We start from the raw sequence: 53876 nt of genomic DNA, 5'->3' as shown, positions 1-53876 counted from the left end.
TTCAGGGGCGACGACGCCTGGCTGAACAACAGGGTCAGCTCCATCAAGTTCGTGCAGGTCTAGGCTACCCGCGTCAGGGCAGCCGGGACGTCCACAGCAGACTCATCCCGGCCGCGACCAGGCCGAGGAGCAGCGCCACCCCGGCGTACCACTGGGTCACCTCCCGCGGCTTCACCCGGTGGCCGATCGAGCTGCCCATGTCCTCGTACACCTTCTTGAGCTCGCTCACCGACGCCGCCTCGTAGAAGTAGCCGTCCGTCTTGTCGGCGAGTTGCTGCAGCGACAGCCGGTCCACCGGCACCTGCTTCAACTCGCCGCGGATGTCCACCACCCCGGAGTCGGTGCCGAACGCGATCGTCGACACCGGCACGTTCGCCGCCTCCGCCGCCGCGGCCGCGTCCTCGATCGAACGGCCCGCCGTCCGGTAGCCGTCCGAGAGCAGCACGATGCGGGCCGGCGGCGCGCCGTCCGCGCCGTCCGCCGGGACCGAACGGATCGCGTCCAGCGAGGTGAAGACCGCCTCGCCGGTGGCCGTCGCCTCGGCGAGGGTCAGCCCGTCGATGCCGGCGATCACCGCGGCGCGGTCCTTGGTCGGCGAAACCAGCACATTCGCCGACTTCGCGAACGACACCAGGCCCAGGTTGTAGGTGGGGGGCAGCTCCTGCACGAAAGCCTTCGCCGCCTCCTGCGCCGCCTCGATCCGGTTCGGCCGCACGTCGTCGGCCTCCATCGACAGCGAGACGTCGATCGCCAGCATCACCGTCGCGCGCTCGAGCGGTTCCTCGCGGTCGATCGACGGGCGGGCCATCGCCAGCGCCAGCGCGAGCAGGCTGAGCAGGAACGCGCCGGCCGCCGCGTGGCGGCGCCAGCCGAGGCCCTTCGGCGCCAGCGTGCGGAGCAGGTCGACGTTTGTGAACTTCATCGCGTACGTGCGGCGGCGGAACTGGCGCCATCCGTACGCGGCCGCGACCAGGATGACGGGTAGCAGTGCAAGCAGCCACCACGGCTGCAGAAAACGGATCATCGGGTGGTCCCCCGGGTGCGAGCGTGTCGTTGGGCGGCCACGAAGCGGACGATGTCCAGCAGCCAGTCGGTGTCGGTGCGCAGCCTCAGGTGTGCGGCGCCGGCGGCGCGCAGCGCCCGGGCGATCTCGCCGCGCTGATTCCCCGCCGCCTGCGCGTATCGGGCCCGCAGCGCCGGGTCGGCCGTCTGCACCTCGTGCAGCCGGCCGGTCTCCGGGTCGGCGAGGGTCAGCACGCCGACGTCGGGCAGCTCCAGCTCCCGGGGGTCGACCACCTCGATCGCCAGCACGTCGTGGCGGACGCCCAGCTTACGGATCGGCCGGGACCAGCCCTCGACCGGCGCCATGAAGTCCGAGATGACCACGGCGACGCCCCGGCGGCGCGGCGGCCGGTTCAGCATGTCGATCAGCTCACCCAGGTCGGCACGCCCGGGCCTGATCCGCGTACGGGCGATGGCGCGCAGCAGCCCCTGCGCCTCCTTGCGCCCGGGCCGCGCCGGCATCCGTACGGTCGAGTGCGCCTCCGGCGCCGGCGGTGCGGCCGCGCGGCGCCGCCGCCACAGGCCGCCCTGCTCCCGGGCCACCGCGCCCGAGCCGGTGCCGACCACGGCGCCGATCCGGTTGCCGCCGCGCACGGTCAGGTGGGCCATCGCCGTGGCCGCCGCCAGCACCAGGTCGCTCTTGAGCATCGCGGCCGTGCCGAAGTCGAGGCTCGCCGACAGGTCCACCGCCATCCACGTCTCCAGTTCGCGGTCGGCGACCGTGCGCCGCACGTGCGGAAGCGTGGTCCGGGCCGTGACCGGCCAGTCCATCCGGCGCACGTCGTCGCCGGGCCGGTACTCCCGGCTCTCGCCGGCCTCGCTGCCGGGACCGGGCAGCAGCCCCACGTAGTCGCCCTGCAGCAGGCCGTCCAGCTTGCGGGTCACCAGCAGTTGCAGCCGCGACAGCACCGCCTCGGCGCGGGCGTCGCCCGCGTCGGCCCGGTGCAGGTCAGCTGTGGTCACGACCGGACCGTCACTGCTGTCCCGGCCAGGCGGGCTGCGGCTGGGGGAACTGCGGCTGCGCGTCGAACGCGGGAACCCCGCTGGCCGGTGCCGGAACGCCGGAGACCTGGTGGCCGTTCGGCGACGTGCCCTGGCGGGAGGCGACCGACGGAATCGGCACGTTGCCCATGATCCGCGCGACGATGTGGTCGGCCGGGATGTCGTCGGCGAGCGCGTCGTAGCTGAGCACCAGCCGGTGCCGCAGGATGTCCGGCGCGATGTCCTGCACGTCCTGCGGCAGCGCGTAGTCGCGGCCGCGCAGCAGGGCCAGGGCCCGGGTCGCGCGGACGATGCCGAGCGAGGCGCGCGGGCTGGCGCCGTACTGGATGAGCTGTGCGACGTCCGGCATGCCGTGCTGTGCCGGCGCGCGGGTGGCGAGCACCAGCCGGACCGTGTAGTCGACCAGGGCGTTGTGCACGAAGACCTGGTCGGCGCGGCGCTGCAGGGCGAGCAGGTCCTCGGAGGTGAAGATCTGCTTCGGCTCCGGCGGGCTGACCCCCATCCGGTAGACGATCTCGCGCTCCTCGGCGTCCGTGGGGTAGCCGACCAGGATCTTCATCAGGAAGCGGTCGCGCTGCGCCTCGGGCAGCGGGTAGACGCCCTCCTGCTCGATCGGGTTCTGCGTCGCCATGACCAGGAACGGGTCCGGCACCGCGTGCGACTCGCCGCCGATCGACACCTGGTGTTCGGCCATGACCTCGAGCAGCGCCGACTGCACCTTCGCCGGGGCACGGTTGATCTCGTCGGCGAGCAGGAAGTTGACGAACACCGGGCCGAGCTCGACGTCGAACTTCTCGCTCGACTGCCGGTAGATCCGGGTGCCGACGATGTCGGCGGGCACCAGGTCGGGGGTGAACTGGATTCTGGAGAAGGAGCCGCCGACCACCCGGGCCAGGGTCTCCACCGCCAGCGTCTTCGCGACGCCGGGCACGCCCTCGAGCAGGCAGTGGCCGCGGGCCAGCAGCGCCACGAACATCCGCTCGATCATCCGGTCCTGGCCGACGATCACGCGCTTGACCTCGAACATGGCGCGTTCGAGCTGCGTGGCGTCCTGCGCTGGCGGCACCGGGGCGCCCGGATCGGCGCTGCTCGTGCCCTCGGGCGTGGTCGGCTCGGCCACCGGTCCTCCATCGAGATTTCGCGTATCCGGGTCGCGCCGGCACGGGTGCCGACGCTCAAGACTTACACGACCATGCTTGGAGCCGTCGGGCAGAGCCGCATTACATCGACCGCAAGTAGCCGGAGATGTCGATCTTTCTGCGCGATGCGCTCGAACGGGCACCCCGGCGGGTAGACGGAATCCCAGATCCGCCGTGTAACATTCAGCGCGTCGCCGGGCGACTTCCCCCGTGGTCGCCCGGCGCTCAACTCCCCTCCGATTCGCCGTCCTGCGGATAGTGTTTCGGGGTGGTCGAGGAGTTTTTTCCCGAGTGTTCCGCCAAGGGCTGCCGTGCGCGCGCGGTCTGGGTCCTGCGCTGGAACAACCCCAAGTTGCACGATCCGCTGCACCGGAAGACCTGGCTGGCCTGCGAAGACCACCGGGAGCACCTCCGCGACTTCCTCAACGCGCGTGGGTTCCTGCGGGAGGTCACGGAATTCAGGGCGCCGCCGGACGACAGCACCCCATAGGCTTTCTGCTGTGACCGAGCCCAGCGCCCCGGCGCCCGCACACACCGACCCGCTCGAGCCGTGGCCCGAGACGGTCACCTGGCGGCCGGTCTCGCGCAGCCTGATCACAGTGGAGTTGATCAACCGCGCGATCTGGGTGGTGATCGTGCTGGCCGGCCTCGGCGCCGGCTGGCTGATGACCGACCACTGGGCCTGGCCGGCGGCCATGGCGGCGGTCCTGGTCTTCGCGGCCTGGCGCTCGGTCGTGACGGTCCGGGCCGTCAAGGCCTGGGGGTACGCGGAGCGCGACAACGACCTGCTGGTCCGCCACGGACTGGTGATCCGCCGCCTCTCGATCGTCCCGTACGCGCGCATGCAGTTCGTCGACGTCACCGCGGGCCCGCTCGAACGGGCGTTCAAGCTGGCCACGGTCCAGTTGCACACGGCGGCGGCGGCCAGCGACGCGCGGATCCCGGGCCTGCCGCCCGAGGAGGCGTCCCGGCTGCGCGACCGGCTCACCGCGCTGGGCGAGGACCGGGCCGAGGGCCTGTGACCGCCGACGCGCGTCCTCAGCCGGATCCACACCGGGACGTGACCGCGCGGCCGGAGGCCGATCCGGCGACCCACCCGGACGACCCGGCGGCGCAGCCGGTCGTCGACGAGCCGCGGCGGCGGCTGCATCCGCTCAGTCCGCTGCTCAACGGCGCCAAGTCCATCGCCGTCATCGTCGCCGCGCTCAGCTGGCAGACGTTGTCGGAGGTGGGGGTCGGGCGGTTCGCCCTGGTGGTCACCGTGATCGCCGTCGGCGTGGTGATCTTCTCGGTGGTCGGCTGGCTCAACACCGGCTATCACATCGTCGGGCGGGAGCTGCGGATCTCCGAGGGGCTGGTCTGGCGGCGCAACCGGGCCATCCCGCTCGACCGGTTGCAGGCCGTCGAGCTGCGCCGGCCGCTACTCGCCCAGCTCACCGGCCTCGCCGAGCTCCGGCTCGAGGTGGTCGGGGGCGGCAAGACCGAGGCGCCGCTGGCGTACCTGACCGTGCGGGAGGCGGCGGCGCTGCGGGAGCGGCTGCTCGCACTCGCCGGCCGTACCCCCGGTGAGACCGACCGGGCCGCCGCGGAGCCGGCGGCCGGGGCGCCCGCTCTCGAGCGTCCGCTGCTGCGCGTCGGCAACCGGGACCTGGTGATCAGCCAGTTGCTCACCCCGCAGGCCCTCCTGCTGCCGGTCGGCATCGCCTTCGTGATGATGCAGTTCGTGCTGGAAGGCTCGTGGACCTTCGTCGGGATCGCCAGCACGGTGACCGCGATGGCGGGCGTGCTGCTGCAGCCGGTCCGCCGGGTGCTGCAGGACTGGGACTTCCGGCTCGCGCGCGACCCGGACGGCCGGCTCGCGGTCCGCCACGGGCTGCTGGAGACCCGCAGCCAGATCGTCCCGCTGAACCGGGTGCAGTCCATCGGCGTCACCTGGCCGCTGTTCTGGCGTGCGAAGGGCTGGCTGCACATGCGGCTGGACATCGCCGGCTACGCGGGCCCGCAGTCGGGCAACGACAAGCACTCCGACCGGCTGCTGCCCGTCGGCGTCTTCGCGACCGCCCGGGCGCTGGCCTGGGAGGTGCTGCCCGGCGTCGACCTGGCCGCCCTCGCCACCGCTCCGCCGCCGGCCCGGGCCCGCTGGCTGAACCCGATCGCGCTGAGGTCGATGGGCGCGGGGCTGACCGACGAGGTCTTCGTGTCCCGCTCCGGCCTGCTGACCCGCGAGCTCACCATGGTCCCGTACGCCCGCCTGCAGAGCGTTCGGGTCATCCAGGGGCCGCTGCAGCGGCTGCTCGGCCTGGCCACCGTCTACGGCGACACCGCCGGTGGCCGGTCCGGGGTGGCCCGGGACCGCGACGTCGCCGAGGCGTGGTGGCTCGCCGAGCAGCTGTCGGTGCGGGCCCGGCACGCCCGCGGCCCGGCGCCGCAGCCGACGGCCGGGACGGCGGACCCGGCGACGCGGACGACCGCCGGGACGGCGGACCCGGCGCCGCGGACGACCGCCGGGACGGCGGACCCGGCGCCGCGGACGACCGCCGGGGCGGCGGACCCGGCGACGGCGGGCCCGGCCGCGACCGCGCCGGACCGGGCCGCTCCGGCGCCGGAGGATGACTCTTACTGGCGCGGGCCCACGCAGCCTTAAGCTGTCCGCATGGAGCTTCCGGAGTTCTCGCCCGGTCTCAGTGCCCGGGTCGAGTTGACCGTCACCGACGCCGACACCGCACAGGCGCTCGGATCGGGTGACGTGCCCGTGCTCGGCACGCCCCGGGTGCTCGCGCTCGCGGAGGCCGCCACGGTCGCCGCCACCGCCCGGAAGCTGCCGGGCGGGGTGACCACGGTCGGCACCCGCGCCGAGGTCGAACACCGCGCATCGACACCGGTCGGGCGCCGGGTCACCGCCCTGGCCACGCTCACCAAGGTGGACGGGCGCAAGCTGCTCTTCGAGGTCGCGATCCGCGACGGCGAGGAACTGGTCGCCGAGGTGCGGGTCGAGCGGGTGCTGCTCGACCGGCAGCGCTTCATCGCCAAGTCGCTCGGCGCCTGAACGCAGCGGGGGTCAGAGCAGCGCGCCCCAGCGGGTGGTGAGTTCCTCGTTGGTCGGCATCGCCACCGCGCCACCCGGGCGTTCGCACACCAGGCCGGCCACGGCCAGCGCGAAGCGCACGTAGCGCTGCCAGCCCTCGATGTCCGCCGGCAGCCCGTCGGCCAGCAGGCGCCGGACCAGTGCGGCCATCACGGAGTCGCCGGCGCCGGTCGCGTCGACGGCGGCCACCGACGGCGCGGGCAGCATCGCCGAGCCCGCACCCGTCGCCACGTAGGCGCCCTTCGAGCCGCAGGTCACCACGACCGCCCGCGCGCCGGCACCGAGGATGCGTTCCGCCGCCGTCGCCGGTGCCGCGCCGTCCCACAGCACCTCGGCGTCGGCCGAGCTCAGCTTCACCAGATCCGCCGTCGCGAAGAACTCCTCGACCAGGTCGCGCAGGGCGGTCACCGCGGCGGCGTCGGGCAGCAGCCGCGGGCGCACGTTCGGGTCGAACACCCGCACCGGGCCCGGCACCGCCCAGGCCTTGCGGGCCGCGGACCGGAACGGCTCGCGCATCAGGCAGATCGACCCGGTGTAGACGACGTCGGCGTCCGCCACCAGTGCCTCGTCGACGTCCTCGGGGCGCAGCAGGGCGTAGGACGGCGGCTCGCCGTAGAACTGGAAGGTGGGCTCGGCGCCCTCGAACGTGGTCACCGCGAGGGTGGTCGGCACGCCGACGCGGGTCAGCGCGCCGGTGCCGATCCCGGTCTGCCGCAGGAACGCGGCGATCCGGTCGCCGAGGGTGTCGTTGCCGAGCGAGCCGAGATACCGCACGTCGCCGCCGAGCCGGGTGGCGCCGACGGCGACGTTCAGCGGCGCACCGCCGATCGCCTGGCGGTAGATCAGCTCGCCGTCGTGCCCGGTCTCCAGGAGGTCGACGAGAGCTTCACCGAGCACCACCGCGTAGCCCATTCCGATCCCCCAAACGCACCGCATCCGTATTGCCGTCAGCCTTGCCCCCGCGGCTCGAGAAAGCCAGCACCTTGCAAATGCTCGCCCGATTTGCCCTTGTTTGGCATGATTTATCCATGCGTCTCCGCCGGCTCGCCCTACCCCTGCTGCTCACCGCCGCCCTCACCGGGTGCACCGACGCCTCCCCGTCCAGCGAACGGACCTACTCCCCGCCGCCGGGCTCGACGCCGTGGTTCGTCAGCGGCCCGCCCACCTCCGCCCGCCCGTCGCACCCGGCGTCGGGGGTCGTACCCGGCGCACCGATGATCCAGGGCATGGTCACCGGGACCTTCCTGCCCTTCCCGCAGAGCTCCCTGGCGATCACCTACGACCCCAAGGTGGTCCCGCCCGGCTCGACCGCGCAGGTCGTGATCTCCCGAGCCCCGGACGGCACGCGGGTACGGCTGTCGGTCACCGGCATGGTGCCCCGCCGCACTTACGGCGCCCACCTGCACCGGCAGCCGTGCACCTCGGTCCCGGAGGACGCCGGCCCGCACTACCAGCACGTGCCCGACCCGAAGGCCGCCGCATCGCCGCCCTCGGTCGACCCGTCGTACGCGAACCCGCGCAACGAGGTCTGGCTCGACTTCACCGCCGACGCCATGGGCGCCGCAACCGTCTCCACGGGCGAGAAATGGCATTTCGACAAGATCGAACCGCCCCGCTCGCTGATCATCCACGCCAAGCCGACCAGTACCGCACCGGGCAAGGCCGGCACCGCCGGACCCCGGGTGGCCTGCCTCACCCTGACGACGCAGTGACGCCCGCCTGCTCATGATCTTGGTCAGACGGTAACGTCAGGCGGGACCAGGGACGACGCGCGGCTGACGGGAGGGCCATCATGGCCGAGCAGAACGAGGGCACGACCACGCCGAAGACCGAGTCGCACGACCCGGACTTCCCCGAAGCCCTCCTGCAGTTCATGCGCAGCGGCTGGCGCGACGACTCGCTGAACGTGACGCCCCGCCCGGAGACGCCGAACTACGCCAAACGCCGCGCCGCGCTCTCCGACGCGTTCCCGGGCGAGACGCTGGTCATCCCGAGCGGCGGGGAGAAGGTGCGCGCCAACGACACCGACTATCCGTTCCGGCCCGGCAGCGACTTCGTCTACCTGACCGGCGACAGCGACCCGGACAGCGTGCTGGTCATGCGTCCCAGCGGTTCCGGCCACGACGCGGTCGTCTTCAGCCGGCAGCGCTCCTCCCGGGAGACCGACGAGTTCTTCCGCAGCCGCGACGGCGAGCTGTGGGTCGGCCGCCGGCACACCCTGCGCGAGAAGTCGACCGAGCTGGGCCTCGAGACCGCGCCCTACGCCGCGCTCGGGCAGGCGCTCGCCGAGTGCGCGCCGGCCCGCACCCGGGTGCTGCGCGGCCTGGCCCCGGTCGTCGACCGGACGGTCCTGGCCTACGAGCCGGACCCGCAGGTCCGCCGCGACCGCGCCCTGGCCTCGGTGATCTCCGAGCTGAAGCTGGTCAAGGACGAGTGGGAGATCGCGCAGCTGCAGGAGGCGATCGACGCGACCGTCCGCGGCTTCGAGGACGTGGCCCGGATCCTGCCCGCCGACCGCGGCGTGAAGGAACGTCTGCTCGAGGGCGTCTTCGGCCTGCGCGCCCGGGTCGACGGCAACGACGTCGGCTACAGCAGCATCGTCGGCGCCGGCGCGCACGCGACGATCCTGCACTGGGTCCGCAACACCGGCGTCACCACGCCGGGCGACCTGTTGCTGATGGACATGGGCGTCGAGGGCCGCACGTTCTACACCGCCGACGTGACGCGCACGGTCCCGGTCTCGGGCACCTTCACCCCGCTGCAGCGCCAGGTCTACGACATCGTGCACGCCTCACAGCAGGCCGGCATGGACGCGATCAAGCCGGGCGTGAAGTTCCACGACGTGCACCTGACCTGCATGCGGGTCCTGGCCGAGGGCCTGCACGACCTGGGCCTGCTGCCGGTGAGCGTGGACGAGGCGATGAGCGACAAGTCCACGGTGTACCGCCGCTGGACGCTGCACGGCTTCGGCCACATGCTCGGCATCGACGTGCACGACTGCTCGGCCGCCCGCAAGGAGAAGTACCGCGACGGCGAGCTCGGCGAGGGCTACGTGCTGACGGTCGAGCCGGGCCTGTACTTCCAGCCCGAGGACGAGCTGGTACCGGAGGAGCTGCGCGGCGTCGGCGTCCGCATCGAGGACGACGTGCTGGTCACGGCCGACGGCTGCCGCAACCTGTCGGCGGGCCTGCCGCGCTCGTCCGCCGAGGTCGAGGCCTGGCTGTCCGCGCAGCGCGAGGCAGGCCCGCGCCTGCCCGGCTGAGACCCGGCCCGGTGCAGGACGGCACGACTCCCGAACCCCGGCGACACCCGGACAGCGTGTTCAATATCGAACATCATGTTCGAGTATGGTTCTCCTCACCGGAAACCGCCGGGAAGAGGGGCCATGGATCGACGGGTACGGCGCACTCGCCGGGTGCTGCAGGATGCGCTCGTCGCGCTGATCGAGGAGTACGGCTACGAGCGGCTCACCGTGCAGGACGTGCTCGACCGCGCCGACATCGGACGGTCCACGTTCTACACGCACTTCCGCGACAAGGACGCCCTGTTCATGACGTGGTTCGACGGCCTGCGCGAGGACCTGCGCAGCGAACTCGACGACATGGCCGTGGGCCATCAGCCGCCCGGCACCACCCGGCCGCTCGGGGTGATCTTCGACCACGCGTACCGGAATCAGCGGGTCTACCGGGCGGTCTGCGGCCGCCAGGGCGGCAACGCCTTCACCCACCTGATGCAGCGGCTGCTCTTCGAGCTGCTGCACGAGCACCTGCGCCTGGCCGGGACCCGGCTACCGGTCGAGATCGCGGCCGAGTACTACTCGGGCGCGCTGCTCAGCACCCTGCTGTGGTGGGTGCGGCAGGACTTCCCGTACCAGCCCGCGGAGCTGGCCGCGATGTGCCAGCTGCTGACCGCGCCCGGGGTGCTGGCGAGCCTCAGCCCTGCACCGCATATTCCGTGATGACGAAGCAGGTCGGCGTGCCGGCGCCCTCCGAGACGTCGAAGGAGATCGCGACCGGGTGCCCGTCGGCCGGGTCGGCGCTCGTGGTCATCTCGCCGCCGTCGTCCGCCGCGGTCTGTGCCAGGTCGAGCAGTCCGCCCAGGGTCGGCAGCTCGACCTCCTCCTCGCCGACCGCGGTCCTGCCGTCGATGCGCTCGACGCTCGCCACCGCGCTCCCCCGCACCGTGACCCGGTAGACGCCCTCCGACGGCCCGCTACCGCAACGCCGGTCGACGACGTACGCGTAGTTCATCGGCTCGTGCCACACCGGCGCCGACGCCGCGGCGCTGGGGCTTGGCCCCGTCGCGGCCGGCGGGTCGTCGGTGCAGGCGGCGACAGCCGCGACAAGGGCGATGCCGCACAGCAGCCGGGCGAACCGCACGATGACCTCCGACGCTCAGACCGGCCGCCACCCGGCGGCCGCGCCCATGCTCCCAGACCCGGGCAACGGCGCCTCGGCCGACGGTGCATCACCCGGCCGGCCGAGGGCGTCACCCCGCCGGATCCGCGACGAAGACGGCCACCGAGCGGGCGGGAACGGTCAGTGTCCCCGCCTCCGCGGTGGCGGTGCGCAGCAACGGGTCGGCCGAGGCGAGCAGCTCGGGGTGCAGGGTCAGCGGGAGACCCGAGAGCGACGGCACCGCCTGGCTCGTCGCGTCCCCGGTCGCGTTGAAGACGACCACCGTGTCGCTCCAGCGCGGGTCCAGGCCCTCGCCGTCCAGGCACATCACGATGACGCCCGGGCTCTCCGACGGCCCGCCCAGCGGGAAGGTCAGCCGGCGCTGTACCTCGTCGGCCGTCGGCAGGCCGAACACCGGCGAGGCCCGGCGGATGCGCAGCAGCTCCGCGTAGCGGGCCGCGGTCAGATCCATGATCTCCGCCGACGGGACCAGCGCCGGGTCGGCGAGCAGCGGGCGGGCCCACGGCCACTTGTCCTCGTTGTCCGGCGCCGGCGGCAGCCCGATGCCGAAGCCGTTGCCGTCCTCGCCGGCCCAGCGCAGCTGGTTGAACCAGTCCCCCGAGTTGTAGGAGTTGCGGTCGAGCGACTTCGACCGCAGCCGCTCGGTGCCCAGCGCCACGAAGCCGACGCCCTGACCGAGCACGACGAGCGACAGCGCGAGCACCTGCATGCGGGCCCGCTCGAGCATCGGCAGCGACGGCGGCAGCTTGAACGCCATCGCGTCGTAGAGGATCTCGTTGTCGTGCGCGTCCACATAGGCGACGCACTCCCCCGGCGCGGCCGCGTAGCCGCTGGGCGAGCCGTTGTAGTCGATCTGGGCGCCGCAGTGCTCGACGCCGGTGTGCGTCACGAACCGGTACGTCGCAAGGCCCCCGGCGAGCCCCACCTTGATCCGGTCGTGCACGGACAGCGGCGTGTCCGCGCCCAGCCCGGTCGCGAAGCCCTGCACGGAAGGGTCGTCGCCGAACGAGCCGCCGCCGCGGACCGCGTCGCGTAGCCGGTCGTTGAACGTGCCGATGCCGGTACCGGCCATGTTGACCTGTGTCGCCTGCACGAACCGGGCGTCGTACGCGATCTCGCCGAAGTTCCAACCCTCGCCGTACAGGTAGATGCCGGGGTCGAGGTGGTCGAGGGCGGCCCTGGTCTCCAGGATGTTGGCGCGCGGATGGTGTCCCATCAGGTCGAATCGGAAGCCGTCCACCTTGTATTCGCCGGCCCAGGTGACGATCGAGTCCACGACCAGCCGGCCCATCATCAGGTGCTCCGGCGCGGTGTTGGAGCAGCACGTCGACTCGGCCACCGTGCCGTCGTCGAGCAGCCGGTGGTAGTAGCCGGGCACGATCCGGTCGAGCACGCTGAACGGCGCCAGCCCGTCGGCCGTCGTGTGGTTGTAGACGACGTCCATGACCACGCGCAGGCCCGCCTCGCTGAGCGCGGCGACCATCCGGCGGAATTCCAGGATGCGGGCGCTGCCGGACGGCTCGACGGCGAAGCTGCCCTCGGGCGTCGTGTAGTGCAGCGGGTCGTACCCCCAGTTGAAGCCGTCCTCGTCGGCGACGGCCATGACCGCGCGCTGCTGCTCGGGTGAGTCCGGCGGCAGCGCGGCCAGGTCACACCTCGGTACGGCCTGGTCGGCGCGGCGGTCGGGCACCGTGGCGAAGTCGAACGCCGGCAGCAGGTGCACGTGGGTGAGGCCGGCGTCGGCGAGCATCCGCAGGTGCCGCATGCCCGCGGACCCGGCGTGGGTGAAGGCCAGGAACGTGCCCCGCTCCTGCGCCGGGACGGTGGTGTCGGCGATGGAGAAGTCGCGGACGTGCACCTCGGAGATCTGCATCCGGGCCGGCGCCACGGCCGGCGGCTTGACCAGGTCCGCCCACCCCGGCGGTTGCAGCTCCGGCGCGGACAGGTCGACGAGCTGGCTGTGCGTGGAGTCGACGGAGAGCGACAACGAATACGGATCGGTGACGCTGCTGGTCACGACGCGCTGCGCCGCCGGGTGCCAGACCTCGACCCGGAAGCGGTAGTAGCGGCCGGGCCAATCGCGCCGGCCGGCGATGGACCACACGCCGGTCGCCGCGTCCCGGCCCATCGGCAGGACCTCCGGCTCGTCGCCGGGGGTCGGGAACAGCTCCAGCGCGACGGTACGGGCGGTCGGCGCCCAGACGGAGATCGTCGACTGCTCCTCGTCCATGACCGCGCCGAGGCGGGCGTCGGCGGCGTCCGCGTACAGGTCGTCGAGGACGCCCGGCAGCTGGACCGCGGTCAGGACCGTGACCCGGCCGGCGGCGTCGCGGCCCGCCGCCAGCACCTGGCCGCGCAGCAGCTCGCCGAGGGCGGCGTCGTCGAGCTCGGGCACGGCGAACGCGCGGTAGGAGCGCAGGTGCGGGAAGCGGCGGCTCTGCGCCCGGAACAGCCCGCCGGGGCGGGGCGTGAGCGGCAGCGCGGCGTGCTCCCCGGCGAGTTCGTCGCCGTCGCGCCGCAGCCCGCCGTCCGCGGCCGAGACCAGGGTGAACGCCTCGGCCAGGCCGGCGAGGTGCGACGGCAGGGCCAGCGTGGTGCGGTCGACGAAGACGGCCAGGGCGCGCGCCGGATCGAGCTCCGGGCCCAGCGAGCGCACGTCGGGCAGCACTGGCGCGGCGGTGCCGGCGAGCATCCACACCTCACGGGTCGACGTGAGGTCGAGGCGCTGGTCGTCGTGCAGGTCCTTGGCGTCGCCGCGGTGCAGGACGAAGCGCAGCCCGACGGCGTCCGGGCGCACCGGCACCCGGAACACGGCGCCGAAGGCGTCGAAGGCGACCGGGCCGAGCGGCGTGCTCCAGTCGGGCTTGCGATGGGTGCCCTCCCAGGCGTGCATCCCCCACCCGTCGTAGTCGCCGTCGGCGCGGCGGTAGTGGATGACGGCGGAGCGGTCGTCCGGCGGCGTCTCGTCGGTGAAACCGGCCGCCGCGGCGCTCGGATAGACCTCGGGGTCGCCCGCCCGCAGCCAGACCTCGGGGGTGACCGCCGGATCGACGTTCCGGTCCTCGGCCACGTCCTTGGCGCCGGTGTGATCGACCACCAGGAAGCCCACCTCGCGGGCCGAGTCGGCCACGCGCACCCAGGCGAAGCGGCCGTAGGCGTCCTCGCCGGCGAACGGGTGACCGCCCGGGAAGCCGGTGATCGCGCCCGGGGCGATGTCGCCCCACGCGTGCAGCGCCCAGTCGCCGTAGCCCTCGTCCTCGCGCCGGTAGTGCACGACCAGCCGGTGCGGCCGGCTCAACCTTGCGCGTACCGCCGGCGCGGCGATCTCGATCGTGGTCACCTGGACATGATCCCACCGGGGTACGTCAGGAACCCGGGTTGCATGAAATAACAAGACGGACGTACGGTTTACGGAAGACGTGAACCCTGAGTTAGGTAAACCTAACCGGCGGGCACCCGTCACCGGTGCGACAGACTGATGAGTACTACTCACGGTCGCTGGGTGTGAAGGAGATGACGTGGCCAGCCTCGACACCTTTGGTGCGAAGAGCGAGCTACGCGTCGCAGACGCGAGCTACGAGATTTTCACGATCGACAAGGTCGACGGGCATGACCGCCTGCCGTACTCCTTGAAGATCCTGCTGGAGAACCTGCTCCGCACGGAGGACGGCGCGAACATCACCGCCGACCACATCCGCGCCCTCGGCGGCTGGGATCCCACCGCCGACCCGAGCGTGGAGATCCAGTTCACCCCCGCCCGGGTGCTGATGCAGGACTTCACCGGCGTCCCCTGCGTCGTCGACCTCGCCACCATGCGCGAGGCCGTCAACGACCTGGGCGGCGACCCGACGAAGGTCAACCCCCTCGCCCCCGCCGAGCTGGTCATCGACCACTCGGTGATCGCCGACCTGTTCGGCCGCGAGGACGCCTTCGCCCGCAACGTCGAGCTGGAGTACCAGCGCAACCGCGAGCGCTACCAGTTCCTGCGCTGGGGCCAGACCGCGTTCAACGAGTTCAAGGTCGTCCCGCCGGGCACCGGCATCGTGCACCAGGTCAACATCGAGTACCTGGCCCGGACGATCATGGAGCGTAACGGCCAGGCGTACCCGGACACCGTCGTCGGCACCGACTCGCACACCACGATGGTCAACGGCCTCGGCGTGCTGGGCTGGGGCGTCGGCGGCATCGAGGCCGAGGCCGCGATGCTGGGCCAGCCGGTCAGCATGCTGATCCCGCGGGTCGTCGGCTTCAAGCTGCACGGCGAGATGCCGGCCGGCACCACCGCCACCGACCTGGTGCTGACGATCACCGAGATGCTCCGCGAGCACGGCGTGGTCAGCAAGTTCGTCGAGTTCTACGGCCCCGGCGTCGGCGCCGTGCCGCTGGCCAACCGCGCCACCATCGGCAACATGTCGCCGGAGTACGGCTCGACCGCCGCGATCTTCCCGATCGACGACGAGACGATCAAGTACCTGAAGCTCACCGGCCGCACCGAGGCGCAGGTCGCCCTGGTCGAGGCGTACGCGAAGCGCCAGGGCCTGTGGCACGACCCGGCCGGGGAGCCGAACTACTCCGAGCGCCTCGAGCTGGACCTGTCGACGATCGTGCCGTCGCTCGCCGGCCCGAAGCGCCCGCAGGACCGGGTGCCGCTCAGCGACGCCAAGTCGATGTTCCGCGAGGTGCTCGCCAACTACGTGGACGTCGAGGGCCCGGCGGACGAGGCCAGCGCCGAGTCCTTCCCGGCCAGCGATTCGCCGGCGAACAGCACCGACTCGGACGTGGACAAGCCGCACCACCACCTGGCCAGCGCGGCGCACGGCGCCGACGGCCGGCCCTCCCGGCCGACCCGGGTGGTCGACGAGGACGGCACCGAGTTCGTGCTGGACCACGGCGCGGTCGTCATCGCGGCGATCACGTCATGCACCAACACCTCGAACCCGCAGGTCATGATCGGTGCGGCGCTGCTCGCCCGCAACGCCGTCGACCGTGGCCTGAGCCGCAAGCCGTGGGTCAAGACCACCCTCGCGCCGGGCTCCAAGGTCGTCATGGACTACTACGACCGGGCCGGCCTCACGCCGTACCTCGACAAGCTCGGCTTCAACCTGGTCGGCTACGGCTGCACCACCTGCATCGGCAACTCGGGCCCGCTGCCCGAGGCGGTCTCGGCGGCCGTCAACGAGGCCGACCTGACCGCGGTCTCGGTGCTCTCCGGCAACCGCAACTTCGAGGGCCGGATCAACCCGGACGTCAAGATGAACTACCTGGCCTCGCCGCCGCTGGTCGTCGCGTACGCGCTGGCCGGCACGATGGACCTGGACATCACGACGGAGCCGCTCGGCATCGGCTCGGACGGCCAGCCCGTCTACCTCGCCGACATCTGGCCCAGCGCCAAGGAGATCGACGACGTCATCGCCTCGGCGATCGGCGCGACCGGCTTCAGCGCGGCCTACCAGGACGTCTTCGCCGGCGATGAGCAGTGGCAGTCGCTGCCGACGCCGGAGGGCAAGACGTTCGAGTGGGCCGAGGACTCGACCTACGTGCGCAAGCCCCCTTACTTCGAGGGCATGTCCGCGCAGCCGTCGCCGGTCACCGACATCGCCCGCGCGCGGGTGCTGGCGAAGCTGGGCGACTCGGTCACCACCGACCACATCTCGCCGGCCAGCTCGATCAAGGCGGACTCCCCCGCGGGCAAGTACCTCGCCGAGCACGGCGTGCCCCGGCACGAGTTCAACTCGTACGGCTCGCGCCGCGGCAACCACGAGGTGATGATCCGCGGCACGTTCGCGAACATCCGGCTGCGCAACCAGCTCGTTCCGGGCGTGGAGGGCGGCTTCACCGTCAACCACCTGACCGGCGAGCAGACCAGCATCTACGACGCCTCCGTCGCCTACAAGGAGGCCGGCGTCCCGCTGGTCATCCTGGCCGGCAAGGAGTACGGCTCCGGCTCGTCGCGCGACTGGGCGGCGAAGGGCACCATGCTGCTGGGCGTGCGCGCGGTCATCGCCGAGTCGTACGAGCGCATCCACCGCTCGAACCTGATCGGCATGGGCGTGCTGCCGCTGCAGTTCCCGCCGAAGACGAACGCGGAGTCGCTCGGGCTCACCGGCACCGAGTCCTTCACGATCACCGGGGTGGAGGCGCTCAACGAGGGCGGCATCCCGTCGACGGTGAAGGTCCGCACGGACACCGGCGTGGAGTTCGACGCCGACGTCCGGATCGACACGCCGGGCGAGGCGGACTACTACCGCCACGGCGGCATCCTGCAGTACGTGCTGCGCAAGATGCTCGCCAGCTGACCGGAGCACGTAACCGACGCCCCGCCGCCCACACCGGGCGGCGGGGCGTTCGTGTCTTTCCCCTGGCTGTGAGCCGGCGGAAAGATTCCGGAAACATGGATGTTGCACCCTGTGGCCATGGAGATCCTGCTGCTGGCCACCCGACCCGGCGCGGCTGCGGAGGATCGAGCCCTGCCGGCGCTCGATCTGCTGCGGCACTCGCTGCGGGTCGGCACCTACGACGTACAGGCGTTGGTGTCCGGCGCCGACCCCGATGTCGTGCTCGTCGACGCGCGGCGTGACCTGCTCGAGGCCCGCGATCTCTGCCGGCTGCTGCGCACGACCGGGCTGCTGGTGCCGCTGCTCGCCGTGGTCGAGGAGGCCGGACTGATCGCGATGGCCGCCGACTGGGGCCTGGACGACGTGCTGCTGACCAGCGCCGGACCGGCCGAGGTCGAGGCCCGGCTCCGGCTGGCGACCGCGCGGGTCTCCGGCGGTGCCGCGGGCGCCACCAGCGGCATGGTCAACGCCGGCGAGCTCGCCATCGACCCGCACACCTACTCGGCGCGGCTCAAGGGTCGCCAGCTCGATCTCACGTACAAGGAGTTCGAGCTGCTGAAGTTCCTGGCCCAGCACCCGGGCCGGGTGTTCAGCCGCGACCAGCTGCTGCGCGAGGTCTGGGGCTTCGACTACTTCGGCGGCCACCGCACCGTCGACGTGCACGTGCGCCGGCTGCGGGCCAAGCTCGGCAGCGAGTACGAGTCGATGATCGGCACCGTCCGGCAGGTCGGCTACAAGCTGGTGCTTCCGCCGCAGCCGGCGGGCCGCATGCCGGCACCCGAGTGGGAGGCCATCGCGCCCCGGGTCGCCCTCGACCTGTAGGCACTCCGATCTGGAACCCCCCACCGCCGTCCCCGGCGCCGCGAGCGCGCCGGGGAGATGAACGGCGGTGAGTGCCATGGCCGGGAATGCGACATGTGCGAGGCTCTGAGTTATGGATGACAAGACTGTGCTGAGCTGGATCAGCGGGTTGGTGGACGAGGAGCACAAGCTACGCGGGCAGCTCCGCCGCGGCGAGATCAGCAGCGACGAGGAGCAAGTCCGCCTGAGAGAGCTGGAAGAGGCACTGGACCAGTGCTGGGACCTCCTGCGCCGGCGCCGGGCCGCCCGCGATCAGGGCAACGACCCGGACACCGAGCAGGCGCACAGCATCAACGAGGTGGAGGGCTACCTCCAGTGACGCCGGACCGTTGGTGCGGGCCGGCGGGTGTCCGGCGGCCGCGGTCCGGGTCGCCCGGCGCGGCGCTTCACAGCAACCCCGCCTCGTAGCCCAGCCGTTCGATGAGGCCGTCCGCGTCGACCTTCAGGCCGCGCGCGGTGAACCAGCCGGCCACGTTGCGCACGTCGCGGGCCAGGAACTCGCCGCCCTGCGGGTTGGCGATGAGGTCGACGATCTGCGGCATGTCGATGATCACCAGCCGACCCCGGTGCACCAGCGTGTTGTAGGGCGACAGGTCGCCGTGCGCGATCTGGGTACGCGCCAGCACGCTGAGTGCCTCGGTCATCTGACGCCAGAGGTCCTCCAGGCCGTCGTGGTCGGTGCGCACCTGGGCGAGCCGCGGCGCGGCCTCCCCGGTCTCCCAGTCGCCGATGAACTCCAGCATCAGCTCGGTGCCGATGAGCTGCACGGGGTACGGCACCGAGATCGTGCCGCCCTCCTGGCCGACCTGCCAGAGCCGCGACAGCGCGCCGAACTCGGCCGCCGCCCACTGGCCGGCGATGAGCTCCTTGCCGAACGCGGTCCGGTTGGTCATGGCCCGCATCTCGCGGGACCGGCGCACCCGGCGCCCCTCCAGGTAGCCCGCGTCGCGGTGGAAGAGCCGGTGGTCGCCGTCGCGGTAGCGCTTGGCCGCGAGCACGGCGACCTGATCGGTACCCGGTACGCCGCGGCGTACGAGGTGCACGTCCGCCTCTTTGCCGGTCTTGAGCACGCCCAGTTCGGTGTCCACGGCCCCGTGCTCGGTGCGGACCCAGTCGGGACGCGGTAGCGGGCCGTGCAGCGCACCGTCCCACGTCGACCAGCGGTCACCGGTCTCGGGCAGGTCGGGGTCCTCGGAAAGGGCCGGCTCGATCCGGCCCCGCTTTACGAAGTCAGCTTCGTCGTCGTCGAACTTGCGACGGCCGCGGCGCATGGTCGCCGGGCCGAAAGAGTCGTGCTCTCGCACTGGAGGGTCTCCTCGGAAGAGAAAGGAAGAACAAGAACCTGGGCATGGCGAAGGACAACGACAGCCATGAGGTTCACCCCCTTCTCTCCTAGGAACCGGTGGAGCACGTACCCGGTGCACTCTTCCGGGCGACCCCGGGCGGCGCAACCTATTTAACGGGCCGCCATCACGGCGGACAGCCCCTGGATCACGTTGCCGACCACCCGGGTCGGCGCGAACCGGTTGTCGATCCAGTCCCGGCCGCGGTGCAGCCACACGCTGGGCAGCCCCATCGCGGCGGCGCCGCCGATGTCGGCCTCCGGGCTGTCGCCGACGATCCAGGCGCCTCCCAGGCGCATCCGGACCCGCTGGGCGGCCAGCGCGAAGATGCGCGGATTGGGCTTGCTCACCCCGGCCTGCTCCGAAATCACCCAGTCGGCTACATAGCGGTCCAGCCCGGTACGCCGGATCCGGGTCTCCTGCTGCTCGTGCGGGCCGTTCGTGACCACCACCGGCACCCACCCGGAGTCCGCGGCGATCTGCAGCGCACAGGCCACGAGCGGGTCGAGCCGCTCGTAGGCCAGCGGGCCCTCGTGCAGCTCCTCGAGCAGGTCGATCGAGGGGATGTTCAGCTGGTAACGGTCGCGGATCAGGTCCGCCAGGTCCCAGCGTGAGGTGAGTCCGTCGGCGTCCACGGACAGTAGCCACTCGAGGTCCTCGTGCGGCGCCGCGATCTCGTCGAGGAAACCTTTCGCCCACAGCCGGAACGCACCGCTGCGATCGAGCAGGGTGTCGTCCAGTGCGAGGAAGACGAGAGGCACCCGGGCACTGTACGTGAGTGAATGCGGGACCCGACAGCCCGAGAGTGTTAACAAAAATTCGCCCGGATGGCTGTTTTCGCGCCATGAGAGAGGGAACCCCGGACGCTGGCAAGCCGTACGTACGGATTGCAAGGGCCCGAAGGTACGTGACACGATCGCAGCGTGCCCAGGGTAAGCCAGGACCAGCTCGACGCCCGCCGTCACGAGATCCTCGCCGCGGCGCGGGGATGCTTCGCTCGTTACGGCTACGAGGGCGCCACCGTGCGCCGGCTCGAGGAGGCCACCAGCCTTTCGAGGGGCGCGATTTTCCACCATTTTCGCGACAAGGACTCGCTCTTCCTCGCGGTCGCCGAGGACGACGCCGCCGCCATGGTGGACACCGTCGCCCGCGACGGACTGGTCCAGGTCATGCGTGACCTGCTCGGACAGGCTCGCTCCAGCGACGGCGACACCGCCGGATGGCTCGGCACCCAGCTGGAGGTCTCCCGGCGGCTGCGCACCGATCCCGAGTTCGCCAAGCGCTGGGCCGAACGCTCGGCCGCCATCGCCGAGGCCACCCGCGAACGCCTGGAGCGCCAGCGCGAGGCCGGCGTGCTCCGCGACGACGTGCCGGTCGAGGTGCTCACCCAGTTCCTGGAGCTGGCGTACGACGGCATGGTCCTGCACCTGGCCACCGGCCGCCCGGCGGGCGAACTGAGCCGGGTGCTCGACGTCGTGGAGGAAGCCGTAAGGCGCCGGTGACCAGGGGTTGCGGTGACCTGCACAATGAGGTCCTGCAACCGCGCAAGCTCGGGAGGTCGGACATGAATCTCGCAGCGCAGGGCGACACCTGGGGCATCACCGGACCGAGCTTTCTGATCTTCTATATCTGCGTCGTCGTCGGCGTCGCGATCCTGGCGGCGATCCACCGGCGGATCCTCTTCGCGGGCAACCGCGGCGCGCACGTCGAGCGGCTCGGCCCGCAGCAGCTCGCCTACCTCAACGGCGGCGACCGACTCGCCGTCTACGCCGCCCTCGGCGGCCTGCGCAGCGCCGACGCCATCGCCACCAACCCCGACAAGACCCTGCGCCAGTCCGGACCGTTGCCGTCCGGCGTCACCCCGCTGGACTCGGCGATCTACAACGCGGCCGGGCGGGGCATCCGGTCCCGCGACGTCACCGGCGACGAGTGGGTCGTCTCGGCGCTCCGGCAGCTGCGCGAGGGGCTCGAGGCACAGGGGCTCGCGGTGCCGCCCGCCCGGGCTAAGGTGGCCCGGCTCTGGGCGCTCGCCGGGGCCGCCCTCGTGCTCCTGGGCGTGGCCCGGCTCGTCGACGGCATCCAGAACAACAGGTCCGTCGGCTTCCTCATCGGTGCCATCGTGCTCGCGGTCATCCTCTCGATCTCCATGCTGAGGAGGAGCCGGCGGCGGTCCACGCACGTCGCGCAGAAGGGCATGACCGCGCTGCGCCGCAAGCACGACTACCTGTCGCCGCGGCAGTCACCGGCCTACGCGACCTACGGCGCCACCGGCGCGGCGATGGGCGTGGCCCTGTTCGGCGCGGCGTCGCTCTACACGATGGACCCGGCGTTCGCCTCCGAGGCGGAGATCCAGCGGATCAACACGGGCGGCGGCGGCTCCGACATCGGCTCCTCCTCCTCGTCCTGCGGCGGGGGCGGCAGCTCGTGCGGCGGCGGCAGCTCGTGCGGCGGCGGGGGCGGGTGCGGCGGGTGACCACCGCGCACGGGGTGGGCATCGGCTGGCGACCCGAGATCGCCGGCTTCGTCGCCCAGCTGCCCGGCCTCGGGTTCGCCGAGGTGGTCGCCGAGTCGGTGCACGCGCACGGCGAGCTGCCGCCGGGCCTGGCCGAGCTGCGCGAGCGGGGCGTCGCCGTCGTGCCGCACGGGGTGAAGCTGTCGCTGGGCGGCGCGGAGCCGGTCGATCCGGCCCGTGTCACCCACCTCGCGGCGGTGGCGGAGCGCCTGGCCGCGCCGCTGGTGAGCGAGCACATCGCCTTCGTCCGGGCCGGCGGTGTAGAGGCCGGACACCTGCTGCCGATCCCGCGCAGCCGCGAGGCCGTCGACGCGGTGGTCGCCAACGTCCGGCGCGCACAGGCCGAGCTGACCGTGCCGATCGCGCTCGAACCGATCGCCGCCCTCTTCGACTGGCCCGACGACGAGCTCGACGAGGGCGCGTTCCTGACCGAGATCCTCGAACGCACGGACGCGCTGCTGCTGCTCGACGTCGCCAACGTCTACGCGAACGCGCGCAACCGCGGCACCGAGGCGACGGCGCTGCTCGACCGGCTGCCGCTGGAGCGGATCGCGTACGTGCATGTGGCGGGCGGCGCCGAGCACGAGGGCATCTACCACGACACGCACACCGACGCGGTGCCGCAGCCGGTCCTGGACCTGGTCACGGCGCTGTGCGAACGGCACCGGCCGCCCGCGCTGATGCTCGAGCGCGACGGCGACTACCCGGCGGCGGCCGAGCTGCGCCGCGAACTGGACGCCATCGCGGCCGCCTCCGGCTACCCCACGGTGACATGACCTCGCTGGCGGAACGGCAGGCGGCACTGGTGGCCGCGCTGACCGCCGGTGCCGCCGTACCCCCCGGCTTCGACGGCCGGCTGGTCGAGGCGGCCCGGGTCGCACTGCTGCGAAAGCGCGCCGGCGAGGTCGCGCGGCAGTGGCCGGAGCTGGCCGCGGCGTTCGGCCGCGACTGGCCGCGGCGGTGGTCGGCGTGGGCCGCGGCCCGGCCAACGCAGGGCTCGCTGCGCGACGGCTGGGACCTGGCCCGCGATCTGCGCGCAGGCGGTGAGCTGCCGGCCGCGGCCGGCGCCGAACTCGCGACCCGCGAGGCGCTGATGGCCTACGAACCAGGATCGGCGCCGCGCCCCCGCCGGGCGCCGGCCGTGCGCCGCGCCGCCGGCTCGGTGGTCGTGCAGTTCGCCGGCCGGGTACGCGTGCTGCGCCGTCCCGACGCCGGACCCCGCCGGTAGCCTCCCCCGACTGAGCGCCGGCGCGGCGCGGGGGCCGTTCGGCCTCAGGCGGGAATCGCCGGCGCCCGGTCGATGAAGCCGAGGACCGTGCGGATGCGGCCGTCCGGGCCGAGCTCCGCGACGTCGAAGCCCACGATCAGTGGCTCCCCTCCGGCCGGCCCCAGGTGCCAGGTGAAACGCGCCTGGTCGTGGTGCGCGTCCACCGGGCTGCCGGCCGTGAAGACCAGCCCGGGGAACCGGTCCTGCGCCACGCCGATCAGGTGCCCCAGCGCGCCGGGCCCCTCGACCGCGGCGAACGGGTCGACGTACCGCACGTCGGCGGTGAACGCCTCCTCGATCCGCGCGCGCCGCTCGGCCGGGTCCGTCGCGTTCCACGCGGCCAGGTAACGCCGCACCGCGGCGTCGAAGCGGGTCGTGCCGCCGTCACCGGCGGCGACGTCAGATGATTCGCTGGCAAGCTGGCTCATGCCGATTTCCTCTCCGGTCCGTGAAGGTTGCCGGACCACCGTCGCCCGGGGCGGGTAGCCGGGTCGATTACCTCCCGGGTAATCGGTATGCGGCGATGGGCTGCCTACGATCGGGGCATGACCGAGGTGGGCGCGCTGCTGAGGCGCTGGCGTGGCGACCGGCGGCTGAGCCAGCTCGCGCTCGCCGGCCAGGCCGGGGTGTCCACGCGGCACCTGTCGTTCGTGGAGACCGGCCGCGCCCGCCCGACGCGGGAGATGATCCTGCGGCTGGCCGAGGAGCTGGCCGTACCGCTGCGGGCGCGCAACGCGCTGCTGCTGGCCGGCGGCTACGCGCCGGCCTTCCCCGAGGGAGACCTCGACGGCCCGGACCTGGCCGCCGTGCTGACGTCGCTGCGGGCGGTGCTGTCCGGGCACGAGCCCTGCCCGGCGGTGCTGGTCGACCGGCACTGGACCATGATCGACGGCAATGCGGCGGTCACCCTGCTCGTCGCCGGGGTGGCCCCGGAGCTGCTGGAACCGCCCGTGAACGTGCTGCGGCTGTCGCTGCATCCGGAGGGGATGGCGCCGCGGATCCTCAACCTGGCCGAATGGCGCACGCACGTGCTGCACCGCCTGGACCGGCAGGCATATACGACCGGCGACCCGGTGCTGCGGTCCCTGCACGACGAGCTGCTGGCCCTGCCCGGCGGCCTGGCCGCCGCGGAGCCCGACGGCCTCGCGGTGCCGCTGCGATTCGCGGCCGCCGACCGCGAGCTGTCGTTCTTCAGCTTCACCTCGGTGTTCGGCACGCCGCTCGACGTCACCCTCGCCGAACTGGCCATCGAGTCGTTCCTGCCGGCGGACCCGGAGACGGCGGAGTTCCTGCGCGCCCGATGACGGCGCGGTCGCCGGGGTGGCACTATCGGCGGCATGGATCTCGGGCTCGCCGATCGCGTCTACGTCCTCACCGGAGCGTCGAAGGGCCTCGGCTTCGCCACCGCGCAGTCCCTCGTGGCCGACGGCGCCAAGGTCGTCATCTCCGCCCGCTCGCCGGAGAGCGTCGAGGCGGCCGTCGCCGAGCTGGGTGACGGCGCCGCCGGGGTGGCGGCCGACCTCACCGATCCCGCGACCCCGGAGCTGCTGGTCCGCACCGCGCGGGCGCGCTTCGGGCGCCTGGACGGCGCCCTCGTCTCGGTGGGCGGCCCGGACCGCGGCACGGCCGCGCAGCTGACCGACGACCAGTGGCGCAACGCGTTCGAGACGGTCTTTCTGGGATCGGTACGCGCGATGCGCACGTTCGCGGCCGAGCTGGGCGAGGGCGGCGCGATCGGGGTGGTGCTGTCGACCTCGACGCGGACGCCGATACCCGGTCTCGGCCTGTCCAACGGGCTGCGCCCCGGGCTGGCCGGCGTCGCGAAGGACATGGCGGACGAGTTCGGCCCGCGTGGCGTACGCGTGGTCAGCCTGCTGCCCGGGCGCGTGATGACCGACCGCAACCGCGAGCTCTTCGCGGCCACCGGCGACGCCGAGGCCGCGGCGGCCGAGGCGGCGGCGTCCATACCGCTGCGGCGGCTGGGCGGGCCGGAGGAGTTCGGCCGGGTGGCGGCGTTCGTGCTGTCGCCGGCGGCCGGCTACCTGACCGGCCTGACCCTGCCGGTCGACGGCGGCGCCCTCCGGACGCTGTAGTCCCGGCGCCTGGCACCTGCGGATACGCTTCGCCGATGCCGTCCGTTCTGCGCAGGCCGACTCCCGCCGAGGTCGCGGCGGCCGCCGACCGCACGATTGCCGATCTGGTCGGGCCGGACCTGCGCGTGCTCTTCTCCGGCATCAACCCGAGCCTGTACTCGGCGGCGACCGGCCACCACTTCGCCCGCCCGGGAAACCGGTTCTGGCCGGCGCTGCACCGCTCGGGCTTCACCCGGCGGCTCCTGCACCCCTCGGAGCAGTGGTCGCTGCCGGCCGAGGGGCTCGGCATCACGAACGTGGTCGCCCGCGCGACCGCCCGGGCGGACGAGCTGTCCCCGGCGGAGCTGGTCGCGGGCGGCGGGCTGCTGGCGGACCTGGTGGCCCGGTGGCAGCCGCGCTGCCTGGCGGTGCTGGGCGTGACCGCCTACCGGGCGGCGTTCGCGCGGCCGAAGGCCCGGATGGGCCGCCAGGACGAGACGATCGCGGGCGTGCCGGTGTGGGTGCTGCCGAACCCGAGCGGCCTGAACGCGCACTACACGGTCGACGGCCTGGCCGCGGCGTTCGCCGAGCTCAGAGAGGCGACGGCTGCTTTCGGCGCACCATCTCAGTGATCCAGACGGGCGCGAACGGCGAGGTGCAGTTCGGCGGCGTCGGGTAGTCCTTGAGCACCTCCAGGCGCTCACCGATGTCGAGCGCGCGGGCGCGGTACCCGGCGTGCTCGATCCCGATCTGGGCCAGGCAGTGGTTCATCGCCCACTGGAGGCGATCCGGCGCGTCCTTCATCTGCGCCTCGATGACGTCGAGCAGCCCGGCGAGGTCGAGGCCTTCGGGCTTTTTCGCCACGCGTTCGGTGGTCAGCGCCCAGCCGGCGCTCGCGACCACCGGATCCGGATCGGCGAACCAGGACACGCGCAGTTCCTCGGCGTGCGGGTTCTTCTTCACCACGTAGTTCACGAGCCAGTCGTGCACCTTGGGCGTGCGCGCCTCGCGCAGCATGACGTCCAACTCGTCACGCCCGAACGCCTTCGGCCGGCAGATCAGGAGCGCCAGCAGCCTCGCCGCGGCGTCGTCCGTCCGCCAGAGCTCACGCGCGAGCTCCTGCTGTGTCTTCAGCTCCTTCGCGAGCGCGCGCAGCTTGCCGAGGTTCACACCGTGCTCGTCACCGTGCTTCTCGTTCACCTCGCGTGCCCTCGGGTCCTCGAGCGCGGCGAGCTCGGCCATCACCTCGGCCACCGTCGTCCCGGCCAACTCGGCCTCCTGTCCGTGCTTAACTTGAGTTCTTGCTTATATAAGCTATCACTGTCAGAATCGCCGGGTGCACGCCTTCGACGTCCTGGGCGATCCGATCCGGCGCCGGATCCTGGAACTGCTCGCCGACGGCGAGCAGACCTCCGGCGCGATCTCCGCGGTGGTCCAGGCCGAGTTCGGCATCTCCCACCCGGGGGTCTCCCAGCACCTGCGGGTGCTGCGGGAGAGCGGATTCACGACGGTACGCGCGGAGGGCACCCGCCGCCTGTACGCCGTGGACGCCGAGCCCCTGCGGGAGGTCGACCTGTGGCTGGACCGTTTCCGGCGGTACTGGGACCAGCGCCTCGACGCCCTGGCCACCGAGCTCGCCCGCGGCAAGCGGGCGCGCCGCCTCGACAAGACCGAGAGGAACGACGAATGAGAGACATCGCGGCCCAGCTCACGGCCATCCACCGCGCGGTCGGCACCGGACCGGTCGAGGACGGCGAGGGCGTCAGCGTCCTGCTGCGCCGGACCTACGACGCGCACATCGAGGACGTCTGGGAGGCGGTGACGGATCCCGACCGGGTCAAGCGCTGGTTCCTGCCGCTCACCGGCGACCTCCGCGAGGGCGGCACGTTCCAGCTCGAGGGCAACGCCGGCGGCGACATCGTCAAGTGCGACCCACCCCGGCTGCTCAAGGTCACGTTCGGCGGCCCGTCGAGCCGGGTCGAGCTGCGCCTGTCCGCCACGGACGACGAGTCGACGGTGTTCGAACTCGAGCACACGGTGCCGATCGAGATGGCCGGCAGCGGCGCGGGCGCCCTCTTCGTCGGCCCCGGCTGGGACGGCGTGCTCGTCGGGCTCGGCCTCTTCCTCGCCGGCGAGGACGGCCGGGACGCGGTCACCGGCGACCACGCCCGGCAGTCCATCGACGCCTGGGTGGCCACCGTCGAGTCCTCCGGCACCGCGACCCCGGACGAGATCGCCGCGGGAACCGCGGCCGCGCGGGCCCAGTTCACCGGGTGAACCGACGGCGGCCCCGGCTACCCGGTCATTCGGCGTGTGCCAGCAGCACCGGGTCCGGCTGACCGTCCCAGGTCCCGGTCAGCGCGGCCCCCGCCGACGCGGCACCGTCACCGAGGCGGCGGACCACCGTCGCCTCACCGCCCTCGGGAACGGCGCCGCTGCCGGTGATCGCCATGCTGGGCGCGCGCCGCTCGAGCCGCCCGTCCACCTCGAAGAACTCCTCGGCCTGCGGCACCCCGGCGAACGCACCCGCCAGCGCCGCAAGGTAGACCGGGTCGCCGAGCGCGTCGTACACCCAGCGCCGGCCGAGCACCCCGTGCTCCATCGTGCCGATGAGCCAGCCGTCGCCACCATCCAGGGGCGCGCCCCGGTAAGTGAGCGGAACCTGGTGGATCGGCCCGTCACCGAACCGGACGAGCAGGGTCTCGATGCCGACCTCGCCGGCCGGATCATCGAAGCGGTAGGCGGCGACCCGGTCGAGCACGGGCGCGGCCGTGCCCTCGAACCAGGGGCGGCCGGGCAGCCAGGCCGCGACGAGTTCGAGCTTGGAAGGCTTGAGTTCTGCGCGATACAGCAATGCCATGCCCGGATCATAGAGAGTCGATCCGTCACCGCCGCCCCTCAAGACCGTCCGCCCGGTGGATCAGAGACCGGCCTCGCGCATACACCCGCACGTGGATGGAACACCGCGCGGGCAGCGTCGCGCGTCAGCGTGAGGAGTCGACGCCCGGCCCGGAGGGGCCTGGCACGCGTGGGCCCGGGGGCTTCGGCGGCGCCGCACGGGTCATCTCACGCCTGCGGTCCCGCCGGCGCCGGCGGATCGCGTCGAACGCCACGATCGCGACGCCGATCAGGCCGAGCGCGCCGATCCGGGCGGTCCACAGCCAGAAGGGGTGCGCCGGCTCGGCCCAGATCAACCGGACGAGTACCGCTCCCCGTTCGCCGCCGCCGGGGGCGTCCGTGCCGATGACGACGCCGAGAATCACCACGAGCAGGAACAGGGATCCCGCGGCGCCCAGGGACCGGTGCACCACGCCGGTGCCGAGCGGTGCGCTGCGGTAGGTCGCGGCGGAGAGCCCGACCAGCAGGAGCACGACCAGGCTCAGGAAGCCGCCCAGGATCAGGGACGCGATGGCGACGAGGGCGAACGGCACCGAGTCCTCGTCGATCAGCCCCAACGGGATCACGAGCGGGAGCTGGACGATGCCGGTGACGAACACCGCCACCATCGGGCCGCCCATGTTCTGGATGACCGTCAGCACGTTGCGGGAGCGGCGCAGGGACTCGCGCAGCCCCGCGGCCACCGGGATGAGCAGCAGCAGGAGCGGCCAGAGCGGCCTCGGCCGCGGATCGCCACCGGCCGCGAGACCGGCGGCCGCCGCCGCGGCGACCATCACAACCGTCTCCAGGATCAGCGCCCACCGAATCGCCCGCCAGGGCACGCCCCCGGCCGGCTGTGCCGGCGGGTGAGGCGGCTGCGAGCGGCGGCGCGAAGGCCGCGGGCGGCGTCGGCGGGGTGACACGGCCAAGACGGTAGTCCACGCCGACCAGGCCACCAACCAGCGCAAACACCCATCCACAACCGGCCCGACCACACGGGCGGAACGGCGCCAGCGTCGCCCATGCCCGGCACCACAGCGAAACAGCCTCCCTATATCCAACGCCGCAGCCACGCACCGCCCGCCGGCCGGCCGCAGCGAAACAGACGTCGCCCATGCCCGGCGCCGCAGCGAACCACGCACCGCACACACCCAGCGCCGCAGCGAAACAGACGTCGCCCATGCCCGGCGCCGCAGCGAACCACGCACCGCACACACCCAGCGCCGCAGCGAAACAGACGTCGCCCGTGGCCGGGCGGCTCGTCAGGTGGCGGGGCGCCGGGTCGGTGGGGTCAGGGCTCGATCGGGTGGGCGACGGTGACGATCACCGGCTCGGCCTCCTCCAGGTATGGCACGGCCGGGCTGTCCGCCACCGCGAACTGGGTCCGGTAGAGCTCCGCGTAGAGACCGCCGGCCGCCACCAGGTCCGTGTGCCGGCCGCGCTCGACGATGCGGCCCTCGTCCAGCACCAGGATCTGGTCGGCGTCCCGGACCGTCGACAGGCGGTGGGCGATGACCAGGGCGGTCCGGCCCTCGAGCGCCACCGACAGTGCGCGCTGGACCGCGGCCTCGGACTCGCTGTCGAGGTGGGCCGTGGCCTCGTCCAGGATCACGATCGACGGCTGCTTGAGCAGCAGGCGGGCGATCGCGATGCGCTGCTTCTCGCCGCCAGAGAAGCGGTAGCCGCGCTCCCCCACGACCGTGTCCAGGCCCTCGGGCAGCGAGCGGACCAGGCCGGCGACCTGGGCGCCGCTCAGCGCCTCCCACAGCTGCTCCTCGGTCGCCTCGGGCCGCGCGTAGCGCAGGTTCTCCGCGATCGTCTCGTGGAACAGGTGGGAATCCTGGGTGACGACGCCGATGGTGTCGCGCAGCGAATCCAGGGTGGCGTCGCGGACGTCGACGCCGCCGACGCGGACCGCGCCCTCGGTCACGTCGTAGACGCGGGAGACCAGCATCGAGGTGGTGGACTTGCCGGCACCGGACGGCCCGACCAGCGCGACCATCTGGCCGGGCTCGACGCTGAAGTCGACGCCGCGCAGCACCGGCGCGTTCTCCGTGCGGTCGAGCGCGACCACGTCCTCCAGCGTCGCCAGCGAGACCTCGTCGGCGCTCGGGTAGCGGAAGTGCACGTCGCGGAACTCGAGCTGGCCCGCACCGGCCGGGATCGCCATCGCGCCGGGCTTCTCCTCGATGCCCGGCTTCAGGTCGAGGACCTCGAAGACCCGGTCGAAGGAGACCAGCGCGCTCATCACGTCGACGCGCACGTTGCTCAGCGCGGTCAGCGGGCCGTAGAGGCGGGTGAGCAGCAGCGCCAGGGTGACCACGGTGCCGGCGGTGACGCTGCCGGTGACCGCCAGCCAGCCGCCGAGCCCGTAGGTCAGGGCCTGGGCGAGCGAGGCGACCAGCAGCATGGCGACGAAGAAGGTGCGGGAGTACATGGCCTGCTGCACGCCGATGTCGCGGACCCGCTGGGCGCGCTCACCGAAGCGGGCCGCCTCGGCGCCGGGGCGGCCGAACAGCTTGACCAGCAGGGCGCCGGAGACGTTGAAGCGCTCGGTCATGGTCGCGTTCATCTTCGCGTCCAGGTTGTACGACTCGCGGGTGATCTCGGCGAGCCTCTTGCCGACCCGGCGCGCGGGGATGATGAACAGCGGCAGCAGCACCAGCGAGAGCACGGTGATCTGCCAGGAGAGGCTGAACATCACGGCCGCGGTCAGCACGAGCTGGATCACGTTGCTGACCACGCCGGACAGCGTCGAGGTGAACGCGCGCTGCGCGCCGGTCACGTCGTTGTTGAGCCGGCTGACCAGCGCGCCGGTCTGCGTCCGGGTGAAGAACTGGAGCGGCATGCGCTGGACGTGGTCGTAGACCCGGGTGCGCAGGTCGAGGATGATGCCCTCGCCGATGCGCGCCGAATACCACCGCTGGGCCAGCGACAGGAAGGCGTCGACGACCGCGAGGCCCGCGATGGTCAGCGCGATCCGGATCACGGTCGCCGCGGCGTCGGGGCCGCCGGCGGTGATCGCGTTGACCACGTGGCCGGCCAGCACCGGGGTCGCGACGCCGATGCCGGCCGCGAACACGACGGTGATCAGGAAGACGACGATGTCGCGCCGGTATGGGCGCGCGAACTGCAGGATGCGCCGGGTGGTGCCCCTGCTGAGCTGGTGTTTGGAGACACGCTCGGAATTCTGGATCGAGCGCAGCATCATCCAGCTGGAGCCGCTGGACATCGGACCCATGTGTCACCTCCCGGGCGTCTTGAACCGCAGGCACAGTGTGCCCGCTGGGTATGACAACCCGAGAGGTAACCGGTTTCTTCCAGTTGGGTCCTTACTCACTGCCGATCAGATCGCGCAGGCGGCGGGTCTGCGCCTCCCGCTCGGCCCGGTCCTGTTCCGCGTACGAGCGCTGTGGCGCTCCGGCGAGCAGGGCCTTGATCTCCGCGACGGCACCGGCGTCGCCGGCCAGCGTGGCTGCGGCCAGGTCGGCGACCGCGCCCTCCAGGTCGGCGCCGGGTACCACGGCGGTGGCGAGACCGATCCGGTCCGCCTCCTGCGCCGAGATCCGCCGGCCGGTCACGCAGATCTCCAGTGCCCGCGACACCCCGACGAGCTCGGTCAGGCGCTTGGTCCCGCCGAGGTCCGGTACGAGGCCGAGGGTCACCTCCGCCATCGAGAAGCGCGCGTCGTCGGCGAGCACCCGGAAGTCGCAGTTCAGCGCCAACTGGAATCCCGCGCCGATAGCATGGCCCTGTACGGCGGCGATGGTGACGAGCGAGGGACGCCGTAACCAGGTGAACGCTTCCTGGAAGCCGGCAATGCGTTCGGCGCACTCTTCCGGCGACAACCGGGCCAGTACGGGCAGCGAAGAATCGCCGTCACCCCGGGCGACCGACAAGTCGAGTCCCGCGGAAAAAGCGCGTCCTTCACCTCGGACAATGACGACTCGCACGTCTCCCGGTAATTTCCGGGATATGTTGCCGAGCTCTGACCACATGGCCGGAGTCTGTGCATTGAGCACATCGGGCCGGCACAACGTCACCGTCGCGACCGGCCCGTCCTGGTCATACCGAACGCCTACGTCGGACCCGGGTGATGCACTGGTCGTCATGCCTTCTTACGGCGACGGGCGCCGCCGCGCTGGCGGAGCTGAACACCCGACTCGGTGAGCACCCGGTGCACGAATCCGTAGGACCGCCCGGTCGAGGCGGCCAACGCGCGAATGCTCTCCCCGGACGTGTAACGCTTCACCAGGTCTTTGGCGAGCGTCTGGCGCTCGCTTCCGACGATTCGACGACCCTTCTCAGTGCTGGTGGCTGTGCCCGTGGCTGCCATGTTGAATCCTCACGTCCCAGACTGTGCGGTTCGATACGGTCCCACCTATTAGACCGCCTCCAACGATCATGCGCTAGGTATCTCGGCTTAGCGAACGTGCCCAATTACCACTGTCAGGAACCCGACGGTCACCATGCGCATCAATGTCAGACAGATGACCCCGCACCCGGAAGGCGCCGGGAAACGGGTACCGGAGAGCGTTTCCCCGGACCGCTCCCAGCCCGCCGTGGTATAGCGGGCCGAGGTCCAAGACCACCCGCTGAGCTGCACAAACATCAACTACAGCATGGACGGACAACGATGTCACTCAGCGTCTACCAGGGGTTCACGAAGAGACGTCGTCGCCGGCCGGGCGGGCACGCGCACCCGGGCACGGTGCGGCCGGGCTCCGTCGCGGGGTGACCGGAGCCGGGCAGGAGTCGCACTGTCTGTGTGGGCACCAGTTGACAACTGACGATGCCGTTGATCCTCGATCAAGTGACGGCGATCAAGCCAGCTCGACGAGCTCCAACAGGTCGTCGCTCCAGGCGTCCTCGTCGCCGTCGGGCAGCAGGATCGCCCGGTCCGGCTTGAGCGCCTGCACGGCACCGGCATCGTGCGTGACCAGCACGATCGCGCCCGGATAGTTGGCGATGGCGTCGAGCACCTGCTCGCGGCTGATCGGGTCGAGGTTGTTCGTCGGCTCGTCCAGCAGCAGCACGTTGGCGCCCGAGCAGACCAGCGTCGCGAGCGCGAGCCGGGTCTTCTCGCCGCCGGAGAGCACCCCGGCGGGCTTGTCGACGTCGTCACCGGAGAAGAGGAACGCGCCCAGGATCTTCCGCAGGTCGGTGTCCGTCTGGTCCGCCGCGGCGCTGCGCATGTGCTCGAGGATCGTGCGGTCCACGTCCAGGGTCTCGTGCTCCTGCGCGTAGTAGCCGAGCCGCAGCCCGTGCCCCGGACGCACCTCACCGGTGTCGGACTCCAACAGGCCGCCGAGGATCCGCAGCAACGTGGTCTTGCCGGCGCCGTTCAGGCCGAGGATGGCGACCCGCGAGCCGCGGTCCACCGCGACATCGACGTCGGCGAAGATCTCCAGCGAGCCGTACGACTTCGACAGCCCGTGCGCGGTGAGCGGCGTCTTGCCGCACGCCGCGGGGCTGGGGAAGCGCACCTTGGCGACCCGGTCGGAGGTCCGGACCTCCTCGAGGCCGCCGAGCAGCTTCTCCGCGCGGCGGGCCATGTTCTGCGCCGCGACGGTCTTGGTGGCCTTGGCCCGCATCTTGTCGGCCTGCGCCATCAGGGCGCCGGCCTTCTTCTCCGCGTTGGCGCGCTCGCGGCGGCGGCGGCGCTCGTCGGTCTCCCGCTGGTTGAGATAGGTCTTCCAGCCGACGTTGTACATGTCGACGACGGCGCGGTTCGCGTCCAGGTACCAGACCCGGTTGACCACGGCGTCGAGCAGCTCGACGTCGTGGCTGATCACGATGAGGCCGCCCTTGTGCTGGGCGATGTAGCCGCGCAGCCAGGTGATCGAGTCCTGGTCGAGGTGGTTGGTCGGCTCGTCGAGCAGCAGGATGCCCTTGCCGTTCTGGCCGGAGTTCTGGAACAGGATGCGGGCCAGCTCGATCCGGCGGCGCTGACCGCCGGAGAGCGTGCCGATCGTCTGTGCCAGCGCGCGGTCGGGCAGGCCCAAATTCGAGCAGATCCGGGCCGCCTCGGCCTCGGCCGCGTAGCCGCCGAGGCTGGCGAACTGGTCCTCGAGCTGGCCGTAGCGGCGGATGAGCTTCTCGTCGGAGCTCTCCTCGAGCTCGACCTCGAGCTTCTGCATCTCGGAGAGGAGCACGTCGAGACCCCGGGCCGAGAGCACCCGGTCGCGGGCCGTCACGTTCAGGTCACCGGTACGGGGGTCCTGCGGCAGGTAGCCGACCTCGCTGGTGCGGGCGACCTCCCCCGCGTACGGCTGGCCCTCGCCGGCAAGCACCTTGAGGGTGGTGGTCTTTCCGGCGCCGTTGCGGCCGACCAGGCCGATGCGGTCGCCCGGCTGGACCCGCAGCGTGGTCGGAGAGATCAGGATCCGGGAGCCCGCACGCAGTTCGAGTCCGGTGGCGGTAATCATGAGGAAGCGTCTCGCTCTCAGAGAAGAAGGCTGGCTCAGGCACACGGAAGCGCCGATCGGACCCAGACGTCCGGCCGGCGCGGGGCAGGTCAGCCTTCGCAGAGCAGCACCCGCCGATTGTACCGGGCGCCCGCCGCGACCTCCCAATCGATTAGCCGGCAGCGGTAGCGGGTAAACGGCGCACCACACGTGCCGGATGGGTCGAGCGAGGGTGAGATGGAACTCAACGAGAACGCCAGGATCGACACCAGCCAGATCGACGACCAGCGCTCCTCCGGCGGAGCCGGAGGCGGCATCGGCGGCCTGCCCATCGGCGGCGGCGGCCTCGCCGGCATCGTCGTGACGGTGCTGATCGCCCTGGTCGGCGGCTACTTCGGCGTCAACAACCTGACCGGGGACGGCGGCTCGGCACAGAACGGCGGCGACACCCAGCTGGCGCAGAAGTGCTCGCAGTCCGACGCCCGCGAGCAGCTCGACTGCCGCAACGTGCTCTTCGTGAACTCGATTCAGGATTACTGGGCCGACGCGCTACCGGCGAACTTCGGCGAGCCGTACCAGCCGGCCAAGACGGTCCTGTTCTCGAAGGCGGTCCGCACCGAGTGCGGCGCGGCCGACTCGGGTGTCGGACCGTTCTACTGCCCGGCCGACGACCGCGTCTACATCGACCTGACGTTCTACCGGGTCCTGGCGGAGCAGCTCGGCGCGCCGGGCGAGTTCGCGCAGCCGTACGTGCTGGCACACGAGTACGGCCACCACGTGCAGGACCTGCTGGGCACGGAGGCATCGATGCGCCGGGCGCAGCAGCGCGACCCGGGCAGCGCGAACGAGCTCTCGGTGAAGCTGGAGCTGCAGGCGGACTGCTACGCGGGAGCCTGGGCGAAGAACGCGACCGGCACGGACGACGGCTCGGGCCAGAAGATCATCAAGAGCATCAGCGAGCAGGACATCCAGGAGGGGCTGGACACCGCCGCCAAGATCGGTGACGACGCGCTCCAGCGCCGCGGCGGCGGCGGGGTCAACCCGGCGGAATTCACCCACGGCACCAGCGCACAGCGGCAGGAGTGGTTCACCAACGGCTACGAGTCGGGCTCGCCGAAGGACTGCGACACCTTCGCCGCCGGCGCGGTGAGCTGAAGATCACCGACGTACTGAATCGAAGATCACACCTTCACGGCGCGGGCCGGGGATCCCGGACCAGGATCTGGATCGTGCGGGCCTGCGCGGCCGCCTCCTCCAGGACCGTCCGGCGAGGCTCCGGCACGTCGAGGAAGCGCTCGACGCGCAGCGCCGCCAGCGGCTGCAGGTTCGGCGCGGCGAGGATCGACTCGACCGCCGTACGGTCGCCACCGGTGACAAGCGCGCTCAGGGTGCGTACCTCCGGAAGGAGCAGGCGGGCCGCGATGCCGGCGCCGTCCGCGGCGGCCGCCTTCGCCTGGTTGTCGCGGCGGCGCGCGAAGCGCTGCTGCGACCAGCCGCCGGCCGCGGTCCTGCCCTGCACGTAGTGGGTGTCGACCTTGGACACGATCAGCTTCGTGCCCTCGGCGACGCCGATCGCGACGGCACCCTTGCGGGCCAGCAACAGCCCGATCCGGCGGGCCACGTCCGCCTCGCGCCGCAGCGACGGAAGATCGTCGATCGGCGGCGCCCCCGGCGGCGGCACCAGCTCGGCGGTCGCGCCGTCGGCCGCGGTGAGCAGCAGTCCGGCCGCGGTCCACGGGCCGTGCCGGGCGGCGAAGTTCTCCAGCCAGCGCGGCAGCCGCTCCGGTGCGACATCCACCCACCGCCCGCCGCCGGCCGCCTGCCGCGCACTCATGCCGTGCCCGCCTTCCGCATGCGCTCCGGGCCCTCGCTCCGCTCGGTGCAGTCGCTCATGCCGAGCAGACCGGGCATGCGCTCCCGGCCCTCGCTCCGCTCGGTGCAGTCGCTCATGCCGAGCAGACCGGGCATGCGCTCCCGGCCCTCGCTCCGCTCGGTGCAGTCGCTCATGCCGTCACCCTATGATGCGATGATCCTCACATGACGCGACCGCTCGCCGACGAGCTGCTGGACCGGCTGGTGCGGGCGTTCACCGCGGCCCGCGACCCCGAGCGCGCCGAGCGGGCGGCGGCGTACATGCGGGACCAGTTCGCCTTCCTCGGCCTGTCGGCGCCGACGCAGCGGACGCTCGCCCGCGGCGTCCTGGCCGGCCTGCCCGCGCCGACCGAGGAGGAACTGCGCACGGTGGTCCTGGCCTGCTGGGATCTGGCGGAACGCGAGTACCAGTACTTCGCCTGCGACTGGCTGCGCCGGCACGTGGCGGTCCCGGGGCCGGAATTCCTGGCCACCGCGCGCACGCTGATCACGGTCAGGTCTTGGTGGGACACCGTCGACCCGTTGGCCACCCGGTTCGTGGGCGGGCTGGTGCGCCGGCATCCGCGGCTCAGCGCCGAGATGGACGCGTGGTCCGCCGAGGAGAACCTGTGGCTGGTCCGCACGGCGATCCTGCATCAGCTGAACTACGGTGCGGAGACGGACACGGACCGGCTCTTCGGCTACTGCACCCGGCAGGCGGGCCACCGCGACTTCTTCGTCCGCAAGGCGATCGGGTGGGCGCTGCGCCAGTACGCCCGCACCGACGCCGACGCGGTGCGCCACTACCTCGCCCGCCACGGCGACGCGCTGTCCCCACTCTCGGTGCGCGAGGCCTCGAAACATCTCTGACGCCGCCCGGGAGCGAAGCCCTCCGTGCCGCATGATCGATGCCCTGGGATGCTGACGCGGTGGAGAATTCTGCTTGGGCCGAGATCTCAGCGCTGGTGGCGGCGGCCCCGTATCCGGTAGAGGCGCTGCCGGCCGACCCTGAGCGGGCGGCAGCGTGCCTGACGGCCTTGGGCATCACGACAGGGTCATGGCTCGGCGCGGTGGTGGCCCGCAGCGGCGGACTGGTGATCGACCGTGGTTGGCTTCGGGTGCTCGGCGGCGGGCATGAAGGGCTCCCGGATGTCGCTGCCGCGATGGATGCCGATGGCGGTCGTCTGGTCGTCGCATTCGACGTGATGGGCGGGCAGTTCGTGTGGCTGCCGGCAGAGTCGGGCGCGGCGCCGACGGTGCACTACTTCGGCCCGGAGGACCTGGAGTGGCAGGATCTCGAGCTCGGGTACGGCGACTGGCTGCATGCGATGCTCACCGGCGCGGTGACCCGATTCTATGAGGGCTTGCGCTGGCCGGGGTGGGAGGCCGAGGTGGCCGGCGTCGCGTTGGATGAGGGGATCAACGCGTTGCCGCCGCCGTGGACCAGGGAGGGGAAGGACCTCTCCGCGGTGTCCCGAAGGCCGATCCGGCTTGCTGAACTCGTCTCGGTTCACCAGGAGTTCGCGCGTCAGCTCGGCCTCCTCTAGACAACTGCCTCCGCCTCGTCGACCGGATCCAGCGACAGGAAGTTGGGCAGGGGGAGCGGGTCAGGTCACGAGGCCGACGGCGAGCAGCGCGATGACCGCGCTGGAGACCAGGGCGGTCACCAGGCGCCCCCGCTCCCCCGTCAGCAGCCGCCCGACCAGGGAGCCGCCGCCGGCGACCAGCAGTTGCCAGCTCGCCGAGGCCAGGAACGCGCCCAGCACGAACCACACGCCGCCGCCCGCGCCGCCGCGGCCCAGCACCAGCGCCGCGAAATACACGACCGTCGCCGGGTTGAGCAGCGTCAGGCCGAGGACGCCGAGGTACGCCGCGCCGGGCGTGGTCGTGTCCGTCGAGGCCTCGCCGGTCCGTTTCCGCAGCGCCGACCGCGCCGTGTGCACCGCCAGGGCCACCAGCACGGCGGCCGCGGTCCAGCGCAGCGGCGTAGCGATCGGCGCGACCGATCCGGCCAGGGCCGCACCGCCCAGCACCGCAACCAGGGCGTACACGCCGTCCGCGGTGGCCGCGCCCAGCCCGGCGGCCGCGCCGACGCGCAGCGAGGTGCGGGCGGTCAGGCCGGCGATCAGGACGGCGATCGCGCCGACGGGCACGGCGACGCCGTAGCCGGCGACCACGCCGGCCAGGAACGCCCCGCTCACGGCGCGGGTGGGTGTACCGCCGGGCCGACGGCGACACGCTGCTGTCGCGCGGCCCGGACGGGCTCGGCGGCGGGCAGGTGCGCGGGCAGGCTCGGCTTTGTCACGCCGCCATGATGACCGCCTCGATCCGTTGAAGGCCACCGGTTTTCGCCGCTAGGGTTTCGACCGTGACCGTCGTCGATGAACTGATCGTGATCCGGCACGGGCAGAGCGCGGCGAACGTCGCCTTTCCGCTGGCCGACGAGAAGGGCCTGCTCGAGTCGGGGCTCACCGGCCGGGACGCCGACGTGGCGCTGACCGACCTCGGCGTCGAGCAGGCCCGGGCCGTCGGGCGCTGGCTGGCCGCGCTCCCCGCCGAGCGGGTGCCCGAGGTGGCGGTCGTCTCGCCGTACCTGCGGGCGCGGGAGACCTGGCGGATCGCCGCCGAGGCGTCCGGCCTCGGCCTCCCGGCGCCGACCGCCGACGAGCGGCTCGTCGACCGGCTGCTGGGCGACCTGGAGATGCTGACCCGGGCCGCGATCCTGGCCCGCTTCCCCGACGAGCCGGCCCGCTGGCGGGAGCAGGCGAACGAATACACCTACCGGCCGCCCGGCGGCGAGGACTTCGCCGACATCGCCGCGCGGCTCACCCTGTTTCTCGAGGACGTGAACGCCCGGCACGCCGGCGCACGGGTCGTGGTGGTCGCACACGACTCCGTCGTGCTGATGATGCGGTGCGTCATCGAAAGGCTGGACTGGGCCGCGCTGGACGCCGTCGTCGCCGAGGCCGGCCGGGTGCTGAACGCCTCGATCACCCGCTTCGACGGCTCCTCCGGGCGGCTGGTGCTGGACCGGTACAACTCGGTCGAGCACCTGCCGGCCGATTCCTGATCAGCGGGTGTCCGTCCAGGCCTGGAAACGCTCGGCGACCTCGCGGTCGCCGTCGATCTCGATGCGGTCCAGCGGGATGCGGGTGTAGAGGACGAGCACCAGGTCGCCGGCCGAACCACGCAGCGTCGCGACGGGTTCGTCACCCGCCGCCGGGCCGGGCCGCGCGCCGCCGGGCGTCAGGTCGATCGTCCACGTCGGACCCTCGGTCGCCGACAGCGCGACGCGGGCCGAGCGGTGCGGCCAGGCGCCGAGCGAGCCCAGGGTCACCACCAGGAGCTCGTCGACGATGTCGACGGCGACGTCCGCCGGGATCGGCTCGGGCTTGCCGACGGTCTCCTGCGCGTCGTAGGCGTGCACGGCCGCCTCCTGCACCTGGTGGCGCGCCACCGCGCCGGAGGTCATCGGCGCGTCGGAGGCACCCCACCACGTCCAGCAGTCCCGGTCCGGGCCGGCCGCGCGCAGCGACTCGAGCAGCAGGCGGGTCGACTCGGCCGACCAGGCCAGCAGATCGCCGGCCGGCCTCGGGTCGACGACGGCCGAACCGGGCGGCGGACCGGCGGCGGGACCGGCGGTGACCCCGGCCGCCCAGAACCGTTGCACCCGGCCGAGATGGGCGACCAGGTCGCGCAGGGACCAGTCGGGGCAGCCCGGCACCCGGGCCTCCAGGTCGTGCGCCGCGGCGACCGCCGAGCGCAGGGCGGCGGACCGCTCGGCGATGAGGTCGAGCGACTCGGGGAACGGCGGAATCTGAGTCATCCACGTTGTCTACCACCGGGGGGTGACAAAGTCCGTCAATGCGATTCGCGGCTCACGACGCCGCCGCTCGAACCGACGAGGAAGTCCAGGTCGGCGCCGGTGTCGGCGCCGAGGACGGTGTCCACATAGAGCTTCTGCCAGCCCCGGAGCGGGCGGGCCAGCGCCGCGCGCAGCGCCGCCGACGGCTCGCGGGCCGCGAACTCCTCCTCCGGAACGTCCACCGTGATGCTCCGGCTCTCGACGTCCAGGGTGATCCAGTCGCCGTCCCGTACCCGGTCGAGCGGTCCCCCGGCGGCGGCCTCCGGCGCGACGTGCAGCACGACGGTGCCGTACGCCGTACCACTCATCCGGCCGTCGCAGACCCGGACCATGTCGCGCACGCCCTGCCGTAGCAGCCTGGTGGGCAGCGGCATGTTCGCCACCTCGGGCATGCCGGGGTAGCCGCGCGGCCCGCAACCGCGCAGCACCAGCACCGAGTCGGCGTCGACCTCGAGCTCCGGCGCGTCGATGCGGGCGTTGAAATCCTCGACGGAGTCGAAGACCACGGCCCGGCCGCGGTGCCGCAGCAGGTGCGGGCTGGCCGCCGCGGGTTTGATGATCGCGCCGTTGGGCGCGAGGTTGCCGTGTAGCACGGCGATGCCGGCGTTGAACTGCACCGGTGATCCCCGGGGGCGGATGACGTCGGGGTCCCAGATCTGCGCCTCGGCGAGCGACTCGACGAAGGGCCGCCCGGTCACGTCGATCGCGTCGGAGTCGAGCAGGTCGGTGACTTCCCGCAGCACCGCCGCCAGGCCGCCGGCCCGGTGGAGGTCCTCCATCAGGTACTTCCCGGCCGGCTGGAGGTCGACCAGCAGCGGCACCTCGGCGGCGATCCGGTCGAAGTCGGCGAGGGTCAGCGGCACGCCGAGCCGGCCCGCGATCGCCAGCAGGTGCACGACCGCGTTGGTGGAGCCGCCGAGCGCGGCCAGCGCGACGATCGCGTTGTGGAACGAGCCGGCGGTGAGCACCCGGCTGGGCCGCCGGTCCGCGGCGACCATCGCCACGATCAGCCGGCCGGTCTCGTGCGAGCGGGCCAGCAGGCGGCTGTCCGGCGCCGGCGTGCCGGCCGTGCCCGGCAGGACCGTGCCGAGCGCCTCGGCGAGCAGCCCCATCGTGGACGCGGTGCCCATGGTGTTGCAGTGCCCGCGGCTGCGGATCATCGAGGACTCGGAGTCGAGGAACGCGGCCTCGCTGAGCGTTCCGGCGCGTACCTCCTCGGACAGGCGCCACACGTCGGTGCCGCAGCCCAGCGGCGTGCCGCGGAACGTGCCGGTGAGCATGGGCCCGCCCGGCACCACGACGGCCGGCAGGTCGACCGAGGCCGCGGCCATGAGCAGCGACGGGATGGTCTTGTCGCAGCCGCCGAGCAGCACGACGCCGTCGATCGGGTTGGCGCGCAGCATCTCCTCGGTCGCCATCGCGGCCATGTTGCGCCACAGCATCGCGGTCGGGCGCACCTGGGTCTCGCCGATCGAGACGACCGGCAGGTTCAGCGGTACGCCGCCGGCCTCCCAGACGCCGCGAGCGACGTGCTCGGATATCTCGTCGAGGTGGCTGTTGCACGGGGTCAGGTCGGAGGCGGTGTTGGCGATCGCGATCTGCGGGCGGCCCTCGAACGCCGAGTTCGGCGCTCCCCGGCGCATCCAGGCGCGATGGATGTAGGCGTTGCGGTCCGATCCGGCGTACCACTCGGCGCTGCGCAGCTCAGGCATCAATCTTCCAATAATCGGAACGCTAGTGTCCTATCTGGAATATCCGGTACGGTACGCCGGTGGCCCCGGAAATCGCACCCCCCTTGGTCGGTACGGATCGTGTCCTCGCGGTCCTGACCGAGTTGGCGCGGCACGCCGGCGGCGTCTCGCTCGAGGAGATGACCCGCGCGGTGGCCAGCCCCAAGCCCACCGTCCACCGTGCGCTGGCGGCGCTGTGCCGGTTCGGCTTCGCCGGCCGCGACGGGCGCGGGCGCTACGTGCTCGGCGACGAGTTCCTGCGGCTGGCGTTCGCGCACCACGAGGCCCGCCCCGACCACCTGCGCATCGCGCCCGTGCTGACCGAGCTGGCCGGGCGCTACGGCGAGACCGCGCACTACGCCGTCCTCGACGGCGACACCGTCGTATACCGGGCCAAGGTCGACCCGCCGTCCGGCGCGCTGCGCCTGACCTCCACGGTCGGCGGCCGTAATCCGGTGCACAGCACGGCGGTCGGCAAGCTCCTCCTGGCGTACGCGCTGAGCGACGACGCCGCGGTCGCCGACTGGATCGGCGGACGCGCCCTGGCCTCCCGCACCCCGCGCACCCTGACCACCGCCGCCGAGCTGGCCGCCGCGCTGCGGGAGATCCGGATCGCCGGGTACGCGGTGGACGACCAGGAGAACGAGCCCGGCATCGTGTGCCTCGCCGTGCCGGTGTTCATGGCGTCGCCCACCCGCCCGAGCGGCGCGGTCAGCGTCTCGGCGCCCGCCTCCCGCACCCCGCTGACCACCCTGATCGCCCAGGTCCCGGCGATCCGAGCGACCGTGGAGGCCCGATGAGGTACACCGCCGCCGTCGCCGGCGAGGAGACCTTCACCCTCGGTGAGGGCCCCGTCTGGGACGGCCCGCGGGAGCGGCTACTCTGGGTCGACGTCCCCGCCGGCGCGGTGCACGAGGGCCGCCTCGACGGCGACCGGGTGATCGTCACCGCCACGCACCACCTGGACCGCACGGTCGGCGCGGTGGTCTGCTCCGCGGCCGGCGAGCTGCTCGTCGCCGGTGAGAAGACCGTGTTCACCGCGCCGCGCGGAGCCACCGGCGCGCGGATCATCGCCGAGGGATCCCCGCCCCGGCGGCTCAACGACGGCGCCTGTGATCCGGCCGGGCGGTTCCTGGTCGGCTCGCTCACGCTGGACCGCACCCGGGGCGGCGAGACGCTCGTCCGCCTCGAGCGCGACGGCAGCCTGACCACGCTCGACGACGACCTGACCCTCTCCAACGGGCTCGCCTGGAGCCCGGACGGCACGCTGTTCTACAGCATCGACAGCGTCCCCGGCATCGTCTGGGTCCGCACGTACGACGTGGCAACGGGCGCCGTCGGCCCGAGGCGGGAGTGGCTGCGGATCGACGACGGCGTGCCCGACGGGATGTGCGCCGACGCCGACGGTCACCTGTGGATCGCGGTCTGGGGTGCCGGCGAGGTGCGCCGGTACACCCCCGACGGGCGGCCCACCGGGGCCGTCGTCGAGGTGGCCGCCCCGCACACCAGCAGCGTCGCGTTCGTCGGGCCCGGGCTCGACCGGATGCTCATCACCACGGCGACGGACGAGCTGGACGCGGAGCGCCTGGCCGCGTACTCGATGTCGGGTCGTCTCTTCATCGCCGAGGCCGGCGTGACCGGCCTGCCGGTGGCCCCCTGGGCCGGACCTGCACCTGGAGAACCATGAAGCTGATGCGGATCGGGGAGGCCGGCGCCGAGCGGGCCGTCGTCCGGGTCGACGGCGACGGATACGTCGACGTCTCGGACCTGGGCGGGAGGTTCTTCGCCGCGCCGGAGGAGTTCCGGGAGGCCGTCGACGCCCGGATCGCCGCCGGCCGGGTCGAGCGGTTCGCCGGGGAGCGCATCGGCGCGCCCATCCCCCGCCCGCACCAGATCCTCTGCATCGGCCTCAACTACCGCGACCACGCCGCCGAGACCGGCCAGGCGGTGCCTGACGAGCCGATCCTGTTCACCAAGTCGCCCAACACGCTGGTCGGCCCGAACGACGACGTCCGGCAGCCGCGCGGCTCGACGAAGCTGGACTGGGAGGTCGAGCTCGGCATCGTGATCGGCCGCCGGGCGTCCTACCTGGACGATCACGACGCCGCGCGCGCCGCGATCGCCGGCTGGATGGTGTGCAACGACATCAGCGAGCGCGCGTTCCAGATCGAGCGCGGCGGGCAATGGTCGAAGGGCAAGTCGGCCGAGACGTTCAACCCCGCCGGGCCGTGGCTGGTCACGCCGGACGAGATCCCGGACGTGTCGGCGCTGGGCATGTGGCTCGACGTCAACGGCGTACGCCGGCAGACCGGCAACACCGCGACAATGGTCTTCGACCCGTACGAGATCGTGCGGTACCTGAGCTGGTTCATGGTGCTGGAGCCCGGCGACCTGATCAACACCGGCACCCCGCCGGGCGTCGCCATGGGCCTCGACCCGCCCGCCTGGCTGCGGCCGGGCGACGTCATGGAGCTGGGCATCGACGGGCTGGGCAGCCAGCGCCAGACCGTGGTCGCCGCCCGCTGATGCGCGCCTTCGTGATCACCGGCCCGGGCCGGGCCGAGGTGCTCGACGTGCCGCCGCCCGAGGCACGCCCCGGCGAGGTCGTGGTCGACGTGGAGCGGGCCGGGGTCTGCGGCACGGACATGGAGTTCTTCAGCGGCGCGATGTCCTACCTGCACACCGGCCAGGCGCGGTACCCGATGCGGATCGGGCACGAGTGGTCCGGGACGGTCGCCGCCGTCGGCGCCGGGGTCGACCGGGCCTGGATCGGGCGCCGGGTCACCGGCGACACCATGCTGGGCTGCGGCCGCTGCCACCGGTGCACGGGCGGGCGGCAGCACGTCTGCGCCGACCGGTACGAGATCGGCATCCGCAACGGCCGGCCCGGCGCGCTCGCCGAGCAGCTGCCCGTACCCGTCAAGGCCCTGCAGGTCCTGCCCGACTCGGTGGATCCGGCGCTCGGCGCCCTGGTCGAACCCGCCGGCAACGCGCTACGCGCGGTCAACGCGGCCGCGCTGCCGCCCGGCGGGCGGCTGCTCGTGCTGGGGCCGGGCACGATCGGCCTGCTCGCCGCCCAGATCGCCGCCGCACACGGCGCCGACGTGCATCTGCTCGGGCGCGGCGCCGCGGCGCTGGAGTTCGCCGCCTCGATCGGCTTCACCCGGACCTGGACCGCCGAGACCCTGCCGGACCTGCCCTGGGACGCGGTCATCGACGCCTCTAACGGGGCCGCGCTGCCGGCCCTGGCCGCCGACCTTGTCGAACCGGGCCGCCGGGTGGTCTACGTCGGGCTGGCGAGCGAGCCCAGCCCGGTCGACTCCCGGACCCTGGTGCTCAAGGACGTCACGGCCGTCGGGGTGCTCAGCGCGTCGGGCGGCCTCGCCGGGACGGTCGAGCTGTTCGCCGCCGGCCTGGTCGACCCGCGCCCGCTGATCGCCGCCACCGTCGGCCTGGACGAGGTCGGCGCGGTGCTGGCGGGCGAGCGCCGCCCGTCCTGGGGTCCCGGACCGAAGATCCACGTCCGCCCGTCCGACGAAGGGTGCGTGTCATGACTGACCTCGCAGGACTCACCGCGATCGTCACCGGCGGCGCGAGCGGGATCGGCGCCGCGACCGTGGCCCTGCTCCGCGAGCGCGGCGCCCGGGTGGCCGGCCTCGACCTCGCCGAACACGACAGCGACCTCTGCGTGGTCTGCGACGTCGGCGACGCCGCGTCCGTCGAGGCCGCGGTCGCCGTGGTCGCCGACCGGTTCGGCCGCCTCGACATCCTGGTCAACAACGCCGGTATCGGCGCGACCGGCGACGTCACCGCGAACGGCGACGACGAGTGGCACCGCGTGCTGAACATCAACGTGGTCGGCATCGCGCGGATGTCCCGCGCCGCCCTGCCGCTGCTGCTCGCCTCGCCCAGCGCCGCGATCGTCAACACCTGCTCGGTGGTCGCCGCGGTCGGCGTGCCGCAGCGCGCCCTGTACGCGGCCAGCAAGGGTGCGGTGGCCGCCCTCACCCTGGCGATGGCCGCCGACCACGTCCGCCAGGGCGTACGGGTCAACGCCGTCCTGCCCGGCACCGCCGACACCCCGTGGGTCGAGCGGCTGCTGGCAGCCGCGGACGACCCCGCGGCCACCGGCGCCGCGCTGCGTGCCCGCCAGCCGATCGGCCGGCTGGTCAGCGCGGCCGAGGCCGCGCAGGCGATCGCCTACCTGGCGAGTCCCCTCGCCGGCTCGACGACGGGCACGCTGCTCGCGGTCGACGGCGGCATGGCCACCCTGCGCCTGCCGCAATGAGAGAAGGCCGGGGCCGTCTCAGACGTTGAAGCCCAGCGACCGGAGCTGGTCGCGGCCGTCATCGGTGATCTTGTCGGGGCCCCACGGCGGCAGCCACACCCAGTTGATCCGGAAGTCCTTGACCAGGCCGCCGCCCGGGCCTGTGGTCAGGGCCTGGCGGGTCTGGTCCTCGATCACGTCAGTCAGCGGGCAGGCCGCCGACGTCAGCGTCATGTCCAGCGTCACCACGTTGTCGTCGTCGATGTGCGCGTCGTACACCAGGCCGAGGTCGACTACGTTGATACCCAGCTCGGGGTCGACGACGTCCTTCATCGCCTCCTCGACCTCCGCGACGGTCGCCTTCGAGACGGCGGCGCCGCCGTCGGCCTTCGCCGCCTCGCCGGACTCCGATGCGTCGTCCGCGGCGACCGGGGCCGGCGCGCCCTCCGGCACGGCCGTCTCGGCCGTCTCCGGGGCGATCTCTTCCACAGTCCTGTCGGTCATGCTGTTTCCTCCTGGGACATGGTGGCCTCTCGGCCCTCGCCGCCACGGGCCGTCATGCCGAAACCTCCGGGCCCACGCCGACACCCGCGCGGGCCGCGGCGTCCTTGAACGCCATCCACGGCAGCAGCGCGCACTTGACCCGGGCCGGGTAGCGCGCCACGCCGGCGAACGCCACGCCGTCGCCGAGCACTTCCTCGTCGGGCTCGATCGCGCCGCGGCTCTGCAGGAGCGCCACGAAGGCCTCGTGCACCTGGCTCGCCTCGTCCGCGGTGACGCCCTGCAACAGCTCGTGCAGCACGGACGCCGACGCCTGGCTGATCGAGCAGCCGACGCCGTCGTACGAGATGTCCGAGAAGGTGGAGCCGTCGACGGCGACCCGGAAGGTCACCTCGTCACCGCAGGTGGGGTTGACGTGGTGGGCCTCGCCGGCGAACGGGGCGCGCAGGCCCTTGCCGTGCGGGTGCTTGTAGTGGTCCAGGATGATGTCCTGGTAGAGCTGATCGACCATCAGGCGAACACCTTCCGAACCTGCTCCAGACCGCGGGCCAGGGCGTCGATCTCGTCGGTCGTCGTGTAGAGGTAGAAGGAGGCCCTGGTCATCGCCGGGACCCCGAACCGCGCGCACACCGGGCGCGCGCAGTGGTGCCCCACCCTCACCTCAACGCCGAGATCGTCGAGAATCTGCCCGACGTCGTGCGGGTGTACCCCTTCGACCTCGAACGAAACCGTGCCGCCGCGGCCGTCCGGCGTGGCCGGGCCGAAGACGCGCAAGCCGGGGATGTCCGCGAGGGCCTTCAACGCGTACGCCGTGATCTCCTGCTCGTGCCGGTGGACGTTCTCCATGCCGAGCGCCGTCAGGTAGTCCACCGCCGCACCGAGGCCGATGGCCTCGGTGATCGGCGGGGTGCCGCCCTCGAAGCGGGCCGGCGGCGGCGCGAACGTGGTGCCGGCCATCGTCACGGTCTCGATCGTCGACCCGCCGGACAGGAACGGCGGCATGGCCTCGAGCAGTTCGTACCTGCCCCAGAGCACGCCGATGCCGGTCGGGCCGAGCATCTTGTGCCCGGTGAACGCGATGAAGTCGGCGCCGAGCTCGGCGACGTCGACCGGCAGGTGCGGCACCGACTGCGAGCAGTCCAGCAGCACCTTCGCGCCGACCTCGCGCGCCCGGGCGACGATCCGCGACGGGTCGTTGATCGTGCCCAGGATGTTGGACATGTGCACGATCGAGACGATCCTGGTGCGCTCGTTGACCAGTTCCCCGAGGTTCGACTCGTCGAGCCGGCCCTCGTCGGTGACGCCGAACCAGCGCAGGGTCGCACCCGTGCGCTGACACAGCTGCTGCCACGGCACCAGGTTGGAGTGGTGCTCCATCTCCGAGACCACGATCTCGTCACCCGGGCCCAGCGAGAGCAGCTGGGCCGAGGTGTACGCGACCAGGTTGATCGCCTCGGTGGAGTTCTTGGTGAACACCACCTCGTCGGGCGAGGCCGCCCCGATGAAGGCGGCGACCTTCGCGCGGGCGGCCTCGTAGGCCGTCGTCGACTCGGTGCCCAGCGTGTGCACGGAGCGGGACACGTTGCCGTTGTGCCGCTCCTGATGCGTACGCATGGCGTCGAGCACCTGGCGCGGCTTCTGCGAGGTGTTCGCGCTGTCGAGGTAGACCAGCGGATGCCCGTTGACCTCCCGGTCGAGGATCGGGAAGTCGGCTCGCACCAGGCGCACGTCGAACGTCATGATCGGTTCCTCGATCCTCAGGCGTGCGCGGAGGTCACGTAACGCTCGTAACCCTCGGCCTCGAGCTGCTCGGCGAGCTCGGGACCGCCCTCCTTGACGATCTTGCCGGCGACGAAGACGTGCACGAAGTCCGGCTTGATGTAGCGCAGGATGCGGGTGTAGTGCGTGATCAGCAGCAGGCCGGCCTCGCCGGACGCCCGCACCCGGTTGACACCCTCGCTGACGATGCGCAGCGCGTCGATGTCGAGGCCGGAGTCGGTCTCGTCGAGGATCGCCATCTTCGGCTTGAGCAGCTCGAGCTGCATGATCTCGTGCCGCTTCTTCTCGCCGCCGGAGAAGCCCTCGTTGACGTTGCGCTGGGCGAACGCCGGGTCCATCTGCAGCTTCTCCATGGCGCCGCGCAGCTCGCCGGCCCAGGTGCGCAGCTTCGGCGCCTCGCCGTCGATCGCGGTCTTCGCGGTGCGCAGGAAGTTCGCCACCGACACGCCGGGCACCTCGACCGGGTACTGCATCGCCAGGAAGAGGCCGGCGCGGGCGCGCTCGTCGACGGTCATCGCGAGGACGTCCTGGCCGTCGAGGGTCACCGTGCCGCCGGTGATCTCGTACTTCGGGTGGCCCGCGATGGAGTAGGCCAGGGTCGACTTGCCGGAGCCGTTCGGGCCCATGATGGCGTGCGTCTCGCCCGACTTCACGGTCAGGTCGACGCCGGCGAGGATCGGCTTCAGGTCGCCCTCGGGCAACTTGACCGACACCTGCAGGTCGTGGATCTCGAGGGTGCTCACGGCATTACTCCATTGCTCGGTGTCGTAGAGACGTAGATCTCGCCGTCGCGGATCTCGACGGGAAAGGTTGCCACCGGCTCGGTGGCGGGAGGGCCGGAGGGTTCACCGGTACGCACGTCGAAGCGGGAGCCGTGCAGCCAGCACTCGAGGGTGCAGCCGTCGACCTCCCCCTCGGAGAGTGCGATCGACGCGTGGCTGCACTCGTCGCGTACGGCGTAGAACCGGTCGTCGTCGGCGTGCACGATCGCGATGTCGACGCCGTCGACGCTGGCGGTCGCCACGCTGCCCTTCACGACGTCGTCGGCCCGGCCCACGAGCTCGAAACTCATGACCCTGCCTTCGCCAGCCTGGCCTCGAGGGCGTCGCCAAGGCGCTCGCGCATCTCCTCGACCGGGATCTTGTTGATCAGCTCGGCGAAGAAGCCGCGGACGACGAGCTTGCGGGCCGAGGCCTCGGGGATGCCCCGGGCCATCAGGTAGAACAGCTGCTCGTCGTCGAAGCGGCCGGTGGCGCTGGCGTGCCCCGCGCTGACGACCTCGCCGGTCTCGATCTCCAGGTTGGGTACCGAGTCCGCGCGGGCGCCCTCGGTGAGCAGCAGGTTCCGGTTGATCTCGTAGGTCTCCGTGCCGGTCGCGGCAGCGCGGATGACCACGTCGCCGACCCAGACGGTGTGCGCCGACCGGCCCTGCAGCGCGCCGCGGTAGCCGACGTAGCTGCGGCAGTCCGGCACGCCGTGGTCGACCAGCTGACGGTGCTCGATGTGCTGGCCGGCGTCGGCGAAGTACAGACCCCAGAGCTCGGCCTGGCCGCCCCGGCCCGCGTACTCGACGCTGGTGAACTGGCGTACCAGGCTGCCGCCCAGGGAGACCTGGACGTGATCGACGCGGGCGTCGCGGCCGACCCGGAACTTGACGTGCTGTGCCTGCACCGCGTCGGCGTCCCACTCGGTGAGCGTGACGAAGGTGAGCTGGGCGCTGTCGCCGAGCACGACTTCAATGTTGTCGGCCAGGGTGGCAGCACCGACCTGCTCCAGGACGACCGTGACTTTGGCGAAGTTGCCGACCCTGACGTAGGTGCGGGCCGCGGCGGCGGCGCCGCCCTGGCCCACGACCTTGATGACGACCGGTTCGGCCTCCACCGTCTCGGCGGCGACGTCGATCAGGGTCACCGACGCCGCCGAGCCGAACGCGAGCGCGCTGACGCGGTCGAACGGCGTCAGCACCGCTTCGACCTTGCCGGCGTCGACCTGGGTGACGGACACCCCGGCGGGCAGGTCGCCGGCCTCGACGGCCGGCGCAGCGCCGGTGAGCGTGCTCGCGGTGATCAGCTCACCGAGCCGCTTGATCGGGGTGAAGCGCCACTCCTCCTCCAGGCCGTTGAGGGCCGGGAAGTCGGCGACGTCGAAGGAACGCAGCACCTGCGACTTGGTGCTCGGCGGTGCCATGGCCTCGGTAGTCATCTCATCCTTGCTCTGGTGATCCGGTGCTTTCGGGGGCGGGGGTGGCGGCGGTCAGCCGACAGCACCCTCCATCTGCAGCTCGATCAGACGGTTCAGCTCGAGGGCGTACTCCATCGGGAGCTCCTTGGCGATCGGCTCGATGAAGCCGCGCACGATCATCGCCATGGCCTCGTCCTCGGTCAGGCCCCGGCTCATCAGGTAGAAGAGCTGGTCGTCACTGATCTTGGAAACCGTCGCCTCGTGGCCCATCGACACGTCGTCCTCGCGGATGTCGACGTACGGGTAGGTGTCCGAGCGGGAGATGGTGTCGACCAGGAGCGCGTCACACTTGACGGTGCTGGCGCTGTGGTGCGAGCCCTCCATGACCTGCACCAGACCCCGGTACGAGGTGCGGCCGCCGCCCCGGGCGATCGACTTGCTGATGATCGTCGAGGAGGTGTGCGGCGCGGCGTGCACCATCTTGGCGCCGGCGTCCTGGTGCTGGCCCTCGCCGGCCATCGCGACCGAGAGCACCTCGCCCTTGGCGTGCGCGCCGGTCATGTAGACGGCCGGGTACTTCATCGTCACCTTTGAGCCGATGTTGCCGTCGACCCACTCCATGGTCGCGCCCTCTTCGCAGGTGGCGCGCTTGGTGACCAGGTTGTAGACGTTGTTCGACCAGTTCTGGATGGTCGTGTACCGGCAGCGGGCGTTCTTCTTGACGATGATCTCGACGACCGCGCTGTGCAGCGAGTCCGAGGAGTAGATGGGCGCGGTGCAGCCCTCGACGTAGTGCACGTAGGCACCCTCGTCGACGATGATCAGCGTCCGCTCGAACTGGCCCATGTTCTCGGTGTTGATCCGGAAGTAGGCCTGCAGCGGGATGTCGACGTGCACGCCCTTCGGCACGTAGATGAACGAGCCGCCGGACCACACCGAGGTGTTCAGCGCGGCGAACTTGTTGTCGCCGACCGGGATGACAGTGCCGAAGTACTCCTTGAAGACGTCCTCGTGCTCGCGCAGGGCCGTGTCGGTGTCGAGGAAGAGAACACCCTGCTCCTCGAGGTCCTCACGGATCTTGTGGTAGACGACCTCGGACTCGTACTGCGCCGCGACGCCGGACACGAGGCGCTGCTTCTCCGCCTCCGGGATGCCGAGCTTGTCGTACGTGTTCTTGATGTCGGCCGGGAGGTCGTCCCAGGTGGCCGCCTGCTTCTCGGTCGAGCGCACGAAGTACTTGATGTTCTGGAAGTCGATGCCGGTGAGGTCGGCGCCCCAGTTCGGCATGGGCTTGCGGTCGAAGAGGCGCAGGCCCTTGAGCCGCAGGTCGAGCATCCACTGCGGCTCGCTCTTGAGCGCCGAGATGTTGCGCACCACGGCCTCGGACAGGCCGCGCTGGGCGGTGGCCCCGGCGGTGTCGGCGTCTGCCCAGCCGTACTCGTACTTCCCCAGGGCGGCGAGGTGCTCTTCCTGGGTCACGACGGGCTGGACGATCTGCTCGGTCATCTATCTGTCCTCACAGTGGTGGCGGTCGTATCGGTTACGCGCGGCGGGCGGGGATGTGCGTGGTGCACACCCCGTCGCCGTGCGCGATGGTGGCGAGACGCTGCACGTGTGTGCCGATGAGCCGCGAGATGACCGCGGTCTCGGCGTCGCACAGCTGGGGAAACTCGGCGGCCACGTGCGCCACCGGGCAGTGGTGCTGGCACAGCTGCCCGCCGGACGCGATCGCGGTCGAACTGGCAGCGTAACCCTCGGCGGTCAGGGCCTTGGCAAGTGCCTCCGCCCTGGCGATGGGAGCGTCGCCGGCCTCGGCGAGCGCCGCTCGGCAGCGCTCCTCCAGGGCCGCGACCTGAGCGGTGGCGAAGGCGCTGACCGCCTCGGGGCCACCGTGCTCGGCGATCCACCGCAGGGCCGCGGTGGCGATGCCGTCGTAGAAGTGCGGGAAGCCCTCCCGGGCCTCGGCGGTGAGCACGAACGCCTTGGCGGGCCGGCCCCGGCCGCGCGGGCCGTGGTGCCGGCTCTCGCGGACCTCGACCAGCCGCTCGGCCAGCATGGCGTCGAGATGCTTGCGGATGGCGGCGGGGCTGAGCCCGAGCTGGGCGCCGAGCTCGGCCGCGGTCGCGGCGCCGCTCTCGAAGAGCAGCTGGGCCACCCGGTCCCGGGTGCGGCCGTCCGCGGTCCTGCCCTCGACCGGCCGGTTCTCGGCGGTGGGTAGGCGGAAGCCCACGGCCATGCCGGCCGGCGCACTGAGCTCCCGTGTTTTCACTACGCCAACGTTACGTATTTCATCGGCGCCCTGCAAACGGCGGGCCCGGTGATCCATGACACCGGCCCGCACGGGCACCCGAAATCAAGATCAAAATCGGGCGTACCATTCCCGGCGTGAGCAAACGCACCCTCCTGCGCCCGTTGGCCCTAGCATCCCTGATCGCCAACATCGGCCTGGTCGTCACGGGTGCGGCGGTCCGGCTGACCAGCTCCGGGCTCGGCTGCCCGACCTGGCCCAGGTGCACGGACGCGTCGTACACGACGACGGCGGAGATGGGCGTGCGCGGCGTCATCGAGTTCGGCAACCGCCTGCTCGGCATCGCGCTCGGCCTGATCGCGCTGGCCTGCTTCATCGCGGCCCTGCTCGAGCGGCCGCGGCGCCGATCGCTGGTCCTGCTGTCGCTCGCGGTGGGCCTCGGCATCCCGGGCCAGGGCGTGATCGGCGGCATCACGGTCCTGACGGACCTGAACCCGTGGGTGGTCGGGCTCCACTTCCTGCTCTCGATGACGCTGATCGCCCTCGCATACGCGCTCTGGAAACGCACCGCCGAGGGCGACGGCCCCCCGCGCCGCCTGGTGCCGGCGCCGCTGGTGGCGCTGGCCCGCCTGACGGCGCTGGCGAGCGCCGCGGTGATCGTGGTCGGCGTGATCGTGACGGGCAGCGGCCCGCACGCGGGCGACGAGAAGGCCAAGCGCAACGGCCTCGATCCGGAACTGATCTCCCAGGTCCACGCCGACCTGGTCTTCCTGCTGATCGGCCTGTCGGTGGCGCTCTGGTTCGCGCTGCGCGCGGTGCGGGCGCCGGGCCCGGCCGTCCGGGCGGCGGGCATCCTGGTCTTGATCGAGCTGGGCCAGGGGCTGATCGGCTTCGTCCAGTACTTCACCCACCTGCCGGTCCTGCTGGTCGGCGCGCACATCCTGGGCGCCTGCCTGGTCTGGCTGGGCACGCTCAGCGTGCTGTGGAGCCTGCGCGAGCGGCCCGCCGCCACCCCGGCCCCGCCGGCGGCGCCGATCGCCGAGACCGCCGAGCCGGTGGCCGCGCCCGTCGCCT

General features: G+C 72.2%; 58 protein-coding genes and 1 pseudogene (1 of these 59 only partly in view). 30 read left to right on the top strand and 29 right to left on the bottom strand.

Going from position 1 to position 53876, the window contains the following annotated elements; genetic code table 11:
- Positions 1 to 63, top strand: partial view of a hypothetical protein gene (locus tag AB0B58_RS06775; RefSeq protein ID WP_360218645.1) — the final stretch only. 333 nt of this gene lie to the left of the window's left edge; 63 of the gene's 396 nt are visible here — the last part of the coding sequence; the start codon falls outside the window, past its left edge; the stop codon is at positions 61 to 63.
- Positions 64 to 73: 10 nt separating this feature from the next.
- On the opposite strand, the gene AB0B58_RS06770 is transcribed toward AB0B58_RS06775, so the two are convergent.
- Genes AB0B58_RS06770 through AB0B58_RS06760 form a run of 3 tightly spaced genes read right to left on the bottom strand, consistent with a single transcriptional unit; the run spans position 74 to position 3184 of the window.
- The gene (locus AB0B58_RS06770) at positions 74 to 1024 is read right to left on the bottom strand and encodes a VWA domain-containing protein (RefSeq protein WP_360218642.1); all 951 of its coding nucleotides are present in this window, start codon (positions 1022 to 1024) and stop codon (positions 74 to 76) included.
- The gene (locus tag AB0B58_RS06765; protein WP_360218639.1) at positions 1021 to 2025 is read right to left on the bottom strand and encodes a DUF58 domain-containing protein; all 1005 of its coding nucleotides are present in this window, start codon (positions 2023 to 2025) and stop codon (positions 1021 to 1023) included. Before AB0B58_RS06765 ends, AB0B58_RS06770 begins: the two co-directional genes overlap by 4 nt.
- Before the next feature lie 10 nt (positions 2026 to 2035).
- The gene (locus AB0B58_RS06760; protein WP_360218636.1) at positions 2036 to 3184 is read right to left on the bottom strand and encodes a MoxR family ATPase; all 1149 of its coding nucleotides are present in this window, start codon (positions 3182 to 3184) and stop codon (positions 2036 to 2038) included.
- A gap of 287 nt (positions 3185 to 3471) precedes the next feature.
- Here AB0B58_RS06760 and AB0B58_RS06755 point away from each other — a divergent pair, with 287 nt between their 5' ends.
- From AB0B58_RS06755 to AB0B58_RS06740, 4 genes are all read left to right on the top strand, one after another.
- A complete protein-coding gene (locus AB0B58_RS06755) occupies positions 3472 to 3693 on the top strand; it encodes a hypothetical protein (RefSeq protein ID WP_360218633.1) in 222 nt (73 codons plus the stop codon).
- Between the two features lie 10 nt (positions 3694 to 3703).
- Positions 3704 to 4225 carry a PH domain-containing protein gene (locus AB0B58_RS06750; protein WP_360218630.1) on the top strand — a complete coding sequence of 174 codons (522 nt, stop codon included), beginning with the start codon at positions 3704 to 3706 and terminating at the stop codon, positions 4223 to 4225.
- Between the two features lie 122 nt (positions 4226 to 4347).
- Positions 4348 to 5847: a PH domain-containing protein gene (locus tag AB0B58_RS06745; protein ID WP_360218749.1), complete on the top strand. Its 1500-nt coding sequence runs from the start codon at positions 4348 to 4350 to the stop codon at positions 5845 to 5847.
- Between the two features lie 9 nt (positions 5848 to 5856).
- The gene (locus tag AB0B58_RS06740; RefSeq protein WP_360218627.1) at positions 5857 to 6249 is read left to right on the top strand and encodes a thioesterase, FlK family; all 393 of its coding nucleotides are present in this window, start codon (positions 5857 to 5859) and stop codon (positions 6247 to 6249) included.
- Between the two features lie 12 nt (positions 6250 to 6261).
- Here AB0B58_RS06740 and AB0B58_RS06735 read toward each other — a convergent pair whose 3' ends face one another.
- Positions 6262 to 7200, bottom strand: coding sequence for a carbohydrate kinase (locus tag AB0B58_RS06735; RefSeq protein WP_360218624.1), 939 nt, complete (start codon positions 7198 to 7200; stop codon positions 6262 to 6264).
- Between the two features lie 116 nt (positions 7201 to 7316).
- Between AB0B58_RS06735 and AB0B58_RS06730 the strand changes: the two genes are divergently transcribed.
- From AB0B58_RS06730 to AB0B58_RS06720, 3 genes are all read left to right on the top strand, one after another.
- Positions 7317 to 8000, top strand: a complete 684-nt coding sequence (locus tag AB0B58_RS06730) for a superoxide dismutase family protein (protein ID WP_360218621.1) — start codon at positions 7317 to 7319, stop codon at positions 7998 to 8000.
- An 80-nt stretch (positions 8001 to 8080) separates the two neighbouring features.
- Entirely contained in the window at positions 8081 to 9550 is a 1470-nt protein-coding gene (locus AB0B58_RS06725) for an aminopeptidase P family protein (protein WP_360218618.1), read from the top strand.
- Between the two features lie 123 nt (positions 9551 to 9673).
- Positions 9674 to 10246, top strand: coding sequence for a TetR/AcrR family transcriptional regulator (locus AB0B58_RS06720; protein WP_360218615.1), 573 nt, complete (start codon positions 9674 to 9676; stop codon positions 10244 to 10246).
- Here the strand turns inward: AB0B58_RS06720 and AB0B58_RS06715 are convergent.
- Both AB0B58_RS06715 and pulA read right to left on the bottom strand, forming a co-directional pair.
- Positions 10221 to 10667: a DUF6174 domain-containing protein gene (locus tag AB0B58_RS06715; protein ID WP_360218612.1), complete on the bottom strand. Its 447-nt coding sequence runs from the start codon at positions 10665 to 10667 to the stop codon at positions 10221 to 10223. The two genes, AB0B58_RS06720 and AB0B58_RS06715, sit on opposite strands and share 26 nt — an antisense overlap.
- 109 nt (positions 10668 to 10776) lie before the next feature.
- On the bottom strand, positions 10777 to 14046 hold the full coding sequence (pulA, locus tag AB0B58_RS06710) for a pullulanase-type alpha-1,6-glucosidase (RefSeq protein WP_360218609.1): 3270 nt from the start codon (positions 14044 to 14046) through the stop codon (positions 10777 to 10779).
- 178 nt (positions 14047 to 14224) lie between these two features.
- Between pulA and acnA the strand changes: the two genes are divergently transcribed.
- The 3 genes from acnA (at position 14225) to AB0B58_RS06695 (ending at position 18221) form a co-directional block, all read left to right on the top strand.
- Positions 14225 to 17002, top strand: coding sequence for an aconitate hydratase AcnA (acnA, locus tag AB0B58_RS06705; RefSeq protein WP_360218606.1), 2778 nt, complete (start codon positions 14225 to 14227; stop codon positions 17000 to 17002).
- A 117-nt stretch (positions 17003 to 17119) separates the two neighbouring features.
- Positions 17120 to 17863 (top strand): response regulator transcription factor, encoded by a 744-nt coding sequence (locus tag AB0B58_RS06700; RefSeq protein ID WP_360218603.1) that lies wholly within the window; start codon positions 17120 to 17122, stop codon positions 17861 to 17863.
- A gap of 112 nt (positions 17864 to 17975) precedes the next feature.
- A complete protein-coding gene (locus tag AB0B58_RS06695) occupies positions 17976 to 18221 on the top strand; it encodes a DUF2630 family protein (RefSeq protein WP_360218600.1) in 246 nt (81 codons plus the stop codon).
- A gap of 67 nt (positions 18222 to 18288) precedes the next feature.
- Here the strand turns inward: AB0B58_RS06695 and AB0B58_RS06690 are convergent, their stop codons facing one another.
- On the bottom strand, positions 18289 to 19173 hold the full coding sequence (locus AB0B58_RS06690) for an RIO1 family regulatory kinase/ATPase (RefSeq protein ID WP_360218746.1): 885 nt from the start codon (positions 19171 to 19173) through the stop codon (positions 18289 to 18291).
- 185 nt (positions 19174 to 19358) lie between these two features.
- On the bottom strand, positions 19359 to 20006 hold the full coding sequence (locus AB0B58_RS06685; protein WP_360218597.1) for an HAD family hydrolase: 648 nt from the start codon (positions 20004 to 20006) through the stop codon (positions 19359 to 19361).
- Positions 20007 to 20168: 162 nt separating this feature from the next.
- On the opposite strand from AB0B58_RS06685, the gene AB0B58_RS06680 reads away from it, so the two are divergent.
- From AB0B58_RS06680 to AB0B58_RS06665, 4 genes are all read left to right on the top strand, one after another.
- Positions 20169 to 20747, top strand: coding sequence for a helix-turn-helix domain-containing protein (locus AB0B58_RS06680; RefSeq protein ID WP_360218594.1), 579 nt, complete (start codon positions 20169 to 20171; stop codon positions 20745 to 20747).
- A gap of 62 nt (positions 20748 to 20809) precedes the next feature.
- Positions 20810 to 21718: a TIGR04222 domain-containing membrane protein gene (locus AB0B58_RS06675; RefSeq protein WP_360218591.1), complete on the top strand. Its 909-nt coding sequence runs from the start codon at positions 20810 to 20812 to the stop codon at positions 21716 to 21718.
- The gene (locus AB0B58_RS06670) at positions 21715 to 22533 is read left to right on the top strand and encodes a DUF692 domain-containing protein (RefSeq protein ID WP_360218588.1); all 819 of its coding nucleotides are present in this window, start codon (positions 21715 to 21717) and stop codon (positions 22531 to 22533) included. Before AB0B58_RS06675 ends, AB0B58_RS06670 begins: the two co-directional genes overlap by 4 nt.
- Positions 22530 to 22985, top strand: coding sequence for a hypothetical protein (locus AB0B58_RS06665; protein WP_360218585.1), 456 nt, complete (start codon positions 22530 to 22532; stop codon positions 22983 to 22985). The genes AB0B58_RS06670 and AB0B58_RS06665 overlap by 4 nt, the downstream gene beginning before the upstream one ends.
- A 44-nt stretch (positions 22986 to 23029) precedes the next feature.
- Here the strand turns inward: AB0B58_RS06665 and AB0B58_RS06660 are convergent, their stop codons facing one another.
- Complete coding sequence (locus AB0B58_RS06660) at positions 23030 to 23452, bottom strand: nuclear transport factor 2 family protein (RefSeq protein ID WP_360218582.1); 423 nt, start codon at positions 23450 to 23452, stop codon at positions 23030 to 23032.
- A 117-nt stretch (positions 23453 to 23569) separates the two neighbouring features.
- Between AB0B58_RS06660 and AB0B58_RS06655 the strand changes: the two genes are divergently transcribed.
- Genes AB0B58_RS06655 through mug form a run of 3 tightly spaced genes read left to right on the top strand, consistent with a single transcriptional unit; the run spans position 23570 to position 25728 of the window.
- Positions 23570 to 24328, top strand: coding sequence for a helix-turn-helix transcriptional regulator (locus AB0B58_RS06655; RefSeq protein ID WP_360218579.1), 759 nt, complete (start codon positions 23570 to 23572; stop codon positions 24326 to 24328).
- A gap of 33 nt (positions 24329 to 24361) precedes the next feature.
- Positions 24362 to 25117 (top strand): SDR family oxidoreductase, encoded by a 756-nt coding sequence (locus AB0B58_RS06650; RefSeq protein ID WP_360218577.1) that lies wholly within the window; start codon positions 24362 to 24364, stop codon positions 25115 to 25117.
- Between the two features lie 35 nt (positions 25118 to 25152).
- Positions 25153 to 25728, top strand: a complete 576-nt coding sequence (gene mug, locus AB0B58_RS06645; RefSeq protein ID WP_360218574.1) for a G/U mismatch-specific DNA glycosylase — start codon at positions 25153 to 25155, stop codon at positions 25726 to 25728.
- Here mug and AB0B58_RS06640 read toward each other — a convergent pair.
- The gene (locus AB0B58_RS06640) at positions 25688 to 26338 is read right to left on the bottom strand and encodes a DNA alkylation repair protein (RefSeq protein WP_360218571.1); all 651 of its coding nucleotides are present in this window, start codon (positions 26336 to 26338) and stop codon (positions 25688 to 25690) included. The genes mug and AB0B58_RS06640 overlap by 41 nt on opposite strands.
- A 94-nt stretch (positions 26339 to 26432) precedes the next feature.
- On the opposite strand from AB0B58_RS06640, the gene AB0B58_RS06635 reads away from it, so the two are divergent.
- Positions 26433 to 26786 carry a metalloregulator ArsR/SmtB family transcription factor gene (locus AB0B58_RS06635; protein WP_360218568.1) on the top strand — a complete coding sequence of 118 codons (354 nt, stop codon included), beginning with the start codon at positions 26433 to 26435 and terminating at the stop codon, positions 26784 to 26786.
- The gene (locus tag AB0B58_RS06630; protein WP_360218565.1) at positions 26783 to 27373 is read left to right on the top strand and encodes an SRPBCC family protein; all 591 of its coding nucleotides are present in this window, start codon (positions 26783 to 26785) and stop codon (positions 27371 to 27373) included. The genes AB0B58_RS06635 and AB0B58_RS06630 overlap by 4 nt, the downstream gene beginning before the upstream one ends.
- A 25-nt stretch (positions 27374 to 27398) precedes the next feature.
- On the opposite strand, the gene AB0B58_RS06625 is transcribed toward AB0B58_RS06630, so the two are convergent.
- The 6 genes from AB0B58_RS06625 to AB0B58_RS06600 form a co-directional block, all read right to left on the bottom strand.
- A complete protein-coding gene (locus AB0B58_RS06625) occupies positions 27399 to 27956 on the bottom strand; it encodes a CG0192-related protein (RefSeq protein ID WP_360218562.1) in 558 nt (185 codons plus the stop codon).
- A 124-nt stretch (positions 27957 to 28080) separates the two neighbouring features.
- A complete protein-coding gene (locus AB0B58_RS06620) occupies positions 28081 to 28896 on the bottom strand; it encodes a hypothetical protein (RefSeq protein ID WP_360218559.1) in 816 nt (271 codons plus the stop codon).
- A gap of 368 nt (positions 28897 to 29264) precedes the next feature.
- Positions 29265 to 31214 carry an ABC transporter ATP-binding protein gene (locus AB0B58_RS06615; protein WP_360218556.1) on the bottom strand — a complete coding sequence of 650 codons (1950 nt, stop codon included), beginning with the start codon at positions 31212 to 31214 and terminating at the stop codon, positions 29265 to 29267.
- Between the two features lie 91 nt (positions 31215 to 31305).
- On the bottom strand, positions 31306 to 32085 hold the full coding sequence (locus tag AB0B58_RS06610; protein ID WP_360218553.1) for an enoyl-CoA hydratase/isomerase family protein: 780 nt from the start codon (positions 32083 to 32085) through the stop codon (positions 31306 to 31308).
- The gene (locus tag AB0B58_RS06605; protein ID WP_015620263.1) at positions 32082 to 32309 is read right to left on the bottom strand and encodes a helix-turn-helix domain-containing protein; all 228 of its coding nucleotides are present in this window, start codon (positions 32307 to 32309) and stop codon (positions 32082 to 32084) included. The genes AB0B58_RS06610 and AB0B58_RS06605 overlap by 4 nt, the downstream gene beginning before the upstream one ends.
- 487 nt (positions 32310 to 32796) lie before the next feature.
- Positions 32797 to 34401, bottom strand: a complete 1605-nt coding sequence (locus AB0B58_RS06600) for an ABC-F family ATP-binding cassette domain-containing protein (protein ID WP_360218548.1) — start codon at positions 34399 to 34401, stop codon at positions 32797 to 32799.
- Between the two features lie 216 nt (positions 34402 to 34617).
- Here AB0B58_RS06600 and AB0B58_RS06595 point away from each other — a divergent pair, with 216 nt between their 5' ends.
- A complete protein-coding gene (locus tag AB0B58_RS06595; protein ID WP_360218545.1) occupies positions 34618 to 35535 on the top strand; it encodes a neutral zinc metallopeptidase in 918 nt (305 codons plus the stop codon).
- A gap of 34 nt (positions 35536 to 35569) precedes the next feature.
- Here AB0B58_RS06595 and AB0B58_RS06590 read toward each other — a convergent pair whose 3' ends face one another.
- Positions 35570 to 36214 (bottom strand): acVLRF1 family peptidyl-tRNA hydrolase, encoded by a 645-nt coding sequence (locus tag AB0B58_RS06590; protein WP_360218542.1) that lies wholly within the window; start codon positions 36212 to 36214, stop codon positions 35570 to 35572.
- The gene (locus tag AB0B58_RS06585) at positions 36211 to 36387 is read right to left on the bottom strand and encodes a hypothetical protein (RefSeq protein WP_360218539.1); all 177 of its coding nucleotides are present in this window, start codon (positions 36385 to 36387) and stop codon (positions 36211 to 36213) included. Before AB0B58_RS06585 ends, AB0B58_RS06590 begins: the two co-directional genes overlap by 4 nt.
- Before the next feature lie 30 nt (positions 36388 to 36417).
- Here AB0B58_RS06585 and AB0B58_RS06580 point away from each other — a divergent pair, with 30 nt between their 5' ends.
- Together AB0B58_RS06580 and AB0B58_RS06575 are read left to right on the top strand one after the other, a co-directional pair.
- The gene (locus tag AB0B58_RS06580) at positions 36418 to 37101 is read left to right on the top strand and encodes a DNA alkylation repair protein (protein WP_360218536.1); all 684 of its coding nucleotides are present in this window, start codon (positions 36418 to 36420) and stop codon (positions 37099 to 37101) included.
- A 59-nt stretch (positions 37102 to 37160) separates the two neighbouring features.
- The gene (locus tag AB0B58_RS06575) at positions 37161 to 37778 is read left to right on the top strand and encodes a DUF2625 family protein (protein WP_360218533.1); all 618 of its coding nucleotides are present in this window, start codon (positions 37161 to 37163) and stop codon (positions 37776 to 37778) included.
- A 60-nt stretch (positions 37779 to 37838) separates the two neighbouring features.
- On the opposite strand, the gene AB0B58_RS06570 is transcribed toward AB0B58_RS06575, so the two are convergent.
- The gene (locus tag AB0B58_RS06570; RefSeq protein ID WP_360218530.1) at positions 37839 to 38432 is read right to left on the bottom strand and encodes a LysE family transporter; all 594 of its coding nucleotides are present in this window, start codon (positions 38430 to 38432) and stop codon (positions 37839 to 37841) included.
- Between the two features lie 167 nt (positions 38433 to 38599).
- Here AB0B58_RS06570 and AB0B58_RS06565 point away from each other — a divergent pair, with 167 nt between their 5' ends.
- Entirely contained in the window at positions 38600 to 39301 is a 702-nt protein-coding gene (locus AB0B58_RS06565) for a histidine phosphatase family protein (protein WP_360218527.1), read from the top strand.
- Here the strand turns inward: AB0B58_RS06565 and AB0B58_RS06560 are convergent, their stop codons facing one another.
- Positions 39302 to 40057 carry a maleylpyruvate isomerase family mycothiol-dependent enzyme gene (locus AB0B58_RS06560; protein ID WP_360218524.1) on the bottom strand — a complete coding sequence of 252 codons (756 nt, stop codon included), beginning with the start codon at positions 40055 to 40057 and terminating at the stop codon, positions 39302 to 39304.
- 35 nt (positions 40058 to 40092) lie between these two features.
- Positions 40093 to 41808, bottom strand: a complete 1716-nt coding sequence (locus AB0B58_RS06555) for an IlvD/Edd family dehydratase (protein WP_360218521.1) — start codon at positions 41806 to 41808, stop codon at positions 40093 to 40095.
- 59 nt (positions 41809 to 41867) lie between these two features.
- On the opposite strand from AB0B58_RS06555, the gene AB0B58_RS06550 reads away from it, so the two are divergent.
- From AB0B58_RS06550 to AB0B58_RS06530, 5 genes are read left to right on the top strand one after another with little or no spacing between them, the layout of a single operon-like run.
- A complete protein-coding gene (locus AB0B58_RS06550; protein WP_360218518.1) occupies positions 41868 to 42626 on the top strand; it encodes an IclR family transcriptional regulator in 759 nt (252 codons plus the stop codon).
- The gene (locus tag AB0B58_RS06545; protein WP_360218515.1) at positions 42623 to 43513 is read left to right on the top strand and encodes an SMP-30/gluconolactonase/LRE family protein; all 891 of its coding nucleotides are present in this window, start codon (positions 42623 to 42625) and stop codon (positions 43511 to 43513) included. Before AB0B58_RS06550 ends, AB0B58_RS06545 begins: the two co-directional genes overlap by 4 nt.
- Positions 43510 to 44352, top strand: a complete 843-nt coding sequence (locus AB0B58_RS06540; protein ID WP_360218512.1) for a fumarylacetoacetate hydrolase family protein — start codon at positions 43510 to 43512, stop codon at positions 44350 to 44352. The genes AB0B58_RS06545 and AB0B58_RS06540 overlap by 4 nt, the downstream gene beginning before the upstream one ends.
- Complete coding sequence (locus tag AB0B58_RS06535; RefSeq protein WP_360218509.1) at positions 44352 to 45380, top strand: alcohol dehydrogenase catalytic domain-containing protein; 1029 nt, start codon at positions 44352 to 44354, stop codon at positions 45378 to 45380. Before AB0B58_RS06540 ends, AB0B58_RS06535 begins: the two co-directional genes overlap by 1 nt.
- Complete coding sequence (locus AB0B58_RS06530; RefSeq protein ID WP_360218506.1) at positions 45377 to 46114, top strand: SDR family oxidoreductase; 738 nt, start codon at positions 45377 to 45379, stop codon at positions 46112 to 46114. The genes AB0B58_RS06535 and AB0B58_RS06530 overlap by 4 nt, the downstream gene beginning before the upstream one ends.
- An 18-nt stretch (positions 46115 to 46132) precedes the next feature.
- On the opposite strand, the gene AB0B58_RS06525 is transcribed toward AB0B58_RS06530, so the two are convergent.
- The 8 genes and pseudogenes from AB0B58_RS06525 to AB0B58_RS06490 form a co-directional block, all read right to left on the bottom strand.
- Positions 46133 to 46597, bottom strand: coding sequence for a metal-sulfur cluster assembly factor (locus AB0B58_RS06525; RefSeq protein WP_360218503.1), 465 nt, complete (start codon positions 46595 to 46597; stop codon positions 46133 to 46135).
- Between the two features lie 52 nt (positions 46598 to 46649).
- Positions 46650 to 47108: a Fe-S cluster assembly sulfur transfer protein SufU gene (gene sufU / locus AB0B58_RS06520; protein ID WP_360218743.1), complete on the bottom strand. Its 459-nt coding sequence runs from the start codon at positions 47106 to 47108 to the stop codon at positions 46650 to 46652.
- Entirely contained in the window at positions 47105 to 48334 is a 1230-nt protein-coding gene (locus AB0B58_RS06515) for a cysteine desulfurase (RefSeq protein WP_360218500.1), read from the bottom strand. Before AB0B58_RS06515 ends, sufU begins: the two co-directional genes overlap by 4 nt.
- 17 nt (positions 48335 to 48351) lie before the next feature.
- The gene (gene sufC / locus AB0B58_RS06510; RefSeq protein ID WP_360218497.1) at positions 48352 to 49116 is read right to left on the bottom strand and encodes a Fe-S cluster assembly ATPase SufC; all 765 of its coding nucleotides are present in this window, start codon (positions 49114 to 49116) and stop codon (positions 48352 to 48354) included.
- A complete protein-coding gene (locus AB0B58_RS06505) occupies positions 49113 to 49445 on the bottom strand; it encodes a non-heme iron oxygenase ferredoxin subunit (RefSeq protein ID WP_360218494.1) in 333 nt (110 codons plus the stop codon). Before AB0B58_RS06505 ends, sufC begins: the two co-directional genes overlap by 4 nt.
- Positions 49442 to 50575, bottom strand: a complete 1134-nt coding sequence (gene sufD, locus AB0B58_RS06500) for a Fe-S cluster assembly protein SufD (protein WP_360218491.1) — start codon at positions 50573 to 50575, stop codon at positions 49442 to 49444. Before sufD ends, AB0B58_RS06505 begins: the two co-directional genes overlap by 4 nt.
- 51 nt (positions 50576 to 50626) lie before the next feature.
- Positions 50627 to 52060 (bottom strand): Fe-S cluster assembly protein SufB, encoded by a 1434-nt coding sequence (gene sufB / locus AB0B58_RS06495; RefSeq protein ID WP_360218488.1) that lies wholly within the window; start codon positions 52058 to 52060, stop codon positions 50627 to 50629.
- Positions 52057 to 52790: pseudogene (locus AB0B58_RS06490) on the bottom strand (transcriptional regulator). The gene sufB and the pseudogene AB0B58_RS06490 overlap by 4 nt, the downstream one beginning before the upstream one ends.
- A gap of 149 nt (positions 52791 to 52939) precedes the next feature.
- On the opposite strand from AB0B58_RS06490, the gene AB0B58_RS06485 reads away from it, so the two are divergent.
- Positions 52940 to 53876: COX15/CtaA family protein (locus AB0B58_RS06485; protein WP_360218485.1), on the top strand; the 937-nt coding region annotated here is incomplete at its 3' end.

It is taken from the genome of Actinoplanes sp. NPDC049118 (assembly GCF_040648555.1).
In the GTDB taxonomy this organism is placed as follows: Bacteria; Actinomycetota; Actinomycetes; order Mycobacteriales; family Micromonosporaceae; genus Actinoplanes.
The sequence above is the reverse complement of the archived record's forward strand: the minus strand, read 5'-3'. Positions and strand labels throughout refer to the sequence as shown.

What these genes read in the sequence shown, in the direction of transcription:
- AB0B58_RS06770 (WP_360218642.1), bottom strand. Translation starts at nt 1,024, where the DNA reads ATGATCCGTTTTCTGCAGCCGTGGTGGCTGCTTGCACTGCTACCCGTC.
- AB0B58_RS06740 (WP_360218627.1), top strand. Translation starts at nt 5,857, where the DNA reads ATGGAGCTTCCGGAGTTCTCGCCCGGTCTCAGTGCCCGGGTCGAGTTG.
- AB0B58_RS06735 (WP_360218624.1), bottom strand. Translation starts at nt 7,200, where the DNA reads ATGGGCTACGCGGTGGTGCTCGGTGAAGCTCTCGTCGACCTCCTGGAG.
- AB0B58_RS06730 (WP_360218621.1), top strand. Translation starts at nt 7,317, where the DNA reads ATGCGTCTCCGCCGGCTCGCCCTACCCCTGCTGCTCACCGCCGCCCTC.
- AB0B58_RS06725 (WP_360218618.1), top strand. Translation starts at nt 8,081, where the DNA reads ATGGCCGAGCAGAACGAGGGCACGACCACGCCGAAGACCGAGTCGCAC.
- AB0B58_RS06720 (WP_360218615.1), top strand. Translation starts at nt 9,674, where the DNA reads ATGGATCGACGGGTACGGCGCACTCGCCGGGTGCTGCAGGATGCGCTC.
- AB0B58_RS06700 (WP_360218603.1), top strand. Translation starts at nt 17,120, where the DNA reads ATGGAGATCCTGCTGCTGGCCACCCGACCCGGCGCGGCTGCGGAGGAT.
- AB0B58_RS06695 (WP_360218600.1), top strand. Translation starts at nt 17,976, where the DNA reads ATGGATGACAAGACTGTGCTGAGCTGGATCAGCGGGTTGGTGGACGAG.
- AB0B58_RS06690 (WP_360218746.1), bottom strand. Translation starts at nt 19,173, where the DNA reads ATGCGCCGCGGCCGTCGCAAGTTCGACGACGACGAAGCTGACTTCGTA.
- AB0B58_RS06675 (WP_360218591.1), top strand. Translation starts at nt 20,810, where the DNA reads ATGAATCTCGCAGCGCAGGGCGACACCTGGGGCATCACCGGACCGAGC.
- AB0B58_RS06665 (WP_360218585.1), top strand. Translation starts at nt 22,530, where the DNA reads ATGACCTCGCTGGCGGAACGGCAGGCGGCACTGGTGGCCGCGCTGACC.
- AB0B58_RS06660 (WP_360218582.1), bottom strand. Translation starts at nt 23,452, where the DNA reads ATGAGCCAGCTTGCCAGCGAATCATCTGACGTCGCCGCCGGTGACGGC.
- AB0B58_RS06655 (WP_360218579.1), top strand. Translation starts at nt 23,570, where the DNA reads ATGACCGAGGTGGGCGCGCTGCTGAGGCGCTGGCGTGGCGACCGGCGG.
- AB0B58_RS06650 (WP_360218577.1), top strand. Translation starts at nt 24,362, where the DNA reads ATGGATCTCGGGCTCGCCGATCGCGTCTACGTCCTCACCGGAGCGTCG.
- mug (WP_360218574.1), top strand. Translation starts at nt 25,153, where the DNA reads ATGCCGTCCGTTCTGCGCAGGCCGACTCCCGCCGAGGTCGCGGCGGCC.
- AB0B58_RS06640 (WP_360218571.1), bottom strand. Translation starts at nt 26,338, where the DNA reads ATGGCCGAGCTCGCCGCGCTCGAGGACCCGAGGGCACGCGAGGTGAAC.
- AB0B58_RS06630 (WP_360218565.1), top strand. Translation starts at nt 26,783, where the DNA reads ATGAGAGACATCGCGGCCCAGCTCACGGCCATCCACCGCGCGGTCGGC.
- AB0B58_RS06625 (WP_360218562.1), bottom strand. Translation starts at nt 27,956, where the DNA reads ATGGCATTGCTGTATCGCGCAGAACTCAAGCCTTCCAAGCTCGAACTC.
- AB0B58_RS06615 (WP_360218556.1), bottom strand. Translation starts at nt 31,214, where the DNA reads ATGGGTCCGATGTCCAGCGGCTCCAGCTGGATGATGCTGCGCTCGATC.
- AB0B58_RS06610 (WP_360218553.1), bottom strand. Translation starts at nt 32,085, where the DNA reads ATGACGACCAGTGCATCACCCGGGTCCGACGTAGGCGTTCGGTATGAC.
- AB0B58_RS06605 (WP_015620263.1), bottom strand. Translation starts at nt 32,309, where the DNA reads ATGGCAGCCACGGGCACAGCCACCAGCACTGAGAAGGGTCGTCGAATC.
- AB0B58_RS06600 (WP_360218548.1), bottom strand. Translation starts at nt 34,401, where the DNA reads ATGATTACCGCCACCGGACTCGAACTGCGTGCGGGCTCCCGGATCCTG.
- AB0B58_RS06595 (WP_360218545.1), top strand. Translation starts at nt 34,618, where the DNA reads ATGGAACTCAACGAGAACGCCAGGATCGACACCAGCCAGATCGACGAC.
- AB0B58_RS06590 (WP_360218542.1), bottom strand. Translation starts at nt 36,214, where the DNA reads ATGAGTGCGCGGCAGGCGGCCGGCGGCGGGCGGTGGGTGGATGTCGCA.
- AB0B58_RS06585 (WP_360218539.1), bottom strand. Translation starts at nt 36,387, where the DNA reads ATGAGCGACTGCACCGAGCGGAGCGAGGGCCGGGAGCGCATGCCCGGT.
- AB0B58_RS06580 (WP_360218536.1), top strand. Translation starts at nt 36,418, where the DNA reads ATGACGCGACCGCTCGCCGACGAGCTGCTGGACCGGCTGGTGCGGGCG.
- AB0B58_RS06560 (WP_360218524.1), bottom strand. Translation starts at nt 40,057, where the DNA reads ATGACTCAGATTCCGCCGTTCCCCGAGTCGCTCGACCTCATCGCCGAG.
- AB0B58_RS06555 (WP_360218521.1), bottom strand. Translation starts at nt 41,808, where the DNA reads ATGCCTGAGCTGCGCAGCGCCGAGTGGTACGCCGGATCGGACCGCAAC.
- AB0B58_RS06545 (WP_360218515.1), top strand. Translation starts at nt 42,623, where the DNA reads ATGAGGTACACCGCCGCCGTCGCCGGCGAGGAGACCTTCACCCTCGGT.
- AB0B58_RS06540 (WP_360218512.1), top strand. Translation starts at nt 43,510, where the DNA reads ATGAAGCTGATGCGGATCGGGGAGGCCGGCGCCGAGCGGGCCGTCGTC.
- AB0B58_RS06535 (WP_360218509.1), top strand. Translation starts at nt 44,352, where the DNA reads ATGCGCGCCTTCGTGATCACCGGCCCGGGCCGGGCCGAGGTGCTCGAC.
- AB0B58_RS06530 (WP_360218506.1), top strand. Translation starts at nt 45,377, where the DNA reads ATGACTGACCTCGCAGGACTCACCGCGATCGTCACCGGCGGCGCGAGC.
- AB0B58_RS06525 (WP_360218503.1), bottom strand. Translation starts at nt 46,597, where the DNA reads ATGACCGACAGGACTGTGGAAGAGATCGCCCCGGAGACGGCCGAGACG.
- AB0B58_RS06515 (WP_360218500.1), bottom strand. Translation starts at nt 48,334, where the DNA reads ATGACGTTCGACGTGCGCCTGGTGCGAGCCGACTTCCCGATCCTCGAC.
- AB0B58_RS06505 (WP_360218494.1), bottom strand. Translation starts at nt 49,445, where the DNA reads ATGAGTTTCGAGCTCGTGGGCCGGGCCGACGACGTCGTGAAGGGCAGC.
- sufD (WP_360218491.1), bottom strand. Translation starts at nt 50,575, where the DNA reads ATGACTACCGAGGCCATGGCACCGCCGAGCACCAAGTCGCAGGTGCTG.
- sufB (WP_360218488.1), bottom strand. Translation starts at nt 52,060, where the DNA reads ATGACCGAGCAGATCGTCCAGCCCGTCGTGACCCAGGAAGAGCACCTC.